Origin of the sequence: [Actinomadura] parvosata subsp. kistnae (assembly GCF_900323885.1) — a bacterium.
In the GTDB taxonomy this organism is placed as follows: Bacteria; Actinomycetota; Actinomycetes; order Streptosporangiales; family Streptosporangiaceae; genus Nonomuraea; species Nonomuraea composti.
In genome coordinates this window covers 55,476-111,435 of sequence record NZ_OOHJ01000024.1, presented here as the reverse complement: position 1 = coordinate 111,435, position 55,960 = coordinate 55,476, and the positions used below count along the sequence as shown (strand labels likewise).

Here is a 55,960-nt window from a genome sequence, read left to right as displayed (position 1 = left end):
GGTACGAGGGCACCCTTCGGGCGAGCGAGCCGACAACCGGCGGGTGACCCGCGCGAAAGCGCGCCACGACCACGCCCGTCACGGGGCGTGTCCGCACAGTGCGGTGCCGCTGTCGCGCACCGGTCCGGCTGCCCGGTCTCCCGCGTGCGCCTGCCCGCGCCCGACGGACGCGGCCCCGCCTCCCGGCCGTGTCGTCGCGGACGCCTGCGGTCACCAGCCGGGCGGGGACGTCACGGACGCCTGCGGCCCCGCCTCCCGGCCGCGTCGTCGCGGACGCCCGCGGCCACCAGCCGGGCCGGGACGGCGCGAACGCCTGCGGCTACCGGCCGGGCCGGGACAGCGCGAACGCCTGCGGCCGCCGGCCGGGCCGGGACGGCGCGGGCGGAGGAGCGAGGGGTCCCCAGCTCCACCCGCGTGGCCGGGTCCGCCGCACGGGCCGGTCCGCACCGTTACCGGCACTACGGACAGCCTGGGGTCAAGGCGAACGCACCGGCCCGTACGGGACACTCCCGGGCGGCTGCCAGGATGGGATCATGGGTGCGGGTGAGCTGTACGGGAGAGAGGCCGAAGCGGAGGCGATCGCCGAGCTGCTGGCGGGCGCGCGGGCGGGCACCAGCTCGTCCTTGGTGCTGCGTGGCGAGCCGGGCATCGGCAAGACGGCGCTGCTCGACCACGTCGCGGCGGCTGCCGGGGACATGCGGCTGGTCCGCGGTTCGGGGGTCGAGTTCGAGGCGGAGCTGCCGTTCTCGGGGCTGCAGTTGTTGCTCCGCCCGGCGCTGGGGTCCCTCGCCGCGATTCCCGGCCCGCAGCGCGCGGCTCTGGAGGCGGCGTTCGGGCTCGGGCCCGCGGCCGGCTCCGAGCCGATGCTGACGGGGCTGGCGGTGCTGTCCCTGCTGGCGGAGCACGCGGGCGAGAGGGGGCTGTTGTGTCTCGTCGACGACGCGCACTGGCTCGACCACGCGTCGCGGGACGCGCTGCTGTTCGCCGCCCGGCGCCTGCACGCCGAGGGCGTGGTCATCGTGTTCGCCGCCCGCGACGGTGAGGGTTCCTTTCCCGCTCCCGGCCTGGCGGAGTTGCGCCTGTCGGGGCTGGCTCCCGAGGCGGCCGCGGCGCTGCTCGACCGGCATCCGCTCGCGCCCGCCGTACGCTACCGCCTGCTCGCCGAGGCCCGCGGCAACCCGCTGGCTCTGCTGGAGCTGCCGGTCGCCCTGGCGGCCGAGGGCGGCAGCGCGTTCGCGCCGGGGGCGCTTCCTCTCACCAGCCGCCTGCAGCTGGCCTTCCACGGCCAGGTCAGCCGGATGCCGGAGTCCTGTCAGAGCCTGCTCCTCGTGGCGGCGGCCGACCAGACCGGCGAACTGGCCGTGATCCTGCGTGCCGCCGCCGAGCTGGGGGCGGCCGTCGAGGACCTGTCCGCCGCGGAGCAGGCCGGCCTCGTGCTGCGCGGCGACGCCGACGGCACCACGATCCGTTTCCGCCATCCGCTGATCCGCGCCGCCGTCTACCAGCGGGCGCCGATCGGGCAGCGCCTCGCCGTGCACCGCGCGCTCGCCGCCGCCCTCGGCTCGCCGGAGCACGCCGACCGCCGGGCCTGGCATCTGGCGGCCGCCGCCACCGGGCCCGACGAGGAGGCCGCCGCCGCGCTGGAACGCACCGCCGCCCGCGCCCGCGAGCGGGGCGGCCACGAGGCGGCCGCGGCGGCGTACGAACGGGCCGCCCGCCTGAGCGTCGAGCCCGCCGCCAGAGCTCATCGCGAGGCCCTGGTGGCGGAGGCGGCGCTGGAGGCGGGCGATCTGGAGCGGGCCAGGTCCTTCGGGGGCCGCGCGGCCCGGCAGTTGGAGAAGGACCCGGCGGCGAACGCGCGGATCGCCCACGTCCGGGCGCTGGCGGACTTCTGGCAGGGCTCCTACCCCGCCGCCCACCGGTTGCTGCTCGACGGCGCCGAGCTCATCCGCGACACCGATCCCGGCCAGGCCGCCGTGCTGCTGATCCAGGCCGTGCACACCGCCTGGTATCTCGGGGAACGGCCGCTCGCGGCGACGCTGGACCGGCTGGCCGCGCTGCCCCTGGACGAGGCGCATCCCCTGGCGCCGGTGGGGCCCTACCTCGTCCATCTCGATCGGGGACGTTCCGAGCGGCCGCCGCCGCTGGCCGACACCCTCGCGGCGGTGCGGCGGCGGGGCCGGGCACCCGACCAGGCGTTGATGATCCTCTGCGGCGCGGCACTGGCGCTGGGCCAGGACGCCGACGCCTACGAGCTGGCGACCGCGCTCGCCGCCGAGCACCGCGCCCGGGGCGGCGCCGGGCGGCTGCCGACGGTGCTGTTCTTCGTGGCCGAGGGCGAGGTGTTCACCGGACGGCATCTGGACGCGCTCGCCACGGCGACCGAGGCCCTGGCGCTGGCCCGCGACACCGGCCAGCAGCAGTGGGCCAGCCAGTTCAGCAGCGTGCTCGCCTACCTCGACGCGGCCAAGGGGGACGAGGCGGCCTGCCGGCGCACCGCCGAGGAAGGGCTGGCGGAGGCCACCGCCGGGGCCATCTCCCCGGGCGCGCCGTGGGCGCACTGGTCGCTCGGGCTGCTGGATCTCGGCCTCGGCCGCGCCGAGGCGGCGCTGGCCCGCTTCGAGCGGCTGACCCGCGAGCCGATGCGCCACCACATCTGCGCCACCCGTTCCACCCCCGACCTGGTGGAGTCGGCCGTACGGGTGGGCGCGCCGGAACGCGCCGCCGAGCCGCTGGCGCGCTTCGAGGGGTGGGCCGGGGCGGTCCGGCAGCCGTGGGCCGACGCGCTCGTGCTGCGCTGCCGCGGGCTGCTGGCCGCCGACGACCAGGCCGAGTCGTTCTACACGGCGGCCCTCGAACTCCACGACCACGACCGCCGTCCGCTGGAGTTCGCCAGGACCGCGCTGCTCTACGGCGAATGGCTGCGCAGGGCCCGGCGCAAGGCCGAGGCGCGCGGGCCGCTGCACGATGCCCTGGAGGTCTTCGACCGGCTCGGCATGCGGCCGTGGGCCGAACGCGTCCGTGGCGAGCTCACCGCGACCGGCGCCCAGGAGCGGGGCCCCAGGCCCGCCGAAGGCGTGGCCGCCGCCCTCACCCCGCAGGAGCTGCAGATCGCCCGGCTCGCCGCGCAGGGCCTGTCCAACCGGGACATCGCCGCGCAGCTCTTCCTCAGCCACCGGACGGTCGGCTACCACCTCTACAAGGCCTATCCCAAGCTCGGCGTCGCCTCCCGGAGCGAGCTGAAGGATTTCGCCGGGCGGCTGGGGTTGTGAGATCCTGTCCCGGTGATCACTCCGGAACAGGTGCTACCTGGGCAGATCGTCCCGGTGGAGGTTGACGAGGTCCCGCCGATGGAGCTGGCCCCCGGCATCCATGTACGGATGCTCCCGGGCATGCCGGGCATCAGGACGTGGGTGATCGACCTGGCCCCCGGGGCCGAATGGCCGGACCTCGACGCCCACGAGACCTACGGCGAGGCGTACTTCGTGGTGAGCGGCGAGCTCATCGAGGGGGAGCGCACCCACGGCCCGGGCACCTATGTCGCCTTCGGCCCGGAGACGAGCCACCGACCCCGTACGGAGACCGGTGTCCGCGCCTTCGGCTTCAACTACGACGTCACCAGGTGACGAAGGTCAGAGCTGTTTCCTGAGCTCGGCGCCCATCGCGGCCGAGTCGTGGCCGGGCTCGACACCCTCGACGATGATCACCTCGCCCTCCAGGTGGTCCGCCCGCAGCCGCAGGATCGCCTGGTAGGCGGCCGAGTCGTACCAGTCGCGGGCGTGGTCCATCGACGGGAACTCGAGCATGACGACGCTTCCGGGCCAGTGGCCCTCGCGCACGTCCACCGGTCCCCCGTGGACGATGAAGCGGCCGGAGAACGGGTCCATCGTCGACTGGATCCGCTCCAGGTACTCGGCCACGTCCGGGTGCGGCTTGTCCGAGTCCCGAAGGTGCGCGATCACGTAGGCGGTCATGGTTCCTCCTCGAAGTCATGGATGGGCCGGGCCGGCCGGCCCGGCGATCGTGCTCAGATTCCGGCGGGCACCTTGTCGAGGAAGCCGAGCACCTGGCTGATGCGCCCGTCGTCACCGATCACCGCGACGTCGAAGCCGATGACGATCGGCTCGGCGCCCTCAGGCCCCAGGTGCCAGGTGAACCGGGCGATGTCGTGGTGGGCGTCCACGGCGCCGCCCAGGCTGAACACCAGCCCGCCGAACTGCCCCTGGACCGCCGCGATGGTGGCGTCGAGGCCGTCCCTGCCCTTAACGGAGACCAGCGGGTCGGTGTACACCGCGTCCTCGGCGAAGACCTCCGCCAGAACGGCCTGCCGTGCGGCGGCGTCGGTCTCGTTCCACGCGGCGAGGTAGCGCTGGACCAGCTCGTTCGTGTCGCTCATTTCCGTCTCCTCAGTGGTCGTGCTCTCTTGTGACCACCACATTAGGGAGACGGGAACGACGGGGAATCTGACGTACTTAAGTACTTTCGACTGGCCGTGCGCACGGCGGGGAAACGCTGAGGAAACCCGGCGTCGGGTTGGGTGGCGTGGCACCTCAACACGCAAGGAGCACGGCATGTCCCCTACCCATGAGTCCTTCGGCCGGCGTGCGTTCCTCGCCGCGGCCGCCATGACGGCGGCGGCCGGGGCGATCCCGGTCACGACGGGCGTCGCGGCCGCCGCCGCGAAGGACCCCGACCAGCTGTTCGAGCAGGGTGCGTTCGACGAGGCCGCCCGGGGCTACCGGCGGCTGCTGGGCGAAGAACCGGAGAACGCCCACGCCGCCGCGCAACTGGGCTACATCGCCCTGCTGGGCAACCGGTTCGGCGCAGCCGAGCGCTACCTGTCCACCGCCATCAAGCTGGACCCCGCCGACGTGGCCGCGCGGCAGCGCCTGGCCGAGTGCTACGTCCGGCAGGACAAGCTCGCCGCCGCCGTGCCGCTGCTCGAACAGACCGGCCGGCCGCGCGACGCCGCCTACGCCACCCTCTACCGCCACGTCACCGGCACACCCTGGCAGCTTCACGGCGCGCGGAGCACCCGCGTGCCCTTCGTCACCATGGAGCCCCTGCCCGCCGTCAAGGCCGAGGTGAACGGCAGGGAGAAGACCTTCTACCTCGACACGTACGCCACGCTCGACCTGGCGCAGGAGGTCGCGGAGGAGGCGGGGCTGCGCTCGCTGGCCACGGTGTCCGGGGTGGCCAGCAACAGTCCCGTCACCATCCACCTGGGCATTCTGGAGTCGTTCCGGATCGGCGGCATCGAGGTTCGCAACCTGCCGGTGCAGTGGATCGACGCGCGACGGCCGCCGCTGCCGGACGGATCGCAACCGGCGGGCGTGCTCGGGACCACGCTCTTCTACCACTTCCTGACCACGATGGACTACGCCGGCCAGGCACTGCTGCTGCGCGGCAGGTCCGCGGCCTCGCCCGCGGGCTCCGGCCGGATCCCGCTGTGGCTGGCCGGCGACCACTACCCGTGCACGCTGGGCAGCCTGAACGGCTACGGGCCGGGGATCGTCACCCTCGACACCGGCGGCCTGGGCCATGGCCTGGACACGACGGTGGAGTACGCCGAGCGGGCCGGCCTCGCCGTGGACTACGACCACCCGGTCGACAGGAACGGCGTCGCCTTCTACCCGGTCACGGCCGACCGGATGAGCCTGGGCAGGGCGGTCGGGCGGAACGTGAAAGGCTTCGCCTCCGCGAAGACGATCCCCGGCCAGCCCGGCCCGGGCCAGGCCGACATGTTCGGGTTCGAGATCATCGCCAACTTCACCCACGAGTTCTTCAAGCCGTTCACCCTCACCTTCGACTACACCGCCATGCGGGTCTCCATCACCGGCGGGGGCCGGCCGCGGCCCTAGCCGCCGTGCCGCCACGGGCTGAGCCGGTCACGGTCGACCGCCGGCGGTCCCGTCCCGGCCACTCGGACGGGTGGTCGTGGGTGGGCGCGGATGAGTACCGCTGGTGAGTAGTCGCCCGGACGCGCGCAGCGCCCCGGCGAGCGCACGCTGAGGGCATGACTCCCAGCGCATCCCCGACCGGCGGGGCAACCGTCCTGCGTGCCGCCTGGTCGTACGACGGCACCGGCGGCACCCTGACCCCCGACCCCGTTCTCGTCCTGGTCGGCGGTGTCATCGCGGCCGTCGGGCGGCTTGACGGCGTGCCCGAGGGGGCCGCCGTCGTCGATCTCGGCGGGGCGACGCTGCTGCCCGGGCTGGTCGACCCGCACGTTCACCTGGCCTTCGACGCCAGCCCCGACCCGGTGGGCCACCTGGCGGCCCGGGACGCGGCGGCGGCGCTCGCGGCGATGGCCGCGGCCGCCAGGCGGGCCGCCCGCGGCGGGGTGACGACGGTGCGGGACCTCGGCGACCGTGACCATCTCAGCCTCACGTTGCGCGGCGCCGCCGCGTCCGACGCCTCGCTGCCGACGATCGTCGCGGCCGGGCCGCCCATCACCACGCCCGAAGGCCACTGCCACTACCTGGGCGGCGGCGTGTCGGGGGTGGCGGCGGTGCGCGCCGCCGTCCGGGAACGGGCCGAGCGGGGCGTCGACGTCATCAAGATCATGGCGAGCGGCGGGCAGCTCACCCCCGGGACGCGCCCCGAGGTCTCCCAGTTCACCCTGGAGGAACTGCGGGCGGCCGTCGAGGAGGCGCACCGCCACGGCCTGCCGGTCACCGCCCACGCGCACGGCGCCCGGCCCGTCGCCGACGCGCTCGCCGCCGGCGTGGACGGCCTGGAGCACGTCACCTTCATGACCTCGGACGGCGTCGATCGGGCGCCGGACGACCTGGTCACGGCCATCGCGAAGCGCGGCGCCGCACTCGGGATCACGCTCGGCGTGGCCCCTGTGGAGGGGAGCGCGGTGCCGCCCGCGGTGGCCGCCCGGCTGCCGGCCCTGATGGCCAACGCCCGCCGGCTGTACGAGGCGGGCGCGCGGATCGTCGCCGGGACCGACGCCGGCATCGGCCCCGTCAAGCCGCCGGACGTCCTGCGCTGGGCCGTCGGCGAGCTGCCCGCCCTCGGGCTGAGCGGCGCCGAGGCGCTGCGCGCCGCCACCTCTCTTGCGGCCGAGGTGTGCGGGCTCGGCGATCGGAAGGGGCGGCTGGCTCCCGGGTACGACGCGGACGTGCTCGCGGTGGACGGGAACCCCCTGGAGGATCCCACGGCCCTGCACCGCATCCGCGCCGTCTACGTCCGAGGGCACCGCCTGCCCGGTGTGGGCGCCGGGTCACCGGAGCCCCAGAGGTGAGGGGCGCCGGCGGTCGTCGACCGGCTCCCGCGCCTCGTCCGGGGCCGCGTCGGCGGCGGGCCACTCGAAGGTGGGGTCGGGGTCGGGTGAGCGGGGCAGGAGCCGGCAGTCGGCGGCGAGGAGGTAGACGACCCGCGGGTCCGACGACGTGATGTCGACGGGCCCGTAGGTGACCCACCGGATGCTCAGGTCGCTGTCGAAGTCGGTCACCTGCGCCTTGGCGTGGTGGCCGGCTCGCGTGCGGACCGCGAAGCACGTGCCCGGGGTGAGCCGGTTGCCGCCGGACGGGCCGGCGGGCAGGTAGTCCTCGCCGTAGTGCAGGCCGTGCAGGTGCATGGCGCCCAGGGCGTCGAAGTCGCCGGGGCCGAGCAGTCGCAGGCCGGCGGTGCCGCAGCGGGCCAGCCGCCACTTCCACGGGTCGCTCTGGTCCCAGCGGACGTCGGCGTCCCCGGCGTCGCAGGCGGTGCCGAGGTCGAAGCTGAAGGCGGCCTGGTAGCCGAGGGTCGCGGCGCCGGCGGAGATGACGTTGAGGTCGATGTCCGGGTCCTGCGGGGCCGGCTCGTCCATGGCGGCGGTGAAGGCGGCGTCGGGCAGGCGGAGCCGGTGGCGGACGTCGGCGGCGGTGACCGGCTCCAGCGGCCCGAGGTGCGTCGGCGCCGGCAGGGCGGCCCCCGCCGACAGGGCCTCGATGACCCTGCGGATCACCCGGACGTCGCGGGCCAGCACGATCCGTTCCACGTACCCGGTGCACCGCCCCTCGGGCGGGTCGGCGCCGTCGCTCAGCGGCGGCTCGGCGCCGGCGAAGCGCCACGCCCTGCTGCCGAACAGGTCCATGGGCGACTCGAACCACGGCCGCACCACCTGGACCACGCAGTAGTCGAAGGTGACGGCCGTGACGGAGGAGTCGAGCCCGGTGGGCAGGTCGCGCGGCAGGGTCCGGCCGCCGTCCCGCTCGGCCAGCTCCACGAGGACGTCGCGGGGCAGTCGGACGCGCCGCCACGTGCCGTCGAGCGCGGTGGCCGGGCGGTAGTAGGTGGGCACGTACCGTTCGCCGTTCGGCGAGGTGCGCCAGTGGTCCGCGCGCCGGGGGTCGAACGAGCGCCGGAACTCCGCCCACACGCGGGCGGGCAGGCGGGCGCCGAGCCGGTCCTTGGTGTCCAGGGCCCGCTCCACCTCGTCCTTGCGGCCCAGGCTCTCCCAGGCGTGGCGGGCGGCGCGGCAGGCGGCGGCCAGCTCGGGCTCCTCGCGCTCCCAGCGCCGCCGCTCCTCGGGGTCGTGCGACAGCTCGGCGGTGTGGCGGAGCTGGTCGTAGTGCGCCTGCGCGGCGCGGTACGCCTGCGCGGCGCTGAGATAGTCCTCGTAGATCCTGCTGTACGCGAGCGGCCCGCCGCCGGAGGCGTCCTCGAACAGCAGGGCGCGGGCCTCCTCGTAACGGCGCCGCTCCGGCTCCGGCAGGTCGTCCACGGCGAGCTCGGCGCCCTGGACCCACCGGCAGACCTCCCACAGCGGCGTCTGCCCGGGCCAGCCCCACCGGCTGCCGCTCATGACGCCGTTGGCCAGCACGGAGAACTCCGCCAGCGTGGCGCTCCGCTCCACGTCCATGCCGCCGTCCATGCCGCCGTCCGTGTCGCCGGAGAAGCGCAGCCCGTGCGCGGTGTAGGCGATGGGGCTCAGCGGCACCTCGACGAGGTGGCCGTCCTGGGCGAGCATCGCGCGCAGCTTGGCCGCGACGCCCGCGACGATCACGGCGTCCAGCGCGCGGGGAGGGCGGCTCGCGCCGCCCTCCCCGCCCGGCGCCCGCTCAGCCAAGCTGGTCTTCCTTGATGCCGGGGAGCAGGTCGGGCGTCTTGCCGAACAGGTGGTTCCGGAATGCGATGACCTGCATGCCGGGCACCTTGATGGTGGCGCCGTCATGCTCGTAGCGGTACTTGCGGCCGCTGCTGCTGGAGCCGTAGCTGCCGCCGAGCGTCAGCGGCCCGATGCCGAAGCTGTCGGCTCCGCCGACCTCCTTGCTGAAGGTGTCGAGGGCCTTGGCCAGGTCTTCCGACTCGATGACGAGGTTGCGGACGAGCAGCATCTGCAGGCCGTACCCGACGAGCTTGCCCTGCGGGGGCCGCTCGCCGTCGGACGGCGGCTCGCCCCACCTCCAGCCCGCGCCGGCGGGCAGGTCCCAGCCGCGGTTGGTGAGGAACTCCGGCGAGAACCAGGGGCGGACGATCTGCACCTGGGTCATCTCGAACGACAGGTCGAAGCTGTCGAGGTGGTGGTCCTTGTGGAACTCCGTGGAGCTGGAGTGGTGCCCGCCGGAGACGGACCACAGGCCGCTGTCGAACTGCCCGCCGGCGTCCCAGCTGTCGCTCTCCTTGACCTTGTCGGTGTCGGTCATCTCGTGGTAGAGGCTGTAGCCGGTCCAGCCGTCGGAGGTGGCGAACCCGGCCGGCACCACCGTCGTGTACGGGAACTCGATGCCCTCGGGCGAGCTGAGGATCGCGTGCCGGTAGGCGTTCTGCAGGTCGCCCTTCCAGTGGATCATCGAGCGCTGGGTGATCTGCTCGATCCGGTCGCGGATCTCCTGGATGTCCTCGCGGTACCCGGTGGCCCCCCAGGAGGCCCAGGCGTCGTCGACGTCCTGCCGGTAGATCGCGCCGTTGAGCTCCCAGTCCTGGACGGCGACGTTGCCTTTCTCGCCGGTGGCGGCCTGGGCGGCGATGCGTTTGGCGTTGTAGGTCAGGACGGCGTGCTCGTACCTCTGCTTGGCCTCGTTGTAGGCGCGCACGGCCGGGGAGTCCTCGGTGACCTCCTTCTCCCGGCCGAGCAGGTCCTTCTGCGTCACCGTGACGGTGAGCATGCCGCGCAGCCGCTTCAGCTCCTCCTGCTCGGCGTCGGTCAGCGACTGCTTGATCACCTTGGACTGCTTGAGGATCTCGTCGTACATGACGCTCATGCGCGAGCCGTCGCGGTTCTCCCAGATGGCCTGCTGCTCCTCGCCGTCGAGGGGCTGCTGCGGGTCGGGGAGGTAGTCGACGGCCATGGCGAAGGTGAACGCCTGCTGGTAGCGCTGCTTGCTCTCCTCGGCGGTCCTGCCGCTCAGGCCCCCGGCCGCGAAGTCGAAGTCCCCCTCCTCGAAGGGCAGGCCGGGCATGCACCAGGTCAGGAACGCGTCGGCGGGCGGCTTGACGCTCGCGTCTCCGCCCATGAGCACGTGGTACATCTGCGTCCGCAGCGCCCTGGCCAGCGATTCGATCGTGTACGACATGGTGCGACTCCTCTCGGCCGGCCGCCGGAGCAGGTGCCTGGCGCACCTTCCGAGCCTTGCCGTCCATGACTGTGCAGCACCGACGATAGCCGTGCGTGATCGATTCATCGCGCAAGGTGATGGCGAACGGGTGCGCGCCGCCGCGAAAGCCCACAACTGCGGGGTGCGGCGTCGGCCGGTCGTGGAACGTCAGCCGGGGTCCATGGCGTCGTAGGCGGCCTGCGCCCGCCGGTGCCACCGGTTGCGCAGGTCGTGGAAGACGGCCGCGGCGCGCGGCCCCGGCCAGCCCGGCTGCAGCAGCTCGGCGGGCAGGTCGGGGTCGAGGAACGGGAAGCGCCGCCACTCCTGGATGAGCAGCACCTGGGACGCGAACGCGTCGAGGTCGGAGCCCGGGGTGACGCGCTCGAAGCGCTCGATGAAACGCAGGTAACGCTTCTCGACGTCGCCGAGGTCCCACGCGGCCATGATCAGCTCGCCGGTGTCGCCGATGTCCGCGGCGGGGCCCGTCCAGGCGAAGGCCCGGCCGTCGAGGTGCAGTTCGCGCAGCACGTCGCGGACGGCGGCGGCCTTGGAGGCGTCGGGGATCACCCACAGGCCGGGGGCGGGGGAGCCGAGGCCGAGCCAGGTGAGCCGGGTGCGCAGGCGGTGGCGCAGCCGGCGCTGGGTCTCCGGCACGGCGGCGGTGAGCACCAGCCAGCGGCCGTCCCAGTCGTGCGGCCCGCGCATGAACCCGTAGATCCGCTCGGTGCCCTCGCGCAGCAGCCGGTCGCCGGCGCCGGTCAGGCTCCAGCGCACGCGGCGGCCGTGCCGGGCGGGCTCCAGCAGGCCCTCGGCGGCGGTGCGCGACAGTGCCTGGCGGGCCGACTTCTCCTCCACGCCGAGCGTGCCGAGCGCGGTGACCAGGGTGCCGGTCCAGACCTGGCCGCCGCGCGGGAGCACGAACTCGCCGAGGACGGTCAGCAGCAGCGAGCGGGCCCCGGCGCCCGGCTTCTCGCGCGGGCGCGGCGCGTCGGCGGCCACGGCGACCCCTTCCTCTACAAACCTGCGACGGCGACGAGGCCAGTGTAGAAGGTCATACCCGGCGACGAGCCAATAACCCCAATAACAAGTAGGAAATATTGACTTAAGTGAATCGTCGGCTTAGCGTCATGACCATGAGCCAGGGCCTCCCCCGCACCACTCGCCATCACCAGCCCAGCCATGGAAGGAGCGCGGCATGACCGAGACGCTGCCCGGCCGCGCCGTCGGCGCCGACCACTTCCGCCGCGCCCTCGCCGTGCACGCCAGCGGCGTCGTGGTGATCACCGCGCAGAGCGGCGGCGTCCCCGTCGGGCTGACCGCCACGTCGTTCTCCTCGGTCAGCCTCGAACCGCCGCTGGTCTCCTTCTACGTGGACCGTTCCTCGACCACCTGGCCACTGCTCGGCGCCGCCGACCACTTCGCGGTCAACATCCTGGCCAGCGACCAGGCCGAGGTGGCCGCCCGCTTCGCCCGCAAGGGCGCCGACCGGTTCGCCCCGCCCACCCGCTGGCGGCCCGGGCCGCTCGGCGCGCCGCTGCTGCTCGGCGTCTCCGCGCACCTGGTCTGCCTGCCGTACGAGCGGGCCGAGGTCGGCGACCACATCCTGGTCGTCGGGCAGGTCGCCGAGGTCGAGACGCACCACACCGGCCGCCCCCTCCTGTACCACCAGGGCCGCTTCGGCCGCTTCCTGCCGCACCCGGAGAACCGATGAGCGCGCGTCCCGGGCGGCCCCGCAAGCGGGTCCACCTCGCCGCCCACTTCCCCGGCGTGAACAACACCACCGTCTGGACCGACCCCCGCTCGGGCAGCCAGATCGACTTCGCCTCCTTCACCCACCTGGCCAGGACCGCCGAGCGCGGCAAGCTCGACTTCTTCTTCCTGGCCGAAGGGCTGCGGCTGCGCGAGCTCAAGGGCCGCATCCACGACCTCGACGTGGTCGGCCGCCCCGAGTCGCTGACCGTGCTCAGCGCGCTGGCCGCCGTGACCCACCGCCTCGGCCTGGCCGGCACCATCAACGCCACCTTCAACGAGCCGTACGAGCTGGCCCGGCGCCTGTCCACGCTCGACCACCTCAGCGGCGGCCGGGCCGCCTGGAACGTGGTGACCACCTCCGACGCCTTCACCGGCGAGAACTTCCGGCGCGGCGGCTTCCTCGACCGCGCCGACCGCTACGAGCGGGCCGCCGAGTTCGTCCGCCTGTCGCGCGAGCTGTGGGACTCCTGGCGGCCGGACGCGATCGTCGGCGACCAGGCGGAGGGCCGCTTCCTGCGCCCCGGCGCCATCGGCCAGGTCGAGCACCACGGCCGGCACTTCTCCGTCGAGGGCCGCTTCACGCTGCCCCGCAGCCCGCAGGGGCATCCGGTCATCATCCAGGCCGGCGACTCCGCCGAGGGCAGGGAGTTCGCCGCCGCCCACGCCGACGTGATCTTCACCGGCCACGGCTCCCTGGAGGACGGCAAACGCTTCTACGCCGACGTCAAGGGCCGCCTGGCCAGGTACGGCCGCGAACCCCACCAGCTCAAGATCATGCCCGGCGTGACGTTCGCGCTGGGCGACACCGAGGAGGAGGCCGCCGAGAACGCCGCCGACATCCGCCGCCGCCAGGTCGGCCCGCAGACCGCGATCGCGTTCCTGGAGCAGGTGTGGGGCCGCGACCTGTCCGCCTACGACCCGGAAGGCCCGCTGCCCGACCTCGAACCCGACCTGTCCGGCGACCTCTCCCAGGGCCGCGTCCCGATCAAGGACCGGGCCGCCGTGGCCGCCAAGTGGCGCGCCCTGGCCGCGGAGAAGGGGCTGTCCATCCGCGAGCTGGTCATCGAGGTGACCGGGCGGCAGACGTTCGTCGGCACGCCCGGTACGGTGGCGCGGCTCATCGACGAGCACGTGCAGGCGGACGCCGCCGACGGGTTCATCCTCGTCCCGCACCTGACGCCCGGCGGCCTCGACGAGTTCGTGGACCGGGTCGTGCCGCTGCTGCAGGAGCGCGGCGCCTTCCGCGCCGACTACACCGGCACCACGCTTCGTGACCATCTGGAGCTGGCATGACGTTGCACCTCGCCGTCGCGCTCGACGGCGCCGGCTGGCACCCCGCCGCCTGGCGGGAGCCGGCCGCCGCCCCGCGCGCCCTGTTCTCCGCCCGCTACTGGGCCGGCCTCGTCACCGAGGCCGAGCGCGGGCTGCTCGACTTCGTCACCATCGAGGACGCGCTCGGCCCGCAGTCCACCCGGCCCGACGGGCCCGACGACCGCACCGACCAGGTACGGGGCCGCTTCGACGCCGTGCTCCTGGCCGCCCGGCTGGCCCCGCTCACCCACCACATCGGCTTGGTGCCGACCGCGACCACCACGCACACCGAGCCGTTCCACGTTGCCATCGGCATCGCCACGCTCGACCACGTCAGCGGCGGCCGGGCCGGCTGGCGGCCGCAGATCTCCGTGCGCGCCTCCGAGGCCCGCCACTTCGGCCGCAGAAGCTTCCCGCCGCTCGACCAGGTGCTCACCAGGCCGGGCGGGGCGGACCTGTCCGCCGACCCGCACGTGCGCGACCTGTTCGAGGAGGCGGGCGACGCGGTCGAGGTGGCCCGCCGGCTCTGGGACAGCTGGGAGGACGACGCCGAGATCCGCGACGTCGCCACCGGCCGCTTCATCGACCGCGACAAGCTGCACTACATCGACTTCGCCGGGCGCTTCTTCTCCGTCAAGGGCCCGTCCATCACCCCCCGCTCACCCCAGGGGCAGCCGGTCGTGGCCGCGCTGGCGCACGCCAGGCTCCCGTACGAGTTCGCCGCCGCCCACGCCGACGTCGTCTTCGTCACCCCGCACTCGGCCGCGGACGCCCGCGCCATCGTGGCGGAGATCCGGCGGCTGAACGCGGACGTGCGGATCTACGCCGACCTCGTCGTGTTCCTCGGCGACGACGCGGCCGGGCGCAAGGCCCGCCTGGACGAGCTCGACGGCACCGAGCTCGTCTCCGACGCCGCGATCTTCACCGGGCACGTGCGGGAGCTGGCCGGGCTGCTCCTGGAGTGGCGGGACGCCGGGATCCAGGGGTTCCGGCTGCGGCCCGGCGCGCTGCCGTACGACCTGTGGCAGATCACCTCCGGGCTGACGGCCGAGCTGCGCGCCCGGCAGGCGTTCCGGAGCAGGTACGAGGCCGGGACGCTGCGCGGGCTGCTCGGCCTGCCCCGCCCGGCCAGCCGTTACGCGGAGGCCCGATGAAGTTCCTGCTCATCACGCTGATCACGCACACCGGCGGCTCGACCACCGAGCGATTCCGGGAGGTCGTCGGCAACGCCGTGCTGGCCGAGGAGCTCGGCTTCGACGGGTTCGGGGTGGGGGAGCGGCACGAGCGGCCGTTCATCTCCTCCTCGCCGCCGGTCGTGCTCAGCCACATCGCGGCCAGGACGTCCAGGATCCGCCTGTTCACCGCCGTGACCACGCTCAGCCTGCTCGATCCCGTGCGCGCCTACGAGGACTACGCCACGCTCGACCACCTGTCCGGCGGCCGGCTGGAGCTGATCATCGGCAAGGGGAACGGGGCGGCGCAGGCCAAGCTGTTCCACGTCACCGCCGAGGACCAGTGGGAGCGCAACCGCGAGTCCTACGAGCTGTTCCGCCGCCTGTGGCGGGAGGAGCGGGTCACCTGGCAGGGCCGCTTCAGGCCGCCGCTGGTCGAGGCCGAGACCTGGCCGCGCCCGCTGCAACGCCCGATCAGGGTCTGGCACGGCAGCGCCACCAGCAAGGAGTCCGTGGACCTGGCCGCCCGCTACGGCGACCCGCTGTTCTCCGCGAACGTCACCAACCCCATCGACCCCTACGCCGAGCTGATCGACCACTACCGGGAACGCTGGGCCCACTACGGGCACGACCCCGCCGACGCGCTGGTCGGAGCCGGGAGCGCCGGCTTCTACGCGGCCAGGACCTCCCAGGAGGCCATCGCCACCTACCGGCCGATCTTCGAGGCCCGCGTGGCCTTCCAGCGCGAGCTCGGCCTGCCGATCGTCTTCCCCACCCTGGAGGACGCCATCGAGCGCAGCTCCCTCCTCGTCGGCAGCCCGCAGCAGATCATCGACAAGGTGCTGCGCTACCACAAGCGGTTCGGCCACGAGGTGATGCACCTGCACGCCGACGCCGACGGGCTCACCCCCGCCCAGCACCGGTCGGCACTGGAGCTGTTCCAGGCCGAGATCGCGCCCGTCCTGCGGGCGGAGATCCCCAGCCGGCCGTTCCCCTCCCCAGGAGGTGACTCATGACCCTGCCCCCGCAGGCACCCCTGTCCATCCTCGACCTGAGCCCCGTCCCCTCCGGCGGCACCGCCGGCGACGCGCTGCGCAACACCCTCGACCTGGCCCGGCAGGCCGAACGCCTCGGCTACCGCCGCTACTGGGTGGCCGAGCACCACTTCGCGCCCGGCGTGGCCTCCTCGGCGCCCGCCGTGCTCATCGGCCTCATCGCGGCGGCCACCTCCACCATCCGGGTCGGCTCCGGGGCCGTGCAGCTCGGCCACCAGACGCCGCTGGCGGTCGTCGAGCAGTTCGGGCTCATCGACGCGCTCCACCCGGGCCGCCTCGACCTCGGCATCGGCCGCTCCGGCCAGCGCCGCGCCGAGCTGGCCAAGCAAACGACACCTCCCGCCGACCCGCCCCAGGAGCGGGTCGTGGACGGGCTGCTCATCCCGAAACCGTTTGACTTCTCCAAGCTCGTCACCCACCCGCAGCTCGCCCACCACGCCACCCTGCTCCAGCAGCCCGGCGCCCGGACCCCCGACTTCGCCGCCCAGATCGACGACGTGCTCGCCTTCCTCGCCGGCACCCACGAGGCGCACGCCGTGCCCGGCGAGGGCGCCGACCTGCAAGTGTGGATCCTCGGCAGCAGCGGCGGGCAGAGCGCCCAGGTGGCCGGGGAGCGCGGCCTGCCGTTCGCGGCCAACTACCACGTCAGCCCCGCGAGCGTGCTGGAAGCCGTCGAAGCCTACCGGGAGGCCTTCAAACCCTCCGCCGAGCTGGCCGAGCCGTACGTGCTCGTCTCCGCCGACGCCGTCGTCGCCGAGGACGAGGCCACCGCCCGCGAGCTGGCCTCCCCCTACGCCCTGTGGGTGCGCAGCATCAGGACGGGCGCCGGCGCCATGCCGTTCCCCACGCCCGCCGAAGCCGCCGCCCACACCTGGACCGGCGCCGACCGGGAGCTCGTCCGCGACCGCGTCGACACCCAGTTCGTCGGCACCCCCGAGCAGGTCGCCGAACGGCTGCGCGTGCTGCGCCGCGTCACCGGGGCCGACGAACTGCTCGTCACCACCATCACCCACGACCACGCCGACCGCGTGCGCTCGTACGAACTGCTCGCAGAAGCCTGGAACCGCACGTGAAGCGCCTGATCCCCGTACTCCTGCTCGCCCTGGCGGCCTGCGGCGCCCAGCCCGCCGCCCAGCAGGCCGCCCCCGTCGGCCTGACCTGGGCCGTCGAGACCCAGCCCATCACGCTCAACCCGCAGCAGTGGTCGCAGAACAAGGCCAGGCTGCTCGTGTTCAACCAGTTCGACGCCCTGCTCACCAGGAACAAGGACGGCTCGTTCGGGCCCTGGCTGGCCAAGGCGTGGAAGGTGTCCGACGACGAGCTGACCTACACCCTCACGCTCAGGGACGACGTCACCTTCCACGACGGCACCAGGTTCGACGCCGCCTCCGTCAAGGCCAACCTCGACCAGTTCTTCGTCGAGGGCTACAACGCGGCCGTGGCCGGCATCCAGCTCCGGGCGTTCAAGGAGGCGAAGGTGCTCTCGCCGACCACGCTGGAGATCACCCTCAAGGAGCCGGACGCCCTCTTCCTCGACTTCCTCGCCTCCCCCTACGCCGGGCAGATCTCCCCGAAGTCGCTCAAGAGCGCCAAGGACCTCAAGTTCGGCGGCACCGACCTGGCCGGCACCGGGCCGTTCATCCTCGACCGGTACGTGCCGGGCCAGGAGCTCCACTACCGCCGCAACCCCGCCTACAAGTGGCCGCCCGCCGGGGCCGCGCACCAGGGCCCCGCCCACCTGGCGGAGATCACCTACCGGTTCCTGCCCGAGGCCGCCGTCCGCGTCGGCGCGCTCACCTCCGGCCAGGTGCAGGTCATCGAGGGCGTGCCGGCCACCGAGGCCGGCCTCATCAAGAACGACCCCGGCCTGACCCTGCAGACCGCGCTCAACTCCGGCACCTCCTTCTCCTACTACTTCAACACCTCCCGCGCCCCCTTCGACGACCAGCGCGTACGGGAGGCCTTCCGCGCCGCCGTGGACGTGGACGCCGTGCTCAAGGCCGTCTACCAGGGCACCGCCACCAGGGCGTGGAGCATCGTCGGCAAGGCGAGCCCGTTCTACGACGCCTCCCTGGAGAACACCTTCGGCGGCGACGCCGCCCGGGCCAACAAGCTGCTCGACGAGGCGGGCTGGAAGCAGCGCGACGCCCAGGGGTACCGGGTCAAGGGCGGCAAGCGGCTCAGCGTGCGCACGATCGCGTCGGCCGCGTTCATCCGCGACCGGCGCGACATCCTCGCCCAGGCCATCCAGGCGCAGGTCAAGCAGAACGCCGGCATCGACTTCCAGGTCAAGATCGTGGACCAGGGCACGGCGCAGAAGGCCCTCGACGACAACGACTACGAGGTGTTCGAGAACTCCCGCGGCGACTCCGACGCCGGCGCCGCGCTCAACCTGCTCCTGCCGGGCAAGGGCGCGCTCAACCGCACCCACTTCTCCGACCCGGACGTGGAGAAGTGGATCGCCGAAGCCTCGCGGACCTCCGACCAGGCGCGGCGCAAGGAGCTGTACGCCAAGGTGCAGCAGGTGGTCGTGCGGGACAAGGCCATCGTGTTCCCGCTCTACGTGCCCGCCGACCAGATCGCCGCGCAGAAGAGCGTCCAGGGGCTCGGCTTCCACCCCGCCTCCGGCACCCCCGCGAGCGCCTACGACGTGCGGATCGGCACATGACCGGCCGGCTCGCCGCGCTGGCCCGGCTCGGGGTCGTGCGGCGGCTCGGGACCGGGCTGGCCGTGTTGTGGGCCGCCGCCACCGCCTCGTACGTCGCGCTGCTGATCGCGCCGGGCGACACCGTGGACATCCTGGTCGGCGACGGCGCCGACACGCCGGAGATCCGGGCCGCGATCATCAAGGAGTGGGGGCTCGACCGGCCCGAGATCGTCCAGTACCTGGCCTACCTGTGGCGGCTGCTGCATGGCGACCTCGGCCGCTCCTACCAGCTGCAGCGCGGCGTCGGCGAGGTGCTGGCCACCCAGATCGCGCCGACCGTCCAGCTCACCCTCGCCGCGGCGGCCACCGGGGTGACGCTGGCCGTCGTCATCGCGCTCGCCACCGCCGGACGCGGGCGGGCGGCGCGCGGCGTCGCCTCGGCGGCGGAGCTGGTGGCGGTGTCGGTGCCGCCGTTCCTCATCGGGATCGTGCTGCTGGCCGTCTTCTCGTTCACGCTCGGCTGGTTCCCCGTCTCCGGCGCGCAGGGGCCGTCGGCGCTCGTGCTGCCCGCGCTCGCGCTCGGGCTGCCCATCGCGGGGGTGCTCGGGCAGGTGCTGCGGGGCGGGCTGGAGCGGGCGCTGGAGCAGCCGTTCGCGGTCACCGCGCGGGCGCGCGGGCTCACCGAGCGGGCGCTGGTCGCCCGGCACGCGCTGCGGCACGCCCTCATCCCGGCCGTGACGCTGGCCGGCTGGTTCACCGGCACCCTGCTCGGCGGGGCCGTCATCACCGAGGCGCTGTTCGGGCGGCCCGGGCTCGGCCGCGTCGCCATGGAGGCCGTCACGGGGCGCGACATGCCGGTGGTCATGGCCGTCGTGCTGCTGTCGGCCCTTGTGTACGTCACCCTCAGCACCCTCCTCGACCTGGCCTACCGCGCCATCGACCCGCGAATCCGAGGCTGAAGCCGCATGCCCGCACCCACCTCGGCCCCGCCCGTGGACGCCCTCGCCGGTTCCGTAACGCGGACCCGTAGCCGGCGGGCGTGGCGCGGGCCGGCCGCGCCCGCCGTCCTCCCGCTGCTCCTGCCCGGCGCGTTCCTCCTGCTGCTCGCCCTGGCCGTCGCCGCGCCCGCCCTGCTCACCGGCGCGGACCCGCTCGCCGCCGACCCGCTCGCCGCGCTCGCGCCGCCCGGGCCCGGGCACTGGCTCGGCAGCGACCACCTCGGGCGCGACGTGCTGGCCAGGGTCGTGTACGGCGCCCGCCACTCCGTCAGCATCGGCGCCGCCGCCACCGCCCTGGCCGTCACCGCGGGCGTGCTGCTCGGCCTGGCCGCCGGCCTGTCGCCCAAGTGGCTGGACGAGGCGCTGGCGCGCGCGTTCGACGTGCTGTCCACCCTGCCCGAGCTGCTGCTCGCCCTCCTCGTCGTCGCGATCACCGGCCCCGGCACCGGGAACGTCATCTTCGCCATCGCCGTCGCCCAGATCCCGAACTACGCCCGCGTGATCCGCGCCCAGACCTTCGTCGTCCGCCGCTCCGGCTACGTCGAGCAGGCCGTCACGTTCGGCCGCCCCCGCCTGGCGATCACCGCCGGACACGTGCTGCCGAACGTGCTCGGCCCCATCCCCGTGCTGGCCACGATCGGGATCGGCCAGGCCGTCATCGCCGGCTCCGGGCTCAGCTTCCTCGGCATGGGGCCGCAGCCGCCGGCCGCCGAGTGGGGCGCGATGCTCTCCGAGGCCCGCAACTACCTGCGGGTGGCCTGGTGGGAGGCGCTGTTCCCGGGCCTGGCGATCACGCTGACCGTCGTCTGCCTGACCGTCGCCGGCCGCCGCCTCCAACGCCGCTTCGAGGGAAGGACCCCATGACCACCACCCACGACGAGAGCCCCGCCCCGCTGGTCGCCGTGCGGGACCTGCGCGTCGCCTTCAAGGGGACGGACGTCGTGCGGGGCGTCTCGCTGTCCGTCGCGCCCGGCGAGTGCGTGGCCGTCGTGGGCGAGTCCGGGTCCGGCAAGAGCGTCACGGCCCGGACCCTGCTCGGGCTCGCCGGCCCGGGCGCGCAGGTGCGCGCCTCCGCGTTCACGATCGGCGGACGCGACGCCCTGGCGTTCGGCGAGCGGGAGTGGCGCAGCCTGCGCGGCAGGTTCGCCGGGCTCGTGCTGCAGGACGCGCTCGTCTCGCTCGACCCGCTGCGGACCGTCGGCGCGGAGATCGGCGAGGTGCTGGCCACCCACGACGTGGTGCCGCGCAAGTGGCGGCGCAGCCGGGTGCTGGAGCTGCTGGAGTCGGCCGGGGTGCCGGAGCCGGAGGCGCGGGCCGGGCAGTACCCGCACGAGCTGTCGGGCGGGCTGCGGCAGCGCGTCCTGATCGCCTCCGCCCTCGCCGCCGAGCCCGAGCTGATCATCGCGGACGAGCCCACGACCGCGCTCGACGTCACCGTGCAGGCCCAGATCCTGCGGCTGCTCGCCGCCCGCAAGGCCGCGGGCACCGCGCTGCTGCTGATCAGCCACGACCTCGCCGTCGTCGGGTCGATCGCCGACCGCATCCTCGTCATGCGCGAGGGCCGCGTCGTCGAGCAGGGCCCCGCCCTGGACGTGCTCGGGGCGCCCGCGCACCCGTACACGCGCGCCCTGCTGGCGGCGGTCCCGTCGGCTGCCTCCCGCGGCACCCGCCTCACGGACGGCACCCCTCTGACGGCGGGCATCCCTCTTACGGACGGCACCCCTCTTACGGACGGCACGCCTCTTACGGCGGGTACTCCTTCCACGGAGGGCGCCGGGCTTCCTCCCCACCCCGCCGCCCCCGGACAGGTGGTGCTCGCCGGGTCCGGGCTGGTCCGCTCCTTCGGCTCCCGCCGCGTCGTGCAGGACGTCTCCTTCACCCTCCGCCGTGGCGAGACGCTAGGCATCGTCGGCGAGTCCGGGTCGGGCAAGACCACGGTGGCCCGCCTGGTCATGGCGCTGCTCGACCCCGACCACGGCGAGGTCGCCCTGCACGGCGAGCCCTGGAGCGGCCTGCCCGAGCGGCTGCGCCGCCCCCGCCGCCCCACGATCCAGCTCATCTCCCAGAACCCCCTGGACTCCTTCGACCCCCGCCACACCGTCGCCCGCCTGATCGCCGAGCCGCTGCGGCTGCCGAGGGCCGAGCGGCGGGCGCGGGTGCTGGAGCTGCTGGCCCGCGTCGGCCTCCCGCCGGAGACGGCCGGGCGGCATCCGCGCGAGCTGTCCGGCGGCCAGCGGCAGCGGGTCGCGATCGCCCGCGCGATCGGCCCCGCCCCGACGTGCTGGTCTGCGACGAGCCCGTCTCCGCCCTGGACGTCTCCGTGCAGGCGCAGGTGCTGGACCTGCTGGCGGAGCTGCGGGCCGAGTACGGCACCGCGATGCTGTTCATCTCCCACGACCTTGGTGTCGTCCACCACGTCGCCGACCGGGTGCTCGTCATGAAGGACGGCCGGGTGGTGGAGGAGGGGGAGGTGGACGAGGTGTTCACGGCGCCGCGCCACCCGTACACGAGGGATCTCGTGGCGGCGGTGCCCAGGCTGCCCGTCGGCGGGGTGGCCGCAGAGCCCGGGTTGCCCGGCGGCGGGGTGGTCGCGGTGCCTGGGGTGGCCGCCGACGCCGCCGACGGGGTGGCGGAACGGGCGGGGTCGGCGGCAGAACCGCAGGTGAGCGCGGGGATGTGAGCCGCGGGGAGGTGGCGCAACCTCCCCGTTATCCCCTTTTTCCTACTCATTTAGTAGGTTGAGGGCATGGAACGGGTGGCCCTCGACGATCGGCGGCGCCGGGCGGATCGTGCCCGGCAGATCGCCGACCTGCTGAGAAGACAGATCATCCACGGCGGCTTCCCCGGCGGGCAGCTCCCGCTGGAGGCGGCGCTGGCACGCGAGTTCGACACCTCGCGCAACACCGTCCGGCAGGCACTGGACCTGCTGCGCGAGGAAGGGCTGGTCGACCGGTGCCCCGGGGTGGGCACCACGGTGGCGGCCGAGAAGTACCCCCACGGCCTGCACCGCCTGCTCGGCCTGGCCGAGACGCTGCACGAGCACGGCCAGGTCGTCAACCAGGTGCGCACGATGACCCTCATCGAGCCGCCCGCCCCGGTCAGCCACCGCCTCGGCCTGGAGCCCGGCGAGCAGGTCGTCTACCTCGAACGGCTGCGCAGCCTCAACGGCCTGCCGCTCTCGCTCGACCTGACGTACCTGGTGCGCGACGTGGGCGAGCCGCTGTTCGACGAGGACCTGGCGGGCAACGACATCTTCGTCCTGCTGGAGACGATCGCGCGGCAGCCCCTCGGCATGGCCGAGCTGACCCTGGAGGCGGTCAACGCCGACCCGCACACCGCCGCCGCGCTCGGCACGCCGCGCGGAGCCGCGCTGCTGATGGTCGAGCGGCTGACCCACCTGGCCGACGGCCGGCCGGTGGACCTGGAGTTCATCCGTTTCCGCGGTGACCGGCTCACCATGCGCGGCCACCTGCGGCGTACCGAGAAAGAGGAGCACGCATGGCCCTGATCGAGCAGCGGGTCGAGGTGCCCGTGACGATCGACGAATCCCTGTGCATCGACGGCTGCACCCTCTGCGTGGAGGCGTGCCCGCTCGACTCACTGGCGATCAGCGACGAGACCGGCAAGGCGTACATGTACGTGGACGAGTGCTGGTACTGCGGCCCCTGCGCGGCCCGCTGCCCGGTCGACGCGGTCACCATCAACATCCCCTACCTGCTGCGATGAAGGAAAGCGCGATGCGCACAGCTCTGACGGCGGCCGCCCTGCTCCTGGCGGCGACGGCCTGCTCGGTCTCGGGGGCGGCGGCGACGACGGCGGGAAGACCAGGCTCGTCGTCGGCTACCAGTCCAGGACCATCAACACGGTCACGGCGGGCACGTTGCTGCGCTCGCTGGGCTACCTGGAGAAGCGGCTCGGCGACCGGTACACGGTCGAGTGGCAGGACTACGAGACCGGCGCGCCGATCACCGCCAAGATGGTGGCCGGGAAGATCGACATCGGCTCCATGGGCGACTACCCGCTGCTGATCAACGCCGCGCGGACCCAGCCGGTCCCGGCCGCCCGCACCGAGCTGATCTCCGTCACCGGCTACAACCTGCGCGGCGGCCTCAACATGGTGCTCGTCCCGCCCGCCTCCAAGGCACGCACGCTGGCCGACCTGGCCGGGACCAAGATCTCCGCCAGCGTCGGCTCGGCCGGGCACGGCACCCTCGTCCAGGCCATGGAACGCGCGAAGATCACCGCAGAGGTGGTCAACCACCAGCCCGCCGTCGGCGCCGCGCAGCTCGAGTCGGGCGGCGTGCAGGGGTACGCGCAGTTCGTCGCCTGGCCCGGCCTGCTGGCCTTCCAGGGCAAGGGCCGCCTGGTGTACGACGGGTCCGCGCTCGGCGTGCCGACCTTCCACGGGGTGGTGGCCCGGCAGGCGTACGCCAAGGAGCACCCCGAGGTCGTGGACGCCTTCCTCAAGGCCCAGATCGACGCCACCCGCTACCTGCACGAGCACCCCCTGGAGGCGGCCGAGTCGGTCGCGAAGGACACCGGGCTGCCCGCCGAGGTGGTCTACCTCTACAACGGCCGCGACGGCATCTCGACCTTCGACGTCACGCTGAAGGAGCCGCTGCTCAAGGCGCACCAGCGCGACGTCGCCTACCTCAAGCGGATCAGCCCCGACTTCTCCGGCGTGGACGTCACGTCGTTCGTCAACGACGGCTACCTGCGCAAGGCGTACGGGGCCGCGTACGACAAGGACCGGGCCTCGACCGCGAACCCCGCCGCCACCACCGGCACCGACCCCGTCTGCGGCAAGCCGGTCACCGACCCGGCGACCGCCTCCGAGCTGTGGCTGTCCGGCGAGAACGCCACCCGGCCCGCCGCCACCCCCACGTGCCTGCTGCGGCAGGTCGCCGCCGCCGCGGGGAAGGTGCGGGCCGCCTACGTGCCCGACACCGTGACCGGCACCCGGTGGTTCGCCGACCGGTCGGTGTGGCTGAAGGGGCCCGGCGGCACGTTCCTGCCGTTCACCACGCAGGAGGGCGCGGACGCCTACCGCGAGCGGCATCCGAGGACCGAGCCGATCGCCTACGCGGACGCGCTCAGGTCGGCGGCCGAAGGAGGCGACGCCCGATGACCACCGAAACCCGCACCGACCCCGCCCCGCCGACCGAGACCCGCACCGACGCGACCCAGCCCGACCTGACACAGGCGGCCGAGGCACGGCCGGACGGGTCCAAGACGGGCGACGCGCAGACGGGCGACGCGCAGACGGGCGACGCGCAGACGGGCGACGCGCAGACGGGCGCCGTGCAGTCGGGCCCGGCTCCGGCGGGCGAGGTGCGTGTCGATGGGCGCGGACCGGCGAGGTCCGGGCGGCCGTGCCCGGCCGGCGTCCCGGGGGAGGCGGTAAGGGGCGGCGGCGGCTCGTCAGGGCCGCGTCGCTGCTGGCCGCCGCCGCCCTCTGGCAGCTGCTCACCGTCACCGACGCCCACCTGTGGCTGCGCTTCGACCGGCTGCCCACGCTGGGCGAGATCGGCGCCAGCGCCGCGAGCCGGGTCACCACCCAGCTCTACTGGCTCGACCTGCTGCAGAGCCTGATCAGGATCCTCACCGGTTTCGGCCTGGCCGCGGTCGCGGGGGTGGCCGCGGGCGTGCTGGTGGCCAGGTCCGCCAGGGCGGGGACGTGCTGACGCCGCTGTTCGAGGCCGTGCGGCCCATCCCGGCGATCGCGCTGGTGCCGGTGGCCATCCTGCTGTTCCCGGCGGACGAGCAGGGCATCGTGTTCATCACGTTCGCCGCCGCCTTCTTCCCGATCATGGTGAGCACCCGGCACGCCGTCCGGGCCCTGCCCACGCTGTGGGAGGACGCGGTCAGGACGCTGGGCGGCGGCCGGCGGCACGTGTTGTGGCACGTGGTGCTGCCGGGGATCCTGCCGGGCGTGTTCGGCGGCCTGTCGGTCGGCATGGGCGTGTCGTGGATCTGCGTCATCTCGGCGGAGATGATCTCGGGGGAGCTGGGGGTCGGCTACCGGACGTGGATGTCGTACACGATCGTCGACTATCCCGCCGTGATCGTCGGCATGCTCACCATCGGCCTGCTCGGCTGGCTGACCTCGGCCGCCGTGGAGCTGGCGGGGCGCCGCGTGACGCGCTGGCTGCCCAGGGCGGAGGAGGCGTCGTGACGCTGGGCATCACGCTGGAGTCGCTGTCGCTCGGGTACGCGCGCGGCCCCGTACTGAACGGGATCGACCTGACGATCCGGCCAGGAGAGGTGCTGGTGATCGTCGGCGCGTCCGGGTCGGGCAAGTCGACGCTGCTGCGGGCGCTGGCCGGGCTGCTGCCCGCGCACGGCGGCCGGGCGCTGGCCGGCGACGAGGAGATCACCGGCGCGTCGCGGGAGCGGGCGATGGTCTTCCAGGACGACGGGCTGCTGCCGTGGCGTACGGTGCGGCGCAACGTCGAGCTGCCGCTGCGCCTGCGCGGCCTGCCCAGGGGCGAGCGGAAGGCGGTGGCGCGGGAGTGGCTGGCCCGCGTCGGCCTGGAGGGGCACGAGGACCGGCTGCCCCGCGAGCTGTCCGGCGGCATGCGGCAGCGCGTCCAGCTCGCCCGCGCCCTGGCGGGGGCGCCGCGCGCGGTGCTGATGGACGAGCCGTTCGGCGCGCTCGACGCGCAGACCCGGGCCGGCATGCAGGCCCTGCTGCTCGACGTGCTGCGCGACACGCGGGCGACGGTCGTCTTCGTCACCCACGACGTGGACGAGGCGCTGCTGCTCGCCGACCGCGTGGTGGTGCTGGGGCACGGCGGCATCCGCACCATCGTGGACGTGCCCGGCCCCCGCGACCCCGCCGCCGACCGTACCGCGCTGCGCGCCCAGATTCTCGAGGAGTTGTGAACGTGGAGATCCCCGCGATCGAGGACCGCCTGCACCTGGAGTGCGAGGTGCTGGTCGTCGGCGGCGGCACCGCCGGGACGATGGCCGCCATCACGGCCGCCGAGCACGGCGCCCGGGTGCTGCTGCTGGAGAAGGCCCACGTGCGCCACAGCGGCGCGCTGGCCATGGGCATGGACGGCGTCAACAACGCCGTCATCCCCGGCAAGGCGACACCCGAGGACTACGTCGCCGAGATCACCCGTGCCAACGACGGCGTCGTCAACCAGAAGACGATCTACCAGACCGCGACCAGGGGCCACGACATGGTGCGCCGCCTGGAGCGTTACGGCGTGAAGTTCGAGAAGGACGAGCACGGCGAGTACGCGGTGCGCCGGGTGCACCGCTCCGGCAGCTACGTGCTGCCGATGCCGGAGGGCAAGGACGTCAAGAAGGTCCTCTACCGGGTGCTGCGGCAGCGCCACCTGCGGGAGAAGGTGCGCATCGAGAACCGGGTCATGCCGGTCAGGGTGCTCACCTCCGGCGGCCGGGCGGTCGGCGTGGCCGGCTTCGACTCGCGCTCCGGCCGGTTCGTGACGGTCTCCGCCGGCGCGGTGATCCTCGCGACCGGCGCGTGCGGCCGGCTCGGGCTGCCCGCCTCGGGCTACCTGTACGGCACGTACGAGAACCCGGCGAACGCCGGCGACGGCTACGCCATGGCCTACCACGCCGGCGCCGAGCTCAGCGGCATCGAGTGCTTCCAGATCAACCCGCTGATCAAGGACTACAACGGCCCGGCCTGCGCGTACGTGGCCAACCCGTTCGGCGGCTACCAGGTCAACAACAAGGGGGAGCGGTTCGTCGACTCCGACTACTGGTCGGGGCAGATGATGGCCGAGGTGTCGGCCGAGATCGCCTCCGCGCGCGGCCCCATCTACCTGAAGCTGTCGCACCTGCCCGACGAGACCGTCACCGCCATCGAGAACATCCTGCACACCACCGAACGCCCCACCCGGGGCACGTTCCACGCCGGGCGCGGCCACGACTACCGCACCCACGACGTGGAGATGCACATCTCGGAGATCGGCCTGTGCGGCGGCCACTCGGCCTCCGGCGTGTGGGTGGACGAGCACGGCGCCACCACCGTGCCCGGCCTGTACGCGGCGGGCGACCTGGCGTGCGTGCCGCACAACTACATGATCGGCGCGTTCGTCTTCGGCGACCTCGCCGGCGCGCACGCCGCCGCCCACCACCGCCCGCCCGGCGCGCTGCCCGACGACCAGGTCGCCGCCGCGCACGAGCTCGTCTACCGGCCGCTGCGCCACCCGGACGGGCCGCCGCAGCAGCAGGTGGAGTACAAGCTGCGCCGCTTCGTCAACGACTACGTGGCGCCGCCGAAGACGGGGGCCAAGCTAGAGATCGCGCTGGAGTCGTTCGAGCGGATGCGGGAGGAGATCGCCGCGATGGGCGCGCGGACGCCGCACGAGCTGATGCGCTGCGCCGAGGTGCACTTCATCCGCGACTGCGCCGAGATGGCGGCCCGCTCGTCGCTGGCCCGCACCGAGAGCCGGTGGGGCCTCTACCACGAGCGCGCCGACCTGCCGGGCCGCGACGACGCCGAGTGGCTGTTCCACCTCAACCTGCGCAAGCGGGCCGACGGGGCGATGGAGTTCGTCAAGCGGCCGGTGGAGCCGTACCTGGTGCCCGTGGAGGAGTTCACGCCGGTGGCCGCCGAGCCGGTGGTGCTCGGGACGCGGGGGAGCGTGGCGGTCGCGCGGCGCGAGAGCGGCGAGCGGGTGCGGCACGCCGCCGTGGGCCGCTCGCCGCGCATCCTGGAGCTGCACCGGCTGGCCGAGCAGCAGCCCGCCGTCGCCGACCTGGCCCCCTACCTCGCCGACCCCGACCCCAAGGTGCGCCGCGCCGCCATCGCCACCCTCACCGAGACCGTCCCGCAGGGCACCGGCCTCGCGCTGGCGGTGGCGCTCGACGACGCGCACGGCACCGTCCGGCGGGCCGCCGCCACCGGCCTGATCGAGCTGGTCGAGGTCCTGCCCGCCACCGATGAGCTGGCCACCGCGCTGGCCGCGCGGCTGGCCAGCGGGGACGCCACCGTACGGGCGGCGGTCCTGGACGTGCTGCGCGCCCTGCGGCTGGGCGGCATCGAACGGTTCCGCCCCGCCCTCGCCGACCCTGACCACCGGGTGCGGATCGCCGCCATCAGGGGCCTGGTCTCCCTCGACGCCGCCGCCGAGGTGGCCGACGCGGCCGGGGACCCGTCGCGGGAGGTCCGGGTGTGGACGGCCAAGGGCCTCGGCCTCGTCGGCAAGCCGTCACCCGCCCTGGCCGTCCTCGCCGCCGACGCCGACCCCCTGGTCAGGGCCGCCGCGCTGGAGTCGTCGGCCGCCACCGGCGACCCGCTGGTGTCGCCGGCCCTCGACGGGCTGCGGGACGCCGCGTGGGAGGTGCGGGTGGGGGCGGCGCGCTGCCTGGCCGCCGCCGACCCCGCCACGGCGGCGCCGCCGCTGGTCGCGGCCCTGTCGGACCCCAACCTCGACGTCCGCAAGGCCGCGGTGGTGGCGCTGGGCGCGTGGGCCGCCATCCCCGAGGTGGAACGGGCGTTGCGGGGCGCGCTCGACGACACGGACGCCGACGTCCGCGCCTACGCCCGCCGCGCCCTCCCCTCCTCCTGACCGCCCGCGGGGCCGTAGTACTTGACGCTGCTCAGGTACACGGGCGCCTGGGGTTGCACGACGACATTGCCGTCACCGTGCACGTTCACCTGCGAGGCCGGCGCGGCGGCCTCGGGCGGCGGGTCAGGAGTGGCCTGGTGCTGCCGGATCATGGACACGACGGTCAGCACCAGGCCCGCCGCGCCGATCGCCAGGCTGCCGACGCTGGCGTAGCGGTCGGCGTCCTCCAGGCTCTGCCCGTACAGGAAGGCTCCCGCGCCGAGGACGGCGGCGGACAGCAGCAACGCGCCGGACCAGCGCAACCACCGGGGAAAGGTACGCATCACACTCCCATCGGGACGGCACTCACCAGGACCAGAAAGGTTCAAACGGCTCGGGAACCGGCTCCTCTTCGAGAGGGGCTGGCTCCTCTTCGAGGGGGGCTGGCTCCTCTTCGAGGGGGGCTGGCTCCTCTTCGAGGGTGGCCGGCTCCTCCTCCATCTCGGGGAGCGGATCGGCCGGCTCCGGCTGCTGCACGCCGAGGTCCTCGCACGTCAGCTCCGCGACCGCGGCCAGCTCGACGCGGGCCGGGTCGGCCCACACCTTCTCGCGGATGCGCAGGTCCTCGCCGACGGCGGCCAGTGCGACGCCCTTCACCGCCAGCTCGTGCCCCGCCGCATGGATCTCGGCGACGACGTCGGGGAACCACACCGCCTGGAGCAGCTCGTGGGCCGGCAGCTCGCGCACCACGCGGGTGAGATCCTTCGCGAACTCCCGCCACTGCCCGGGATCCGCCGGCCCGGACACGCACTCCGCGAAGCCCCGGACCAGCTCGGGGTGCTCCAGCAGCAGCCCGGCCAGCGAGATCTCGCCGCTGGCGACGACGTGCCGGGTGCGCGCGGTGACGTCGTGCACCGCCCGCTCCACGACGAAGTCGCAGTCGACCGCGGTGACGTCCAGGCAGGGCCGCGCCTCGTACGCGCGTCGCCCGTCCTCCGGCTCGGGCGCCTCGCAGACGCGGGCGAGGGCGTGGCGGAAGCGCTCGTTCGCGGCCTCGTCGCCCGGGTCGTGGACGAGGTCGCCCAGCGCGTCCCTGGCCGGGCCGGACAGGTGCCGCACCAGGCCGTCCACGTCGACCTCGACGGTCTTGATCCGGTACTCGGCCGTCCAGGAGATCGTGCCGGTCGAGGACAGGATGACGTGCGGCGTGTCCGCCACCCGCAGGTGGCCGATCGGCTCCGCCGCGCGGCCGCTCTCGTCGAGTTCCCGATGCGGCTCCAGGACGATCGTGATGGGCACGGTCCTGGCCGGGGCGGCCTCGGCCGGCTCGGGGACGGCGGGCGCGACGGTCGGCTCAGGAAGGGCAGGCGGGAGAGACGGCTCGGGGAGGGCGGGCGGGAGTGACGGCTCGGCGAGGGCGGACTTGGCCGGCGGCCCGGTGGTGGTGATCGCGCGCAGCACGTCCAAGGCCGCCTGATGGTCCATCGGATCGGGGCTCGGCTGCTCGGGCGCGCTCCGGTACGGGCTCAGCAGCTCCCGCACGAGCGCGGCATCGTCGTCCCGCTCCGGCACGGGGCGTGATTCCGGCCGCCGTTCCGCGGACGTTCGCGCAGGCCGCGCGGGCGCGGCGGCCGAGGTCGCGGGAGCCGGCGACGGACGGCTGTCCACGACCTCGTCCGGCGGCGGAAGCGGCGGGAGCGGCGGGAGCGGCGAGGCGAGGAGACGGGCCCGCCGCCGCAGGCGGTGCCGCACCACCGCACGCCCGACCCGGACGGTCGCCACCAGGGCGCCGAGGACCGCCAGCACCCCGAGTACGGGTACCGCGACGGCGGCCAGCGCCGACAGCGCCTCCAGCACCCGCGCCCACACCCACTGGACGGCCCGGACCACGACGCAGACGGCCCAGACGACCACGACAGCGCCGACGACGTTCCACACCAGCCACCACCCGTCCCGTCCCGAGTGCGCGAGAAGCGCAGGCGTCCATCCTTCAGTGATCGCGGCGGGAACGGGATGACCGTGACGGCTAGAGAGCGGTGATCGCTCCGATGGCCGCGCCGCCGGGCAGGAAGTCCCGCAGGTGGGCGAGCAGGGCGTCCGGGCGCTCCTCGGGGATGAAGTGGCCGCATTCGGGGATCTCGGCGCCGCGCACGTCCTCGGCGTACTCGCGCCAGATCTCCAGCGTGGGCAGCCGCGCGGGCAGCCCCGCCGACCCCCACAGGGCCAGCACCGGCATCGTCAGGCGACGGCCGGCGGCGGCGTCCTCGTCGTCGAGGGCGAGGTCCAGCTCGTGGGCGCGGTAGTCGTCGAAGCCGGCCCGCAGCGCGCCGGGCCGCGAGAAGGCCCGCACGTAGGCGTCCACCGCCTCGGGGGAGAGCCCGTGCCGGTTGTACGTCCAGCGCTCGAAGAAGAACTCCAGGTAGCCGCGCACGTCGTGCCCCACGAGCCGTTCGGGCAGGTCGGGCTGGAGGTGGAAGAGCCAGTGCCAGTACGACGAGGCCACGGACGCGTCCAGGCGGCGGAACATCTCGCGGGTCGGCACCACGTCCAGCACGGCCAGCCGTTCCACCTGGTCGGGGCGGTCCAGCGCCCACCGGTGGGCCACGCGGGCGCCCCGGTCGTGGCCCACGACGGAGGCCCGGTCGAAGCCGAGGGAGGTCACCAGCTCCGCGATGTCGGCCGCCATCCGCCGCTTGTCGTAGCCGGTGGCCGGTTTGTCGCTCAGGCCGTACCCGCGCAGGTCGGGGGCGACCACGGTGTGGCCGGCGGCGAGCGGGGCGAGCACCGGCTCCCAGCACAGGCCGGTCTGCGGCCAGCCGTGCAGCAGGACCAGCAGCGGGCCCGAGCCGGCGCGGGTGTAGTGCAGGCGGATCCCGCCGACCCGGGCCACTCCTGTCGTCGTCATGGACGTCCTCCCTTAACCTCTTCATGGGGTTAGTAACAGGTGTGGGGACAATGGTGGCATGACGGCGGACGACGAGTGGATCCGGGACGGCGGCCGGGTGTGCCTCGACTTCGTGAACACCCTGCGCGACCGCTGGGCCGTGCCCCGGGAGACCCTCCAGGAGCCGGACGACCTGCTGCGCTGGCTGCGCGGAGCCGGGCTGGTCACGCACGACGCCGAGGTTTCCGCCGACGCGCTCGCCCCGGCCAGGTCGCTGCGCGAGGCGATCGACCGGGCCGTGCTGGGCGTGGCCGGGGGCGGCCTGCCCGGCCCGGCGGACGTGCGCACGATCAACGAGGCGGTGCGGGCGGCCCCCCGCCCGCTGCTCCAGCTCCTCGTCCGGGACGGCCGGCTGGAGGCGGCGAGCGCGCCGGGCCGCGCCGATGACGTGGCGGCCGGGCTCGGGCTGGTCGCCCGCGACGCGGCCGAGCTGCTGCTGTCGCCCGAGGTGCGGCGGGTGCGGGTGTGCGGGTCCGACCGGTGCGGCCTGCGGTTCGTGGACCGCTCCCAGGCGGGCCGGCGCCGCTGGTGCTCGATGAGCCGGTGCGGCAACCGGACGAAGGTGCGACGGCACCAGCGGCGCGTCCAGAAATAGCACTGGGCGTTATGGCCCTCACTCGGCCACAATTAGCGGAGTGTGCCTCTTTTGGGACTTAAGTGGCGCACGGCCTTTTTTGTGGTTCATCGAGTGATTGGCGAATGCATGGCGGGCGAGCACAAACGTACGGTCCTCGTGGTGCGAGGCGGATGGGAAGGGCACGTCCCGGTGGCGGCCACCGACCTGTTCGTCCCCTTCCTGGAGAAGAACGGGTTCGAGGTGCGGCTGGCGGACAGCCCGGCGCCCTACGCGGATCCCGCGTTCATGTCCGAGATCGACCTCATCGTGCAGTGCTACACGATGGGCACCATCGAGCAGGACCAGCTCAAGGGCCTGCGGGCGGCCATCGAGGCCGGCACCGGCATGGCCGGCTGGCACGGCGGCATCGCCGACTCCTACCGCAACTCCTCCGACTACCTGCACCTCATCGGCGGCCAGTTCGCCTGCCACCCTGGCAAGCACCCCGACGACGAGGACGCGGGCACCGAGCGGCACAACTTCGTCCCCTACACCGTGAACATGCTGCCCGAGGCGGCCACGCACCCCATCACCCAGGGCATCGGCGACTTCGACCTGGTCACCGAGCAGTACTGGGTGCTGGCCGACGACTACAACGACGTGCTGGCGACCACGACGCAGAAGGTGCGCCCGTGGGACCCCTGGCACCGGGAGGTGACCTCGCCGGCGATCTGGACGCGCCGCTGGGGCCAGGGCCGCATCTTCGTCGCGACCCCGGGGCACAGCCTCGACGTCCTCCAGCACGACAGCGTGCGCACCATCATCGAGAGGGGAATGTTGTGGGCCAGCCGCTGAACCTCGGCATCGTCGGTCTCGGGGCCATCTCGGCCCAGTACCTGCGCACCATCGACCGGCTGCCGCAGGTCCGGCTGGTGGCGGTGGCCGACCTGGACCTTGATCGCGCGCGGGAGGCGGTCGCGGCGTACCCGGGCGTGGACGTGCTGAGCGTCGCGGAGCTGCTGGCCGACCCGCGCATCGGCGCCGTGCTCAACCTGACCATCCCGGCCGCGCACGCCGAGATCGCCCTCCAGGCGATCGCGGCGGGCAAGGACGTCTACTGCGAGAAGCCGCTCGCCGCGACCGGCGAGGACGCGCGCCGCGTCCTGGAGGCCGCCCAGGCGGCGGGGGTACGGGTGGGCTGCGCGCCCGACACGGTGCTCGGCACCGGCACGCAGACCGCCCGCCAGGCCATCGACGACGGCCTCATCGGCCGGCCGATCGCCGCCACGGCGACGATGGTGACGCCGGGGCACGAGCGCTGGCACCCCAACCCGGACTTCTACTACGTGCCCGGCGGCGGCCCGCTCCTGGACATGGGCCCGTACTACGTCAGCAGCCTGGTGACGCTGCTCGGGCCCGTGGCGAAGGTGATCGGCGCGGCCAGCCGCACGCGGGCCAAGCGCACGATCGGCTCGGGGCCGCGCCAGGGCGAGGAGATCCCCGTGACCGTGGACACGCACGTCACGGGCGTGCTCGTGCACGAGTCCGGCGCGCTGTCCACGCTGGTCATGAGCTTCGACGCGGTGGCCACCAAGGCCCCCAACATCGAGGTGCACGGCGAGCGCGGCTCCCTCGTGGTGCCCGACCCCAACCACTTCGACGGCGAGGTGCTGCTGACCCGGCTCGGCGACGACGGCCCCCGCCCGCTCCCGGTGTCGGCCGGCTACGCCGACGCCGGCCGCGGCGTCGGCCTCATCGACCTCGCCGAGGGCCGCGAGCCCCGCGCGGGCGGCACGCTGGCCTTCCACGTGCTCGACGTCATGGAGTCCCTGCTCGCCTCGGCGCACGAGGACCGGGCGGTGAACGTGGAGAGCACCTGCGAACGGCCCAAGCCGGTCGCCCTGGGCGGGTTCGCCCCCCGGGACTGACACCCCGGATGAGAACCGCCCCGGCCTGGGTTCACCCGGGCCGGGGCGCCACCGCGTTCCAGGCGCCTGAGCGGCCCTCATGCGCGGTCGTGCCGGTGGCGGTGAGGTCGCGGCGGGTCGCCGATCGGCCGCGCACCGGGGTCAGGCGTGGTGGACGATGTCCCCGTCCAGCATGGTCAGCCACGCGTCCACGCCCGCCAGCCCCTCGGCCGGCAGGGCGGTCACGTCGGCGTCCAGGACGACCACGTCCCCGAGCTTGCCCACCGACAGCGACCCGATCCGGTCCTCCATGCGCAGCGCGTACGCGGCGTCGATGGTGTGCGCCCGCAGCGCCTCCTCCAGCGTGATCGCCTGGTCGGCCCCGATGGGCCCGCCCTCGCGGGTCCGCCGCCGCACCGCGTTGGAGACGGTCTCCATGGGCCGCAGCGACGACACGAACGAGTCGCTGGACAGCACCGGCCGCAGCCCGGCGTCCAGCTCCTCGCGCATCGGCTGCAGCCGGTGCGCCCGCCGCTCGCCGAGCCGGCGCACGAAGTCGGTGCCGCTGTCGTACAGGAAATTGGGCTGGTTGACGGGGATCACCCCGAGCGCCGCGAACTCCCTGACCTGCGCCGGAGTCGGGTGCCCGCAGTGCTCGACGCGCGGCCTGGCGTCGTCGCCCGACACGGCCACGGCGGCCTTGATGGCGTCGAGGGAGTAGCCCATGGCGCGGTCGCCCTGGGTGTGGATGCCGACCTGCCAGCCGGCGGCGGCCGCCTTGCGCACCAGCTCCACGAGCTGCGCGGGCTCGTGGTAGAGGGAGCCGGTGAAGTCGTCCCCGTACGGCTCCTCGAACATGGCGGTGCCGCCGAGCAGCGTCCCGTCGCAGTAGAACTTCATCGCGCCGAACCGCAGCCGGTCGTCGCCGAACGGCCCGGCCAGCCCGATCGAGGTCAGCTCGTCCAGCATGTGCGACAGCGGCATGACGGCGGTGCGCACGGGCAGCGTGCCCGCCTCCCACGCCGACCGGTACACCCGCAGCTCCCGCCGCGACACCTGCGGGTCGCACACGGTGGTGACGCCGGCTCGCAGGTACGTCCCGCTGGCCAGCTCCAGCCACGACCGCAGCTGCTCCAGCGGCAGGTCGACATGGAAGTTGGGGCCGTGGCAGCCGATGTCGACGGCGACGGGCAGCAGCAGCTCCATGGCGGAGTCCAGCACCATGCCGGTCAGCCGGCCGCCCTCGTCGCGCACGAACGCGCCGCCGGCCGGGTCGGGCACGTCCTCGCCGATGCCGCGCCAGGCGAGCGCGGCGGAGTTCACCACGGCCTGGTGCCCCGACACGTGGTAGACGATCACGGGGTGGTCGGTGGTGGCCTCGTCGAGCTGCCGCCGCGTCGGCCGGCCGCCGGGGAACTTGGCGTCGTCCATCCCGTACGCCCTGATCCACTGGCCGGCGGGCGTCCTGGCGGCCTCGGCCGCGACGGCGGCGACCAGGTCGGCGGCGCTGCCCACGGCCGGATAGCGGGCGTCCACCGCCACCAGCGTCTCGGCCGTGGACAGCAGATGGTTGTGCGGGTCGATGAAGCCCGGCAGCACGCTGCGCCCGCCCGCGTCGACCCGGCGCGCGCCGGGGCCGGCGGCGGCCAGCACGTCCGGCTCGCGGCCGACGGCCAGGATCCGGCCGTCGCGCACCGCCACGGCCTGGGCGTGCGGGTTCGCCGGGTCCATGGTGATGACCTTGCCGCCGGTGATGACGGTCGTGGTGGACATGAGGAGACTCTCCTGTTCGCTGACGAGCTGTTCGGTCTATTCGGCGACGGTCGAGGGAACGGGCTCGCGGTCGCGGTGGCGCGGCGCCACGGCCAGGCAGATGACGCTGAGCACGCACATGCCGACGAGCAACGCCACGGCCGGCCAGGCGGCGCCGCCGTACGCGCCGACGAGCGCGGTGGCGGCCAGCGGCGACAGGCCGCCGAAGATCGCGCCCGCGCCCTGGTAGGCGAGCGAGATCCCGGTGTAGCGGACCTGCGGCGGGAACATCTCGGCCAGGATCGCGGCCATCGGCCCGTACGTGCCGGACGTGGCCAGCCGCATCAGCCCGAGCAACGCGAAGATCAGCACCGCGTTCCCCGAGCCGAGCACCGCGAACTGCGGCACGGCCAGCAACGCCGTCAGCACCAGGAACCAGACGGCGACCTTGCGCGCGCCGAACCGGTCGCCCAGCCAGGCGATGCCGAGCGTGGCGACCAGCTCGACGAACGAGGCGAAGCTCAGGCCGTTCAGGATGAGCTGCTCGGACGCGCCGACGGACGGCCCGGTCGCGTACGACAGCAGGAACGTGGTCAGCAGGTAGTAGCCGCCGATCGCGACCGGCAGCGTGCCGACGCCGAGCAGCACCGACCGCCACGACGTGCGGAACACCTCCTTGATCGGCACCCCGGTCCGGTCGGCCGCCTCGAAGACCGGCGACTCCTCCACCCGCAGCCGGATGAACAGGCCGACCAGCACCAGCACGGCCGAGACGATGAACGGCACCCGCCAGCCCCACGCCTGCATGGCCTGCTCGCCGGACAGGCTCATGAGGCTGAACGCGCCGGTCGCGAGCAGCGCGCCCGCCGGGTTGCCGAGCTGCGCGAACCCGCCGTAGAACGTCTTCCTGCCCGCCGGCGCGTGCTCGACGGCCATGAGCGCCGCGCCGCCCCACTCGCCGCCGACCGCGAGCCCCTGCACGAAGCGCAGCAGCACCAGCAGCACCGGCGCGAGCGCCCCGATGGAGTCGTACGTGGGCAGCAGGCCGACCAGGAACGTGGCGCCGCCCATCATGAGCAGCGTCACCACCAGCGCCGACTTGCGGCCGACCCGGTCGCCGAAGTGGCCGAACACGATGCCGCCGAGCGGCCTGGCGAAGAAGCCGACCGCGTAGGTGGCGAAGGACGCCATGAGCGCCACCGTGGGGCTGGAGGCGTTGGGGAAGAACAGGTCGTCGAAGAGCAGGGCGGCCGCGGTGGCGTAGACGTAGAAGTCGTACCACTCGATCGTGGTCCCGACGAAGGCGGCGCCGGCCGCCCGGGTGGCGCGGTTCATGGATCCTCCGGTTGTAGGGGGTGCGACGACGATAAGCGCAGCTCAGGGGGAGGAGAGCCGGGACGAAACGCACCACCGGCGGTGAATTAGAGTGCGGTATGCACACTCGTGAGGTGGCGCCGTGGCGTTGAGCGTGGCGCAGGTGATGACCCTGCCGGCCATGGAGATGCGGCTGCTGGCCGGGCGCGCGGGGCTGACCCGGATGGTGCGGTGGGCGCACGTGTCGGAGCTGGCCGACCCCGTGCCGTGGCTGCTGGGCGGCGAGCTGGTGATGACGATCGGCCTCGGCCTGCCCGCCGACGCGGGCGGGCGGCGCGCGTACGTCGAGCGGCTGGCCGGCGCGGGCTGCGCGGCGCTCGCCTTCGCCCTCGGGGAGGCGCTGACCTCGGTGCCGGGAGAGGTGCTGGCCGCCGCCGACGACTGCGGCCTGCCGGTGCTGGAGATCCTGACGCCGTTCATCGCGGTGACGGAGGCGGTCGCCCGCTGGCACGCCGACGAGCGGGTACGCGGCGAGCGGCGCGTCGTGGCCGCCCAGGAGGCGATGGCGCGGGCGGCGCTGCACGCGGGCAGCACGGGCATCGTGCGGGCCCTGGCCGAGCACACGGGCGGCGAGGCCCTGCTGCTCGACCCGCACGGGAGGCCCCGCGCGTCCGCCTCGTCCAGCTTGTCCGGCTCGTCCGGCTCGTCCGGCCCGTCGGACTCCTCGGGCTCCTCGGGCTCGTCGGGCTTGTCCGGCTCCTGGGGCTCGTCGGGCTCGTCCCGGGGGACGTCCTGGCATGCCAGGGCGGTCGCGGCGGCCCGGGGCATGGCGCGGCGCGGCGCCACCGTGCTCGACGACGGCCTGCACGCCGTCCAGGTGCAGAGCCTCGGCTTCACCGGCCCGCCGAGCGGCTGGCTGGCGATCCGCACCGCCGCACCCCTGGAGTGGCACACCAGGATGCTCGCCAACCAGGCGGCCTGCCTGCTGGCGATGGGGCTGGCGGGCGCCCGGGCCGGCCGCGCCAGGGCGCACACGCAGCGGGCCGCGTTGCTGTCCGCCGTGCTCGACGGCACCCTGACGCCCCGCCAGCTCGGCGAGCTGTGCCCGGTGGCGCCGCCGTACGAGGTGATCGCGGTGCGGGCGGCGGTCCCGGCGGAGACGGCGACGGAGGCCCTGGAGGACGTGCTGACCGGCCCGGACGCGGAGGAACACGCGTTCGTCTGCGCCCGCCCCGACGGAACGACCCTCTTCGTGCTCCCCGAAGACCCGCTCCCGGAGGACGTGCTCCCCGAAGACTCGTCACGACGCGACGGTCGGGGTGCGCGGCTGTGTGCCAGGCTGGGCGCCCCGGGCGGCGGCTGCCGGGCGCACGACCTGGACGAGCTGCCCGCCGCCGTCCGCCACGCCACCGCCCTGGCCGGCCGCGGCTCCGGCTACACGCACGTGGACGAGCTGGAGACCGCCGCCCTGCTCAGGGACGCGTTCGTCCCGGAGGCCGCCCGCCGCTTCTCCGCCGCGGTGCTGCGCCCGCTGGTCGAGCACGAGGCCCGGCACGGCGGCGACCTGGTGGCCACCGTCCGGGCGTACCTGGAGGCGGGGGAGAACCTGGAGCTGGCGGCCAGGCGCCTGGGCGTGCACCGCAACACGCTGCGCCGCCGCCTGACCACCGCGGAACGCGTCTCGGGCCGCCCGTTCTCGGACCCCGGCCACCGCCTGCACCTGTGGCTGGCGCTGTCGCTCGGCGATCTCGTGCCGCCGGGCCGCTCGCGGGCGGACGGGAGCGCCTAGCATCGGGTGGTGGCGGTCAGCGCAGATCCCCCGTAGGGAGACGAGATGAGCGATTCCGCGGCTCTACCGCTCTACATGCGCCGTTCGTTGTTCGACCCGGATCCGGAGCTCGTGGCGGTGCGCGAGCGGGAGGGCGTGCGGTGCGTCCCCACCCCGTTCGGGCTGGACATCTGGGTGGTGACCCGGTTCGCCGACGTCCGTGAGGTGCTGGGCGACCCGGTGCGGTTCAGCAACGCCCGGCAGCCGCGCCCGCCGGGCGCGCCGCCGCTGTCGCGGGAGCAGCTCGCGGCGGTGCGGGCGGGCAACCTGCTGATGTACGACCCGCCGGAGCACACGCGGCTGCGCCGGATGCTGACGCCCGAGTTCACGATGCGCCGCATCCGGCGGCTGGAGCCGCGCGTCAAGGAGATCGTGGCCGACCATCTCGACGCGATGGAGGCGGCCGGCCCGCCGGCTGACCTGGTGGCCTCGTTCGCGTTGCCGATCCCGTCGCTGGTGATCTGCGAGCTGCTCGGCGTCCCGTACGCCGACCGGGAGGAGTTCCAGCGGCGCACGACGAGGCTGCTCGACCTGTCGTTGCCCATGAAGGAGCGGGCCGAGGCGCGTGACGGCGCCCGCGCGTACATGGGGGAGCTGGTCGCCCGGTCGCGGAAGGAGCCGGGCGACGACCTGCTCGGCATGCTCGTGCGCGAGCACGGCGAGGAGCTGACCGCCGGCGAGCTGGCCGGCATCGGCGACCTGCTGCTGCTCGCGGGCCACGAGACGACGTCCAACATGCTGGGCCTCGGCACGCTGGCCCTGCTGCGCCACCCCGACCAGCTCGCGCTGCTGCGCAAGGAGCCCGAGCGCATCGGCGCGGCGGTGGAGGAGCTGCTGCGCTGGCTGAGCATCGTGCACTCCGGCGTCTTCAAGGTCACCACGGCCGAGGTCGAGGTGTCGGGGGTGCGCATCCCGGAGGGCGCGGTGGTGGCGTGCGCCCTGCCGGCCGCCAACCGGGACCCGGCGCTGGTGCCGGACCCCGACCGGCTCGACCTGTCCCGCGGCGACCTGGGGCACGTGGCCTTCGGCCACGGCGTGCACCACTGCCTGGGCGCGCCGCTGGCCAGGATGGAGATGCAGATCGCCTTCCCCGCCCTGTTCGAGCGCTTCCCGGGGCTGCGGGAGGCGGGGCCGCAGCCCGGGTTCCGGTCCATGAACGTCGTGTACGGGCTGACGTCCTTCCAGGTCACCTGGTGAAGGCATCGGGAGATGACATGAGCGATTCCGCGACCTTACCCCTCTACATGCGCCGCTCCCTGTTCGACCCCGACCTCGAGCTCGTGCGGATGCGCGAGCAGGAGGGGGTCCGGCGGGTCCCCACCCCGTTCGGTGTGGACGTCTGGGTGGTCGGCCGCTTCGCCGACGTCCGTGAGGTGCTGGGCGACGCGGAGCGCTTCAGCTACGGCCGGCAGCCCCGCCCGCCGGGCGCGCCCGACATGCCGCCGGAGCAGGTGGAGGCGCAGCGGGCGGGTCACCTGCTGCTGTTCGACCCGCCGGAGCACACGCGCCTGCGCCGGATGCTGACGCCGGAGTTCACGATGCGCCGCATGCGGCGGCTGGAGCCGCGCGTGCACGAGATCGTCCGCCGGCACCTGGACGCGATGGAGGCGGCGGGCCCGCCGGCGGACCTGATGGCCTCGTTCGCGCTGCCGATCCCGTCGCTGGTGATCTGCGAGCTGCTCGGCGTGCCGTACGCCGACCGGGAGGAGTTCCAGCGGCGCACGTCGCGGCTGCTCGACCTGTCGCTGTCGCTGGAGGAGCGGATGCCGATCCGCGAGGCGGCGCGCGCGTACATGAGGGAGCTGGTCGTGCGCTCGCGGGCGGAGCCGGGCGACGACCTGCTCGGCATGCTGGTGCGCGAGCACGGGGACGACCTGACCACGGACGAGCTGGTCGGGATCGGCAGCCTGCTGCTGGTGGCCGGGCACGAGACCACCTCCAACATGCTGGGCCTCGGCACGCTGGCCCTGCTGCGCCACCCCGACCAGCTCGCCCTGCTGCGCAAGGAGCCCGAGCGCATCGGCGCGGCGGTGGAGGAGCTGCTGCGCTGGCTGAGCATCGTGCACTGCGGCATGTTCAAGGTCACCACGACGGAGGTGGAGCTGTCGGGGGTGCGCGTCCCGGAAGGCGCGGTGGTGGCGGTCTCGCTGGTCGCGGCCAACCGGGACCCGGCGCTGGTGCCCGACCCCGACCGGCTCGACCTGTCCCGGGGCGACCTGGGGCATGTGGCCTTCGGCCACGGCGTGCACCACTGTCTCGGGGCGCCGCTGGCCAGGATGGAGATGCAGATCGCCTTCCCCGCCCTGTTCGAGCGCTTCCCGGGGCTGCGCGAGGCGGGGCCGCAGCCGGAGTTCCGGTCCATGAACGTCGTGTACGGGCTGACCTCCCTGCCGGTCGCCTGGTGAGGGCCGGTCGCCTGGTGAGGCTCACCCCTTCAGGCCGCTGAACGTCATCGTGGCCACGAACTGCCGCTGCGCCAGCACGAAGGCGATGATCAGCGGCAGCGTGGCCACCACGTTCCCGGCCATGAGCAGCGACCACTGCGTGTGCCGGGTGCCCTGGAAGTTGGCCAGCCCGAGCTGGATCGTGTAGAGGCTCTCGTCGCTGATCGCGACCAGCGGCCAGATCAGGTCGTTCCACGAGCCGAGCAGCGTGAACACGGTCAGCGTCGCCAGCGCGGGCCTGGCCAGCGGCAGCACCACCCGCCAGAACACGCCGAACGTGGAGCAGCCGTCGATGCGGGCCGCGTCCTCCAGCTCGGCCGGCAGCGACAGGAAGAACTGCCGCATCAGGAAGATCCCGAACGCCGACGCCAGCCACGGCACGAACGCCGCCGCCAGGGTGTCGATCAGGCCGAGCCGGCTGAACATGACGTACGTCGGGATCATCAGGAGCTGCGTCGGGATCATGATGGTGGCCAGGATCATCAGGAAGCCGGCGGTCCTGCCGAAGAACTTCAGGCGGGCGAAGCCGTAGCCGGCCATCGAGCAGAGCACGAGCTGCGCGAGCACCGCGATCGCGGCCACGACGACGGTGTTGGCCAGCCAGCGCAGCGCCTGCGACTGGGTGAACAGGCCGATGAAGCCGTCGAGCTGCAGCCGGGTCGGGATGAAGCGGGGCGGGAAGCGGTTGATGTCGCCGTCGGGCATGAACGCGGTCAGCACCATCTGCACCAGCGGCAGCGCGAACAGCAGGGCCAGCGGCATCAGCAGCAGGTGCCAGGGGCTGAACGGCAGGCGTCTCATCAGAAGGCCTCGATCCTGCTGCGCCGGGAGTAGATGATCATCCCGACGGTGATGAGCATGGTCGCGGCGAACAGCCCGTAGGCGACGGCCGAGCCGTAGCCGAACTTCGTGAGCTTGAACGCCTGGGTGTAGACGTAGTAGACGATCGTCTGCGTCGCCCCCAGCGGGCCGCCCCGCGTCGTGGTGAAGACCAGGTCGAACAGCTGCAACGCGGTGATCGTCTGCCAGATGGAGGTGAAGACCGTGACCGGCCCGAGCGCGGGCAGCGTGACGTGCCGGAAGACCTGCCAGCGGTTGGCGCCGTCCATCCTGGCCGCCTCGACCACGTCCTTCGGGATGTCCTGGAGCGCGGCCAGGTACACGACCACGGTGAAGCCGACCTGGCCCCACAGCGCGATCAGGCAGATCACCGGCAGCGCCTGCCACTGGCTCTCCAGGAACTGCTGCTGCGGCAGGCCGAGGGTGCGCAGCACGCTGTTGGCCGCGCCGTACTGGGGGTTGAAGACGAAGCTGGCCAGGATGCCGGTGGCCGCCGCCGACGCCACGAACGGGATGAAGATGCACGTGCGGTAGAAGCCGACCAGCTTGATCGGCCGGTTGAGGGCGACGGCGACGAGCATCCCGAGGAAGATCGAGGCGGGCACGAACAGCACCGTGAACACCAGCGTGTGCCGCACCGCCGCGAGCAGGTCCGGGTCCTCGGCCATGAGCTGGTAGTTCAGCCAGCCGATCGGCTTGGCGGGGGCGATGCCGTTCCACTTCTGCAGCGAGATGAGGAACGCCCACACCGCGGGGAAGATCGACAGGCCCACCACGAGCGCGGTGGCGGGCCCCGCGAACCCCCAGCCGACCAGGCTGCGGCGCAGCCACCGCAGCCGGCCGGACGGGACGGCCGCGTGGGCGGGGGCGGCCTGGCGCCGCCCGGCGAACAGCACCGACATGCTCAGCCTCCGGCCAGCGCTTGGCGCGACTTGGCGGCCGCCTCGTCCAGCGCCGCCTTCGGCGTGGCCGCGCCCTGCAACGCCTTGGCGATGGCCTCGCCGACGTGGCGCGACATCTCGACGTACCCGCTGACCGTGGGCCGGGCCTGCTTGGCGTTGGCCAGGTTGGCCACCAGCTTCTCCGCGCCCGGGTACTCCTTGACGTAGGTCCGGTACTCCGGCAGCGACGTCTCCGAGGCGCGCAGCGGCAGGTTGCCCTGCGCCAGGTTCCACTGGGCGTCGCCCTCGGCCGAGGTGAGCCACTTCATCAGCTCGAACGACCAGTACGCCCGGTTGGCGTCGCCGTTGTCGAACAGCGTCCACAGGTCCGGCCCGGAGACCGTCTGGTGGTCGCCGTTGGTGCCGGGCAGGAAGGCCACGCCGTAGTCGGTCTTCTTCGCCTTCAGTTCGAGCAGCGACCACGGCCCGTTGATGATCATCGCGATCCGGCCGTCCCCGAACAGCGGTGCGTACCGCTCGTCGGTCTGGTCGAGGTAGACGCTCTTGTCGTCCACCGCCATCGCCCGCAGGAACTCCAGCGCGTCCACCCCCGCCTGGGAGTTGAACGCGGCCTGCTTGCCGTCGGGCGACAGGATGCTGCCGCCACGCTGCCACAGCAGCGGCCAGAAGTGCCAGGTGGTGTCCTCCGACGCGCTCACCGAGTACGCGGTGCCGTAGATCTTCTCCGCCGGGTCGGTGAGCTTCTTCGCCGCCGCCCTGAAGTCGTCCCAGGTCCACTCGTCGGTCGGGTACGGCACCTTCTTGGCGTCGAACAGCGTCTTGTTGTAGAGCAGGGCGAGGTTGTCCACGAGCGCGGGGAAGCCGATGACCTGGCCGTTGGGGGTCGCGGTGGTGCGGGCCGCCTCGGGGAACTCCGCCCACTTGACCGCCGGGTCCCGTACCTTCTCGGTCAGGTCGAGGGTCTTGCCCGACTCCTGCAGCTGCGAGGCCCAGCTGCCGAAGGCGTAGGAGATGTCCGGATAGACGCCGCTGGCGAAGCCGGCGGACAGCTTCTGCAGCAGCTCATCGGTGGTGGAGGCGCCCGAGGTGACCTCGATGGTGACGTTCGGGTGCTGCCGCGTGAACGTCGCGGCCAGCCCTTCGAGGATCTTCTGCGCGTCGGAGGTCTGCCCCGACCACCACGTGAGCTTCACCTTCGCCTGCGGATCCACGGTCTTGGCGCCCTCCTGGGACGGCCCTCCGCAGCCTGCGGCGGCCAGGACGACCGCCGCGACCAGGGCCGCCACGGATCTTCTTCGCACTGTGGATGCTCCCTCCGGAATGTTGGAGCCCATCATGGCCACTTTCGAAGTCTTGTCAATACCTTCGAAAATCCGCAAGGGTTGACAAGCTTTCACAACTCCTGCGACTGTGCCGTGGTGTCCAGAACGACCTTCGACCTTCTTGTCGTCGGCGACGCCAACCCGGACGTGATCGTGTCCGGTTCGCCTCGCCATCCCGCGTTCGGCCAGCGCGAGCAGCTCGTCCCCGCCGCCGGCCTCGTGCTCGGCGGCTCCGGCGCCATCACCGCGTACGGCGCCGCCCGGCTCGGCCTGCGCACCGCGTTCGCCGGGCGGGTGGGGGACGACCCCGCGGGCGCCTTCGTCCTGGACGCGCTGCGCGGCGGCGGCGTGGACGTCTCGGCCTGCGTCGTCGACCCCGCCGTGCCCACCGCCATGACCGTCGTCCTCGTGGACGGCGACGACCGGGCCATCCTCACCGCGCCCGGCTGCCTCGACCGGCTCGCCGCCACCGACGTGCCGCCCGCCCTCCTGGAACGCGCCGCGCACGTGCACGTCTCCTCGTACTTCCTGCAGCCGCTGCTGGCCGAGGGGCTGGCCGGGCTGTTCGGGCTGGCCAGGGCGGCGGGCGCGTCCACCTCCCTCGACACCAACGACGACCCGGCCGGGCGGTGGGCGGGCCTGGCCGACGTCCTGCCGGTCACCGACGTGCTGCTCCCCAACGAGAACGAGGCCGTGGCGATCGCGAACGCCGTCGCAGGCCCCGTCGTTGACGTCGAGCACGCGGTCAAGGAGCTGGCCGCCCGCGGCACCCTGCCCGTCGTCAAGCGCGGCGAGCGCGGCGCCCTCGCCCTCACCGACGGCGAGCTGGTCGAGGTCCCGGCCCGCCCCGCCACCGTCGTGGACGCCGTCGGCGCCGGCGACAGCTTCAACGCGGGCCTGCTGGCCGCCCTCCTGCGCGGCCTGCCCCTCCGTCAGAGCATGTCGGTCGCCGTGACCTGCGGCACCCTGTCCACCCGCGCCGCCGGGGCACCGCGGCGCAGCCCACCTGGGAGGAAGCAACCCCATGAAGAAGATCGTGTTCGTCGGGGCGGGAAGCGTCGTCTTCACCCAGGGGTTGCTCGCCGACCTCGTCGCCTTCCCCGAGCTGGCCGGCATGCGCATCGCGCTGCACGACATCGACCCCGAACGGCTCCAGGTGGCCGAGGCCGTCGCCCACCGCATCGCCGGCCAGAGCGCCACCGTCACCGCGCACCTCGACCGCCGGGAGGCGCTGGACGGCGCCGACTTCGTGATCAACATGGTGCAGGTCGGCGGCTACGACGCCACCGTCACCGACTTCGAGATCCCCGCCAGGTACGGCCTGCGCCAGACGATCGCCGACACCATCGGCGCCGGCGGCGTGTTCCGCGCCCTGCGCACCTTCCCGCTGCTCGACGCCCTCGCCGCGGACATGAACGCGCTCTGCCCCGACGCCCTGCTGCTCAACTACACCAACCCGATGGCCATGAACGTGTGGTACCTGTCGGGCAAGGTCAGGAACGTCGTCGGCCTGTGCCACTCCGTCTACTGGACGATGCGGGGCCTGGCCGACCTGGTGTCGGTGCCGTACGAGGAGATCTCCTACGTCGCGGCCGGGGTCAACCACCAGGCGTGGGTGCTGCGCTTCGAACGCGACGGCGAGGACCTGTACCCCCGCCTGGACGTGGCGGACCCGCAGCTGCGGCGGCGCGTGCGCATCGACATGTACCGGCGGCTCGGCTACTACCCGACCGAGACCAGCGAGCACTCCGCCGAGTACGTGCCGTGGCTGATGCACCACGACTCCGAGCTCGACCGCCTGCGCATCCCCGTGGGGGAGTACCTGCGGGTCAGCGAGGAGAACCTGGCCGAGTACAAGCGCACCCGCGACCTCGTCCGGCACGGCGGCGAGCTCGACATCGCCGGCACCGACGAGTACGCCCCCCAGATCATCCACAGCGTCGTCACCGGCACGCCCCGCGTCGTCTACGGCAACGTCGTCAACGACGGCCTCATCTCCAACCTGCCGCAGGGCTGCGTGGTCGAGGTGCCGTGCGTCGCCGACGCCACCGGCGTGCGGCCCACCGCGATCGGCGCGCTGCCCCCGCAGTGCGCGGCCCTGAACCGGACGTACGTGAGCGTCAACGAGCTGACCGTACGGGCCGCGCTGGAAGGCGACCCCCGCCACGTGCGGCACGCCCTGATGATCGACCCGAACACCGCGGCCACGCTCACGCCGGACGCCATCTGGAGTCTGGCCGACGACCTCACCCGCGCCCACGGCGACCTCCTTCCGGAGCCCCTGCGCGCCCGCTGAGAGCAGGCGGCCCGCGGGGGTGTCAGCGGGCGATCTCGACTTCCAGCCCCTTGTCGCGCAGCGCCGCGACGCACTCGGGGTCGGCCGACTCGCCCGTGATCAGCAGGTCGATCTCGCCGACCGCGCAGATCGGCGCCATCTCCACCACGCCCAGCTTCGACGCGTCGGCGACCAGGATCTTCCTGGTCGCCGCGCGCAACATGCGCTGCTTCATCTCCGCGTCGGGCAGGCTCACGTTCGTCACCCCGCCGGCCGCGTCGACCCCGCCGCAGCCCAGGATGACCGTGTGGGCGCGGATGCCCTCCAGCAGCTTGCCGCCCAGCGGATCGACCAGCGAGTGCTGCTGCCGCCGCAGGCTGCCGCCGGTCACCACGACCGAGATGCGGGGCAGTGCGGGCTCCAGCTCCAGCGCCGTGCGCAGCCCGTTGGTGAACACCGTCACCTCGGTCAGGTCGGGCCGCGCCACGAGCTCCCTGGCGACGTACGTGGTGGTGGTGCCCGCCCCCATCAGCACGCTCTCGCCCGAGGCGACCAGCCGCGCGGCCACCTTCGCGATCGACGACTTCTCCACCGCCGCCGTGCCCAGCGACAGCTCGAACGACGGCTCGACGTGCGGCGCCGGCCCGGCCGACACGGCGCCGCCGCGCACCCGGCGCACCTTGCCCTGCTCCTCCAGCGCGTCGAGGTCGGCGCGGACGGTCACGCTGGACACCCCGAACGCCTCGGCCAGCTCCGCGACCCGCGCGAACTCCTGCTCGGTCAGCATCGCCAGCATGCGCTCGCGCCGCACCTCGGTCGGCATCGACTCGCTCATGCGCGCATCTCCGTAGGCAGGGGCTCGCTCATGCGCGCACCGCCGCCGGCAGCAGGTCGCCGTGCGCCTCGATCAGGTCGTCGCACAGCGCCTGGATGGCGGGCAGCGGCAGCGTGGCCGCCGTGTTGGGGTCGAGCATGGCCGCCCGGTAGATGTGGGCGCGCTCCCCGTCGAGCACGGCCCGCACGGTCAGCTCGACGACGTTGAGGAACGTGCGGTTGAGCGCGGCGAGCTGCACGGGCAGGTCGCCGACGGCCCGCGGCCGCACCCCGGCCGCGCCCACCAGGGCGGGCACCTCGACGCACGCCCGCTCGGGCAGGTTGCCGATCAGGCCGCGGTTGGGCACGTTGACGTAGATCTCCTTCTCCTCGCCGGTCAGCAGGGCCAGGATCATCGCGGCGGCGGGCTCCTGGTGCTGCCACCGGATGAGCAGCTTGTGGCCGGCCGACAGGGCGCGCCGGGTCTCCTCGTACAGGTGCAGGCTCTGGCCGACGCGGCGCAGGTACTCCTCGATCGGCACGCCGAGCCGCGCCGTCTCCTCGGGGTGGCGCATGATCCACGGCACGTACTCGGCGGCGTGCTCGCTCGACTGGGTGGGGTAGTAGCCGAAGGTGCGGTAGAGCTCGGCGCGCACGTGCCGGCGCAGCTGCGGGTCGGCGGCCAGGACGGCGTCGAGCTCGGGGTAGAGCGAGCGGCCGCCGGCCTCGAAGCGCAGCACGAACGACTGGTGGTTGAGCCCGGCGCTGAGGAAGGTGATCTCGTCCTCGTCGCGGCCGACCAGGTCGGCGAGGTAGGCGTGCGTGTCGCACACCGCGTGGCACAGCCCGGCGAACCGCTCGAACCCGGTGGCCTCGTGCACCGCCCACCCGGTCATCGCCATCGGGTCGGTGCAGCTCAGCAGCCACGCCCGCGGGCACACCTCGGCCATCTGCCGGGCCAGCTCCACCAGCACCGGGATCGTGCGCAGGCCGCGGAAGACGCCGCCGATGCCGATGGTGTCGCCGATGGTCTGGCGCAGGCCGTAGCGGTGGGGGATCTCGAAGTCGCGCAGTGTGGCCTCGAACCCGCCGACGTCGAGGTCGGCGAGCACGAAGTCGGCCCCTTCGAGCGCCTGGCGCCGGTCGAACACGCTGCGGATCTTCGCGTCGGCGCCCGCCTCGGCGTCGAGCGCCCGCACCAGCGTCTCGGCCGTCGCCAGCCGGCCGGGGTCGTCGTCGTGCAGCACGACCTCCAGCTCGCCGCGCAGCGTGGGGGCGAGCATCAGGGCGGACAGGACGCGGCGTGTCAGCTCCACGTCACCGGCCCCGATGAAGACGATCCGCGCCATCCCCGAAGTATCCCACGCCCCGGCGCCCCGCCCCGCCGCCCGCGCGAGGGCGCGCTCACCGGCGCACCAGCGCGAAGGGCGGGCTCACCGGCTCGCCCGCGCGAGGGGCGGGCTCACCGGCTCGCCCGCGCGAAGGACGCGCTCCCCGGCCCGTCCGCGCGAAGGGCGGGCTCACCGGCCCGCCCGCGCGAGGGGCGGGCTCACCGGCTCGCCGGCGCCTCCACGGGCGGGCCGCGCTCGTGCCGGATGCCACGGCCGCGGCGCCGGCCGAGACCCGCAGCAGCGACGCCCATGTGAGCGGCCCCACGAGCCCGTCGTCGTCGAGGCCCTGGGCCCGCTGGAAGCCGCGCACCAGCTCCACCAGCCCGTCGTCGCACCGGCTGGAGTTCAGCCACCCTGCCAGCCCGTCTGGCACGCCGGCGTAGGCGGCGGCGGGCACGTGCCCCGCGCGAACAGGCAGCCTCTGACGGTCTTGACGTCGTTGTTGTCGTCTCCGAGCCGGATCAGCGGCAGTTCCCGCACGATCTTCTCCGTCCAGGTCGGGCCGGTCGTCCCGGCGATGAGGGCGGCGACGGCCGCCCGGAACGCGTTCATGTCGATGGAGTGGGGGTCGGGCTTGGCGGTGTTGACCTCCCGGTGCGCCTTGACGCGCGAGGCGGGCAGCCCGAACTCGCGGCACAGCTCCGCGCACAGCCGCCGGTAGGCGTCGAGCTGGGCCGCGGGCCACGGCTGGGTGCCGTTGTTCTCGGCCTCGATGCCGATCGAGCTGGAGTTGTCGTGCCGCGGCGAGGTGGAGGGGGCGTTGTGCCAGCAGCGTCCGGCGGCGATGACGTAGATGCGGCCCGAGCGGCCGAGCCCGAACTGCGACAGCGGCCCCGACAGGCCGGGCCGGCCGTCGCGGACCACGGCGAGCGAGGGGTAGTCGCCGCCGCCGGCGGGGCCGGCGGTGTGGTGGCAGACGATGCCCTGCACCTCCGGTTGCGGCCCGTGGCCGCGGCTGCGCCAGCCGGCCACCTCGGTCACCGGGTATCCGGTGCGGCGGGCGACATCGGCGAGCTGGGTCAGGTACGGCATCGAGCACCTCCGTCTTGCGTCTGGATGAGTCTCACACCCTTCGGTCGACGACGGGTGGCCGTCGCGTCACTGTGCGTGGTCACCGCCGGGCGGGCGGATGAGCGCGGCCCTGCCCCGGTCGGCAGGCGCTTACAGATCACTACCATGCCGTACCCGTACGCCACCGGGAGATTCGGAGAATCCGGGTGATCCGGGTCGTAACGGGGGAGGGTCCCTGAGGTCTATCCCCGCAGGGCATCGCCGGGACGCCCGAACGGCAGCAAGGTTCTTGTACTCGGGGGCCCACCATCTTTGACGACGCCAGGAGGCGGACACGATGAGCTACCTTGACTTCCCGCGGCTGACGTTCGCGGGCAGGTTCCTCAGCGACGTCCCGACGGGGAACAACGATCCGGGCTCCTTCGGCAGCCCGGATCCGCCGCAGCCGAGCTGGAACGCCTACGGCTGCGGCACGTTCGACCTGCTCGGCTGCAAGGTCACCGGCGGCGAGTCGGGGCCGGGGCAGCCGCTGGCGGCGGGCCACCCGGCCCTCGGCCTCGACGTGCTGACCAGCCCCGACCAGGCCAGCGCCAAGCTCGTCGACCTCGACCCCGACTGGCAGGTCTCCACCGAGATCTGGGGGCTGACGGTCCGGCTGACGGGGCCGCGCGGGGAGAGCCTGCTGTCGGGCCGCTTCCGGCCCGCCGCCTTCCGCGACCTGTGGGGGCGCGGCGGCGACGACGGCGGCTTCGACATGATGAGCGCCACGTTCGTCTCCGTCCTGGAGGAGGTCGCCTACGGCCCCGCCGCCGCGGCCGTCCCCCTGCTGGCCGAGCTGCGCGACTGCTCGCCGGAGCGGCTCTCGATCCGGTTCACCATGTACGGGATCACCGCGCAGCGCTGCACGGCCGCGTTCGCCACCGGCAGGCTGACCGGCTGCGTCGGCCCGTGGTCGCCGGGCGAGCCGCTGTCGTTCGTGGCCGGGCGGCGCCTGGACATGGGCAGCCTGACCTCCGAGACGTCGTTCGGCCGCTCGGTCGCCGTCGTCCGGGGCGACCGCCTGGTGCTGGACCTCGGCAACGCCTACCCGTTCGCCGCGAGCCCCGGCCCCGCGCACCCGCGGGCGGCCAGGATCGACGTGGCCGTCCTGCCGGGCGAGCAGGTGCAGGCCGGCGACGTGCTGCCGCCCGGCGCGGACGTGATCGACATCGGCACGGCCGTGCTGCTGCCGTCCCCGCCGCCGTCGGGGGTGATCTCCCTCCCGCTCCCGCCGCAGGCCGCGCACGCTCTGGAGAGCCGCCCGCTGGCGCTGCTCGTCGCCGACGCCGGCGGCGGCCGGCGCGTCCTGTCCAGGGAGACCAGGGACGGCCTGTACGTGCGGGCCGACGGCTTCGTGCACCGCGTCGAGGCCGGCGCCCGCGCCACCGTCACCCTGCACGCCCGCGAGCGCGGCGAGCCCGCCGCCGGCGTCACCGTCCACCTCGCCCGCGTGCTCGGCGACGCGTCCGTGCTGACCGTGCCGGACTCGGTCGTCACCGGCCCTGACGGCACCGCCACCGTGACGCTGGAGGCAGGCGACCCACACGGGCCGCGCCCCGGCCTCGACGGCGTCGTCGAGCAGGTCGCCTACAGCCCGCGCAGGAACGCCGACGGCACCCTCGACCTCGACGGCTCCGGCATCGACCCGTCCATGGACGTCATCGCCGCCCACGTGCGCGACGCCCACGAGCCCCCGGCGGAGGAGCACCTGGAGGACGCGGTGCAGCGCATCCTGGCCCCCTACGCCACGCACTACCCGATCATGGGCGAGCACCTGGTGAACCTCGGCGACCTCGACGCCGTCCGGCCGTGGCGGGCCGCGATGCTGCTGGCCCTGTCCCGCGACATCACCGACCCCAACCACATGCCCGTCACCCGTGACCTGTCCGAGCCGAAACGCGCCACGATCCTGCGCTGGCTGAACGGCCTGCCCGCCGCCCCGCGCGCCATGGCGCGCTCCGCGCCGCCGCCGGTCTCCGGCGTCCTGCCGCCGGAGCCGAAGCTGGTGGCCGCCCGCGACCTGGTGGCACGCGGTCTGAGCGCCGCCCGGCACCTGTCCGGCGACCGAGGGAGTGAATGAGCGATGCTGAGAATCGACCGCGCGGCCGTCGACGAGGTGGCCAGGGCCGGCAAGCCCGACGAGCTCGTCCCCAGGGTCCAGGACGCCGTCCGCCTGGAGTTCGCCACGATCCCGCCGTACCTGACCGCGATGCTGTCGCTGAAGCCGGGCCGCAACCGCGACATCTGGTGGGCCGTCCACGACGTCGTCGTGGACGAGATGCTGCACCTGCTCATCGGCTGCAACCTGCTCAACGCGCTCGGCGCCCGCCCCGCCCTCGACGCGCCCGGCTTCCTGCCGCGCTATCCGGGGCCGCTGCCGCTCGGCATCGGCGACGACCTCGTGGTGGGGCTGGAGCCGTTCTCGCGCGGCCTCATGGAGCGGGTGTTCATGCGGATCGAGGAGCCGGAGGAGCCCCTGGTGTTCAGGAAGGAGGGCGCGGTGGGGGCACCGCCCGAGTTCGCCACGATCGGCGAGTTCTACCGCACGCTGGTGGATGCGCTGCTCGCGCTGCCCGACCCGGTGCTGCCCGGCGACGTCACCCGCCAGGTGGTGGCGCCCTCCTGGTTCGGCTCCGACCGGCTCTTCCCCATCAGGACGACCAAGGACGCCGCCCGCGCCGTCAACCTCATCATCGAGGAGGGCGAGGGCACCTCCACCTCGCCGGTCGACCCCGACGGCGACATCGCCCACTACTACCGCTTCGCCGCCATCGCCAAGGGCCGCCGCCTGGTACGCGACCCGTCCGCGCCCGCCGGCTTCTCCTACACCGGCGCGCCCTACCCGTTCGACCCCGACGGGGTGTGGCCGCTGACCCCCAACCAGCAGGTGGACGACCTCGACAGGAACTCCGAGGGGTGGCGGCGGGTGCACCAGTTCCGGGTCACGTTCACCCGGCTGCTGACCGCGTTGCAGCGGTGCGTGGACGGCCGGCCGGGGCGGCTCGACGCGGCGATGGGCATCATGTTCGAGCTCAAGCTCGCCGGGCAGATGCTGGCCGCCACGCCGGCGATCTCGGGCGGCACGCCGACGGGCCGCCACGCGGGCCGGTCTTCACCCGCGCCGAAATCAACCAGTGACGGTGATCAACCAGTGACGGCGATCGGCCAGTGACGGCGATCGGCCAGTGATTCAGGGCCGGATGGCGCCGACGAGCCGGCCGCGCCAGTAGTCGTCGAGATCGACCACCTTGACGACGTCGCCGGTCTGCGGGGCGTGCACCATCCGGCCGCCGCCCGCGTACATGCCCATGTGCCCCAGCCCCTTGCTGAACAGCAGGTCGCCCGGCTGGAGCTGGTCCAGGGGCACGCGCCGGGCGGCCCCCAGGCCCACTGGGTGTAGGTGGTGCGGGGCAGCCGCACCCCGGCGGCCCGCCAGGCCGCCTGGGTCAGCCCGGAGCAGTCGAAGCTGTCCGGCCCCGTCCCGCCGTACCGGTAGGGCTTGCCGACCTGCGCGAAGGCGAACTGGAGCGCTTCGCGGGCGTTGCCGGTGGCGGGGCCGGTGTAGGTGATGCCGGTGCTGCGCGGGTTCCCGTCGCGGTAGGCGCCGAGCCGGCGCAGCAGCTTGGTCTGCTCCTTGACGAGGCGTTCGACCTCCTCCTGCTTGCCGCGCACGTCGTCACGGGCCCGCGCGGCCGCTTCCAGGGCGGTCCTGGCCTGGTCGCGCCGCTCGCGCAGCCCCTTGGTGGCCTCCTCGAACGCCTGGATCTTCGCCGCCCGGTCCCGGGCCATCTGGTCGAGGGCGGCCATGCCGTTGAGCATCGCCTCGGGCCGCCCGCCGACGGCGATGTGCTGCCAGCCCATCGAGGGGCCGAACTGGTAGTCGTGCACCGCGATCGCGGCCAGCTCCTCGCGCAGCCCCGCCACCTGCCGCTCCTTGCCGGCCAGCTCGCCGTCCAGGGCCTGGTGCTTCTTCCTGGCCGCGCGGTAGGTCTCCGTGGCCTGGTTGTAGCGCTCGACGAGCTGGTCGGCCCGCTCGTTCAGCTTCACCAGCCGGGCCCTGGCCTGGGCGGGCGACGGGTCGGCCCGGGCGGGGCCGGGGACGGCGGCCGCCATGGTCATGGTCAGGGCCGTCGCCAGCACGAGCCTCGCCGACATCGAGACCGATACCGTCACCCGTCCGCCTCCTTCGTGCCGTTCCACAAGGGGGTACGCGGCGGGTGCGGCCGGTGTTCATCTCATGCGTGACCGGCATCATCCCGGGGTGAACGTGCAGGGCAGCCGCTTGTAGCCGTTGATGAAGCTGGACAGCAGCCGGTCCGGCTCGCCTGCCCTGATGTCCGGCAGCCGCGTGAACAGCTCGCGCAACATCACGGTGATCTCGCGGCGGGCCAGGTTCGCGCCCAGGCAGAAGTGCGGGCCGGGCCCGCCGAAGCCGACGTGCGGGTTGGGGGAGCGGGTGATGTCGAACGTGTCGGGGTCGGGAAAGACGCTCTCGTCCCGGTTGGCGGAGGCGTACCAGAGCGTCACCCGGTCGCCCGCCTTGAAGCGGTGGCCGTTCAGCTCGTGGTCGCGGGTGACGTTGCGGCGCATGAAGATCACCGGCGTGCTGTGCCGGACGATCTCCTCCACGGCCCCGCCGATGCGGGCGTCGAAGTCGGCCAGCAGCAGCTCGCGCTGCCCTGGATGGTCGGTGAGCAGCTTGAGCCCGTGGGCCAGGGCCGTGCGGGTGGTCTCGTTCCCGGCCGCGACCAGCAGCAGGAAGAACGCGCCGAACTCGCGCGGGCTCAGCCGTTCGCCGTCGATGTTGGCGTTGACCAGGGCGGAGGTCAGGTCGCCCGTGGGGGCGGCGCGGCGCTGCCGGCCCAGCTCGGCGGCCAGGCGGTGCAGCCGCCGGCCGGCCAGCGACACCGTGCCGAGCAGGCGGGCGGTGCGCAGGCGGCCGACCCGGGCGGTGCCGGCGGTGTAGTCGACGGTGCGGCCGACGTACTCGGGGTCGGTGTAGCCGACGACGATGTTGGTCAGGCGGACGACTCGCTCGTGCTCGCGCGGCGGGATGCCGAGCATGTCGCAGATCACCTCGACCGGCAGCCGCGTCGCCACGCGCGCGACGAAGTCGCCGGGGCCGCCGGCGATCAGGTCGTCCACGATGCGCCTGGCGCGGCTCGCGATGTCGTGCTCGGCCTTGGCGAGGGTTTTGGGGGTGAACGCGCGGGAGACGATGCGGCGGATCTTGGCGTGCCGCGGGTCGTCCATGTCGATCATCGAGGTGAACCAGCCGTCCATCCAGCGCGGCAGGTCGGTCGGGCTGGTGGCGCTGGGCTCGCTGCTGAACACCTCGGGCAGGCGGCTGGCCGCCACCACGTCGGCGTGCCGCACCAGCGCCCACGCGCCGGGGTCCTGCCGCAGGAACGGCACCTTCGGCAGGGCGAACCGGCGCGGGCCCGGCTCGGCCCGCAGCATGGCGAACGCCTGGGCCCGCTCGTGCTCGGGCCGTTCCCAGAAGCGCAGGTCGCTCAGATCGATGTCGGCCGGGGTGAGGGCCGCGGGGTTGTCCATGACCACGGGGGCACCGCCTTCCCTAATCTGGTGTTCACCATCACCAGATTCGCCGCGGGCGTCAAGGGCTGC

49 protein-coding genes and 2 pseudogenes are annotated in these 55,960 nt (G+C 73.7%); 31 read left to right on the top strand and 20 right to left on the bottom strand.

Annotation, left to right across the window (positions count from 1 at the left end):
• The first annotated feature begins 533 nt into the window (after positions 1 to 533).
• Together KIS93_RS54410 and KIS93_RS54405 are read left to right on the top strand one after the other, a co-directional pair.
• The gene (locus tag KIS93_RS54410; protein ID WP_080039034.1) at positions 534 to 3,272 is read left to right on the top strand and encodes an AAA family ATPase; all 2,739 of its coding nucleotides are present in this window, start codon (positions 534 to 536) and stop codon (positions 3,270 to 3,272) included.
• Positions 3,273 to 3,284: 12 nt separating this feature from the next.
• Positions 3,285 to 3,626, top strand: a complete 342-nt coding sequence (locus KIS93_RS54405; RefSeq protein ID WP_246005512.1) for a cupin domain-containing protein — start codon at positions 3,285 to 3,287, stop codon at positions 3,624 to 3,626.
• Between the two features lie 6 nt (positions 3,627 to 3,632).
• On the opposite strand, the gene KIS93_RS54400 is transcribed toward KIS93_RS54405, so the two are convergent.
• Both KIS93_RS54400 and KIS93_RS54395 read right to left on the bottom strand, forming a co-directional pair.
• Positions 3,633 to 3,974 carry a DUF1330 domain-containing protein gene (locus tag KIS93_RS54400; protein WP_080039033.1) on the bottom strand — a complete coding sequence of 114 codons (342 nt, stop codon included), beginning with the start codon at positions 3,972 to 3,974 and terminating at the stop codon, positions 3,633 to 3,635.
• A 53-nt stretch (positions 3,975 to 4,027) separates the two neighbouring features.
• Positions 4,028 to 4,396 (bottom strand): nuclear transport factor 2 family protein, encoded by a 369-nt coding sequence (locus tag KIS93_RS54395; protein WP_080039032.1) that lies wholly within the window; start codon positions 4,394 to 4,396, stop codon positions 4,028 to 4,030.
• Positions 4,397 to 4,571: 175 nt separating this feature from the next.
• On the opposite strand from KIS93_RS54395, the gene KIS93_RS54390 reads away from it, so the two are divergent.
• Complete coding sequence (locus KIS93_RS54390) at positions 4,572 to 5,861, top strand: aspartyl protease family protein (RefSeq protein WP_080039031.1); 1,290 nt, start codon at positions 4,572 to 4,574, stop codon at positions 5,859 to 5,861.
• Between the two features lie 155 nt (positions 5,862 to 6,016).
• A complete protein-coding gene (locus tag KIS93_RS54385) occupies positions 6,017 to 7,252 on the top strand; it encodes an amidohydrolase family protein (RefSeq protein ID WP_080039030.1) in 1,236 nt (411 codons plus the stop codon).
• Here KIS93_RS54385 and KIS93_RS54380 read toward each other — a convergent pair.
• The 3 genes from KIS93_RS54380 to KIS93_RS54370 all read right to left on the bottom strand — a co-directional run bounded on the left by KIS93_RS54380 (position 7,232) and on the right by KIS93_RS54370 (position 11,528).
• Positions 7,232 to 9,061 carry a hypothetical protein gene (locus KIS93_RS54380; protein WP_080039029.1) on the bottom strand — a complete coding sequence of 610 codons (1,830 nt, stop codon included), beginning with the start codon at positions 9,059 to 9,061 and terminating at the stop codon, positions 7,232 to 7,234. The two genes, KIS93_RS54385 and KIS93_RS54380, sit on opposite strands and share 21 nt — an antisense overlap.
• Positions 9,054 to 10,508 (bottom strand): hypothetical protein, encoded by a 1,455-nt coding sequence (locus tag KIS93_RS54375; protein ID WP_080039028.1) that lies wholly within the window; start codon positions 10,506 to 10,508, stop codon positions 9,054 to 9,056. Before KIS93_RS54375 ends, KIS93_RS54380 begins: the two co-directional genes overlap by 8 nt.
• Positions 10,509 to 10,697: 189 nt before the next feature.
• Positions 10,698 to 11,528, bottom strand: coding sequence for a PaaX family transcriptional regulator (locus KIS93_RS54370; RefSeq protein ID WP_080039027.1), 831 nt, complete (start codon positions 11,526 to 11,528; stop codon positions 10,698 to 10,700).
• 196 nt (positions 11,529 to 11,724) lie between these two features.
• On the opposite strand from KIS93_RS54370, the gene KIS93_RS54365 reads away from it, so the two are divergent.
• From KIS93_RS54365 to KIS93_RS54295, 17 genes are all read left to right on the top strand, one after another.
• Entirely contained in the window at positions 11,725 to 12,240 is a 516-nt protein-coding gene (locus tag KIS93_RS54365; protein WP_080039026.1) for a flavin reductase family protein, read from the top strand.
• On the top strand, positions 12,237 to 13,574 hold the full coding sequence (locus KIS93_RS54360; RefSeq protein ID WP_080039025.1) for an NtaA/DmoA family FMN-dependent monooxygenase: 1,338 nt from the start codon (positions 12,237 to 12,239) through the stop codon (positions 13,572 to 13,574). Before KIS93_RS54365 ends, KIS93_RS54360 begins: the two co-directional genes overlap by 4 nt.
• Positions 13,571 to 14,746 (top strand): LLM class flavin-dependent oxidoreductase, encoded by a 1,176-nt coding sequence (locus KIS93_RS54355; protein WP_080039024.1) that lies wholly within the window; start codon positions 13,571 to 13,573, stop codon positions 14,744 to 14,746. The genes KIS93_RS54360 and KIS93_RS54355 overlap by 4 nt, the downstream gene beginning before the upstream one ends.
• Complete coding sequence (locus tag KIS93_RS54350) at positions 14,743 to 15,780, top strand: LLM class flavin-dependent oxidoreductase (RefSeq protein WP_080039023.1); 1,038 nt, start codon at positions 14,743 to 14,745, stop codon at positions 15,778 to 15,780. Before KIS93_RS54355 ends, KIS93_RS54350 begins: the two co-directional genes overlap by 4 nt.
• Positions 15,777 to 16,892 carry an LLM class flavin-dependent oxidoreductase gene (locus KIS93_RS54345; RefSeq protein WP_080039022.1) on the top strand — a complete coding sequence of 372 codons (1,116 nt, stop codon included), beginning with the start codon at positions 15,777 to 15,779 and terminating at the stop codon, positions 16,890 to 16,892. The genes KIS93_RS54350 and KIS93_RS54345 overlap by 4 nt, the downstream gene beginning before the upstream one ends.
• A complete protein-coding gene (locus tag KIS93_RS54340; protein WP_230466192.1) occupies positions 16,889 to 18,487 on the top strand; it encodes an ABC transporter substrate-binding protein in 1,599 nt (532 codons plus the stop codon). The genes KIS93_RS54345 and KIS93_RS54340 overlap by 4 nt, the downstream gene beginning before the upstream one ends.
• Positions 18,484 to 19,425 (top strand): ABC transporter permease, encoded by a 942-nt coding sequence (locus KIS93_RS54335; RefSeq protein ID WP_080039021.1) that lies wholly within the window; start codon positions 18,484 to 18,486, stop codon positions 19,423 to 19,425. The genes KIS93_RS54340 and KIS93_RS54335 overlap by 4 nt, the downstream gene beginning before the upstream one ends.
• A gap of 6 nt (positions 19,426 to 19,431) precedes the next feature.
• Entirely contained in the window at positions 19,432 to 20,328 is an 897-nt protein-coding gene (locus KIS93_RS54330; protein WP_080039020.1) for an ABC transporter permease, read from the top strand.
• Entirely contained in the window at positions 20,325 to 21,905 is a 1,581-nt protein-coding gene (locus KIS93_RS54325; protein ID WP_281262009.1) for an ATP-binding cassette domain-containing protein, read from the top strand. Before KIS93_RS54330 ends, KIS93_RS54325 begins: the two co-directional genes overlap by 4 nt.
• On the top strand, positions 21,797 to 22,144 hold the full coding sequence (locus tag KIS93_RS69585) for an ABC transporter ATP-binding protein (protein WP_281262008.1): 348 nt from the start codon (positions 21,797 to 21,799) through the stop codon (positions 22,142 to 22,144). The genes KIS93_RS54325 and KIS93_RS69585 overlap by 109 nt, the downstream gene beginning before the upstream one ends.
• A gap of 66 nt (positions 22,145 to 22,210) precedes the next feature.
• Positions 22,211 to 22,972: a GntR family transcriptional regulator gene (locus KIS93_RS54320; protein WP_080039018.1), complete on the top strand. Its 762-nt coding sequence runs from the start codon at positions 22,211 to 22,213 to the stop codon at positions 22,970 to 22,972.
• Positions 22,963 to 23,190: a 4Fe-4S dicluster domain-containing protein gene (locus tag KIS93_RS54315; RefSeq protein WP_080039017.1), complete on the top strand. Its 228-nt coding sequence runs from the start codon at positions 22,963 to 22,965 to the stop codon at positions 23,188 to 23,190. The genes KIS93_RS54320 and KIS93_RS54315 overlap by 10 nt, the downstream gene beginning before the upstream one ends.
• 154 nt (positions 23,191 to 23,344) lie before the next feature.
• Entirely contained in the window at positions 23,345 to 24,592 is a 1,248-nt protein-coding gene (locus KIS93_RS54310) for an ABC transporter substrate-binding protein (protein WP_246005511.1), read from the top strand.
• Between the two features lie 244 nt (positions 24,593 to 24,836).
• Positions 24,837 to 25,148: a hypothetical protein gene (locus tag KIS93_RS66710; protein WP_246005510.1), complete on the top strand. Its 312-nt coding sequence runs from the start codon at positions 24,837 to 24,839 to the stop codon at positions 25,146 to 25,148.
• Entirely contained in the window at positions 25,142 to 25,639 is a 498-nt protein-coding gene (locus KIS93_RS66705) for an ABC transporter permease (protein WP_246005509.1), read from the top strand. Before KIS93_RS66710 ends, KIS93_RS66705 begins: the two co-directional genes overlap by 7 nt.
• Complete coding sequence (locus KIS93_RS54300) at positions 25,636 to 26,349, top strand: ABC transporter ATP-binding protein (RefSeq protein WP_080039014.1); 714 nt, start codon at positions 25,636 to 25,638, stop codon at positions 26,347 to 26,349. Before KIS93_RS66705 ends, KIS93_RS54300 begins: the two co-directional genes overlap by 4 nt.
• On the top strand, positions 26,346 to 29,015 hold the full coding sequence (locus KIS93_RS54295) for a fumarate reductase/succinate dehydrogenase flavoprotein subunit (RefSeq protein ID WP_230466191.1): 2,670 nt from the start codon (positions 26,346 to 26,348) through the stop codon (positions 29,013 to 29,015). The genes KIS93_RS54300 and KIS93_RS54295 overlap by 4 nt, the downstream gene beginning before the upstream one ends.
• Here the strand turns inward: KIS93_RS54295 and KIS93_RS54290 are convergent.
• The 3 genes from KIS93_RS54290 to KIS93_RS54280 all read right to left on the bottom strand — a co-directional run bounded on the left by KIS93_RS54290 (position 28,985) and on the right by KIS93_RS54280 (position 31,899).
• On the bottom strand, positions 28,985 to 29,338 hold the full coding sequence (locus KIS93_RS54290) for a hypothetical protein (protein ID WP_186405003.1): 354 nt from the start codon (positions 29,336 to 29,338) through the stop codon (positions 28,985 to 28,987). The two genes, KIS93_RS54295 and KIS93_RS54290, sit on opposite strands and share 31 nt — an antisense overlap.
• A 22-nt stretch (positions 29,339 to 29,360) precedes the next feature.
• Positions 29,361 to 30,932 (bottom strand): hypothetical protein, encoded by a 1,572-nt coding sequence (locus tag KIS93_RS54285; protein WP_186405002.1) that lies wholly within the window; start codon positions 30,930 to 30,932, stop codon positions 29,361 to 29,363.
• Between the two features lie 88 nt (positions 30,933 to 31,020).
• Positions 31,021 to 31,899, bottom strand: a complete 879-nt coding sequence (locus KIS93_RS54280; RefSeq protein ID WP_080039011.1) for an alpha/beta fold hydrolase — start codon at positions 31,897 to 31,899, stop codon at positions 31,021 to 31,023.
• A gap of 58 nt (positions 31,900 to 31,957) precedes the next feature.
• On the opposite strand from KIS93_RS54280, the gene KIS93_RS54275 reads away from it, so the two are divergent.
• From KIS93_RS54275 to KIS93_RS54265, 3 genes are all read left to right on the top strand, one after another.
• On the top strand, positions 31,958 to 32,533 hold the full coding sequence (locus tag KIS93_RS54275; RefSeq protein WP_080039010.1) for a CGNR zinc finger domain-containing protein: 576 nt from the start codon (positions 31,958 to 31,960) through the stop codon (positions 32,531 to 32,533).
• Positions 32,534 to 32,674: 141 nt separating this feature from the next.
• Positions 32,675 to 33,349, top strand: coding sequence for a ThuA domain-containing protein (locus KIS93_RS54270; RefSeq protein WP_230466190.1), 675 nt, complete (start codon positions 32,675 to 32,677; stop codon positions 33,347 to 33,349).
• A complete protein-coding gene (locus KIS93_RS54265) occupies positions 33,334 to 34,422 on the top strand; it encodes a Gfo/Idh/MocA family protein (RefSeq protein WP_080039008.1) in 1,089 nt (362 codons plus the stop codon). Before KIS93_RS54270 ends, KIS93_RS54265 begins: the two co-directional genes overlap by 16 nt.
• Before the next feature lie 141 nt (positions 34,423 to 34,563).
• On the opposite strand, the gene KIS93_RS54260 is transcribed toward KIS93_RS54265, so the two are convergent.
• Together KIS93_RS54260 and KIS93_RS54255 are read right to left on the bottom strand one after the other, a co-directional pair.
• Positions 34,564 to 36,174, bottom strand: a complete 1,611-nt coding sequence (locus KIS93_RS54260; protein ID WP_080039007.1) for an amidohydrolase — start codon at positions 36,172 to 36,174, stop codon at positions 34,564 to 34,566.
• A gap of 36 nt (positions 36,175 to 36,210) precedes the next feature.
• A complete protein-coding gene (locus KIS93_RS54255) occupies positions 36,211 to 37,488 on the bottom strand; it encodes an MFS transporter (protein WP_080039006.1) in 1,278 nt (425 codons plus the stop codon).
• A gap of 121 nt (positions 37,489 to 37,609) precedes the next feature.
• Here KIS93_RS54255 and KIS93_RS54250 point away from each other — a divergent pair, with 121 nt between their 5' ends.
• Genes KIS93_RS54250 through KIS93_RS54240 form a run of 3 tightly spaced genes read left to right on the top strand, consistent with a single transcriptional unit; the run spans position 37,610 to position 41,700 of the window.
• Positions 37,610 to 39,256, top strand: a complete 1,647-nt coding sequence (locus tag KIS93_RS54250; protein WP_080039005.1) for a PucR family transcriptional regulator — start codon at positions 37,610 to 37,612, stop codon at positions 39,254 to 39,256.
• A 45-nt stretch (positions 39,257 to 39,301) separates the two neighbouring features.
• The gene (locus tag KIS93_RS54245) at positions 39,302 to 40,492 is read left to right on the top strand and encodes a cytochrome P450 (protein WP_080039004.1); all 1,191 of its coding nucleotides are present in this window, start codon (positions 39,302 to 39,304) and stop codon (positions 40,490 to 40,492) included.
• Positions 40,493 to 40,509: 17 nt separating this feature from the next.
• Positions 40,510 to 41,700, top strand: coding sequence for a cytochrome P450 (locus tag KIS93_RS54240; RefSeq protein ID WP_080039003.1), 1,191 nt, complete (start codon positions 40,510 to 40,512; stop codon positions 41,698 to 41,700).
• A 21-nt stretch (positions 41,701 to 41,721) separates the two neighbouring features.
• Here the strand turns inward: KIS93_RS54240 and KIS93_RS54235 are convergent, their stop codons facing one another.
• Genes KIS93_RS54235 through KIS93_RS69365 form a run of 3 tightly spaced genes read right to left on the bottom strand, consistent with a single transcriptional unit; the run spans position 41,722 to position 44,815 of the window.
• Complete coding sequence (locus KIS93_RS54235) at positions 41,722 to 42,540, bottom strand: carbohydrate ABC transporter permease (RefSeq protein WP_080039002.1); 819 nt, start codon at positions 42,538 to 42,540, stop codon at positions 41,722 to 41,724.
• Positions 42,540 to 43,481 (bottom strand): carbohydrate ABC transporter permease, encoded by a 942-nt coding sequence (locus KIS93_RS54230; RefSeq protein WP_080039001.1) that lies wholly within the window; start codon positions 43,479 to 43,481, stop codon positions 42,540 to 42,542. The genes KIS93_RS54235 and KIS93_RS54230 overlap by 1 nt, the downstream gene beginning before the upstream one ends.
• Before the next feature lie 2 nt (positions 43,482 to 43,483).
• Complete coding sequence (locus tag KIS93_RS69365; RefSeq protein WP_080046770.1) at positions 43,484 to 44,815, bottom strand: ABC transporter substrate-binding protein; 1,332 nt, start codon at positions 44,813 to 44,815, stop codon at positions 43,484 to 43,486.
• Between the two features lie 81 nt (positions 44,816 to 44,896).
• Between KIS93_RS69365 and KIS93_RS69360 the strand changes: the two are divergent.
• A pseudogene (locus KIS93_RS69360) lies at positions 44,897 to 45,733 on the top strand (carbohydrate kinase family protein); the annotation flags it as partial.
• 94 nt (positions 45,734 to 45,827) lie between these two features.
• Entirely contained in the window at positions 45,828 to 47,099 is a 1,272-nt protein-coding gene (gene melA / locus KIS93_RS54215; protein ID WP_080039000.1) for an alpha-glucosidase/alpha-galactosidase, read from the top strand.
• Positions 47,100 to 47,121: 22 nt separating this feature from the next.
• On the opposite strand, the gene KIS93_RS54210 is transcribed toward melA, so the two are convergent.
• The 4 genes from KIS93_RS54210 to KIS93_RS54195 are packed head-to-tail and all read right to left on the bottom strand — an operon-like array spanning position 47,122 to position 50,314.
• Positions 47,122 to 47,913 carry a DeoR/GlpR family DNA-binding transcription regulator gene (locus KIS93_RS54210; RefSeq protein ID WP_080038999.1) on the bottom strand — a complete coding sequence of 264 codons (792 nt, stop codon included), beginning with the start codon at positions 47,911 to 47,913 and terminating at the stop codon, positions 47,122 to 47,124.
• Positions 47,914 to 47,941: 28 nt separating this feature from the next.
• A complete protein-coding gene (locus tag KIS93_RS54205; RefSeq protein ID WP_080038998.1) occupies positions 47,942 to 49,240 on the bottom strand; it encodes a family 4 glycosyl hydrolase in 1,299 nt (432 codons plus the stop codon).
• A gap of 55 nt (positions 49,241 to 49,295) precedes the next feature.
• Entirely contained in the window at positions 49,296 to 49,655 is a 360-nt protein-coding gene (locus tag KIS93_RS54200; protein ID WP_186405001.1) for a peptidoglycan-binding domain-containing protein, read from the bottom strand.
• A complete protein-coding gene (locus tag KIS93_RS54195; RefSeq protein ID WP_186405000.1) occupies positions 49,628 to 50,314 on the bottom strand; it encodes a peptidoglycan recognition protein family protein in 687 nt (228 codons plus the stop codon). Before KIS93_RS54195 ends, KIS93_RS54200 begins: the two co-directional genes overlap by 28 nt.
• A 316-nt stretch (positions 50,315 to 50,630) precedes the next feature.
• Here KIS93_RS54195 and KIS93_RS54190 point away from each other — a divergent pair, with 316 nt between their 5' ends.
• The gene (locus KIS93_RS54190) at positions 50,631 to 52,412 is read left to right on the top strand and encodes a hypothetical protein (RefSeq protein ID WP_080038996.1); all 1,782 of its coding nucleotides are present in this window, start codon (positions 50,631 to 50,633) and stop codon (positions 52,410 to 52,412) included.
• A gap of 3 nt (positions 52,413 to 52,415) precedes the next feature.
• Positions 52,416 to 53,504, top strand: a complete 1,089-nt coding sequence (locus tag KIS93_RS54185) for a ferritin-like domain-containing protein (RefSeq protein ID WP_186404999.1) — start codon at positions 52,416 to 52,418, stop codon at positions 53,502 to 53,504.
• Positions 53,505 to 53,522: 18 nt separating this feature from the next.
• Here KIS93_RS54185 and KIS93_RS68595 read toward each other — a convergent pair whose 3' ends face one another.
• From KIS93_RS68595 to KIS93_RS54175, 3 genes and pseudogenes are all read right to left on the bottom strand, one after another.
• Positions 53,523 to 53,699, bottom strand: a complete 177-nt coding sequence (locus KIS93_RS68595; RefSeq protein WP_335673941.1) for an NlpC/P60 family protein — start codon at positions 53,697 to 53,699, stop codon at positions 53,523 to 53,525.
• 71 nt (positions 53,700 to 53,770) lie between these two features.
• Positions 53,771 to 54,121: pseudogene (locus KIS93_RS68590) on the bottom strand (NlpC/P60 family protein); the annotation flags it as partial.
• Positions 54,122 to 54,583: 462 nt separating this feature from the next.
• Positions 54,584 to 55,888 (bottom strand): cytochrome P450, encoded by a 1,305-nt coding sequence (locus KIS93_RS54175; protein WP_080046768.1) that lies wholly within the window; start codon positions 55,886 to 55,888, stop codon positions 54,584 to 54,586.
• Positions 55,889 to 55,960 lie beyond the last annotated feature (72 nt).

Excerpts from the sequence above, each read along its gene's own strand:
- KIS93_RS54245 (WP_080039004.1), top strand. The coding sequence starts at position 39,302 with ATGAGCGATTCCGCGGCTCTACCGCTCTACATGCGCCGTTCGTTGTTC.
- KIS93_RS54210 (WP_080038999.1), bottom strand. The coding sequence starts at position 47,913 with ATGAGCGAGTCGATGCCGACCGAGGTGCGGCGCGAGCGCATGCTGGCG.
- KIS93_RS54390 (WP_080039031.1), top strand. The coding sequence starts at position 4,572 with ATGTCCCCTACCCATGAGTCCTTCGGCCGGCGTGCGTTCCTCGCCGCG.
- KIS93_RS54350 (WP_080039023.1), top strand. The coding sequence starts at position 14,743 with ATGAAGTTCCTGCTCATCACGCTGATCACGCACACCGGCGGCTCGACC.
- KIS93_RS54195 (WP_186405000.1), bottom strand. The coding sequence starts at position 50,314 with ATGCCGTACCTGACCCAGCTCGCCGATGTCGCCCGCCGCACCGGATAC.
- KIS93_RS54330 (WP_080039020.1), top strand. The coding sequence starts at position 19,432 with ATGCCCGCACCCACCTCGGCCCCGCCCGTGGACGCCCTCGCCGGTTCC.
- KIS93_RS54240 (WP_080039003.1), top strand. The coding sequence starts at position 40,510 with ATGAGCGATTCCGCGACCTTACCCCTCTACATGCGCCGCTCCCTGTTC.
- KIS93_RS54410 (WP_080039034.1), top strand. The coding sequence starts at position 534 with ATGGGTGCGGGTGAGCTGTACGGGAGAGAGGCCGAAGCGGAGGCGATC.
- KIS93_RS54365 (WP_080039026.1), top strand. The coding sequence starts at position 11,725 with ATGACCGAGACGCTGCCCGGCCGCGCCGTCGGCGCCGACCACTTCCGC.
- KIS93_RS54400 (WP_080039033.1), bottom strand. The coding sequence starts at position 3,974 with ATGACCGCCTACGTGATCGCGCACCTTCGGGACTCGGACAAGCCGCAC.
- KIS93_RS54315 (WP_080039017.1), top strand. The coding sequence starts at position 22,963 with ATGGCCCTGATCGAGCAGCGGGTCGAGGTGCCCGTGACGATCGACGAA.
- KIS93_RS54230 (WP_080039001.1), bottom strand. The coding sequence starts at position 43,481 with ATGTCGGTGCTGTTCGCCGGGCGGCGCCAGGCCGCCCCCGCCCACGCG.
- KIS93_RS54190 (WP_080038996.1), top strand. The coding sequence starts at position 50,631 with ATGAGCTACCTTGACTTCCCGCGGCTGACGTTCGCGGGCAGGTTCCTC.
- KIS93_RS69365 (WP_080046770.1), bottom strand. The coding sequence starts at position 44,815 with ATGGGCTCCAACATTCCGGAGGGAGCATCCACAGTGCGAAGAAGATCC.
- KIS93_RS54325 (WP_281262009.1), top strand. The coding sequence starts at position 20,325 with ATGACCACCACCCACGACGAGAGCCCCGCCCCGCTGGTCGCCGTGCGG.
- KIS93_RS54335 (WP_080039021.1), top strand. The coding sequence starts at position 18,484 with ATGACCGGCCGGCTCGCCGCGCTGGCCCGGCTCGGGGTCGTGCGGCGG.
- KIS93_RS54395 (WP_080039032.1), bottom strand. The coding sequence starts at position 4,396 with ATGAGCGACACGAACGAGCTGGTCCAGCGCTACCTCGCCGCGTGGAAC.
- KIS93_RS54360 (WP_080039025.1), top strand. The coding sequence starts at position 12,237 with ATGAGCGCGCGTCCCGGGCGGCCCCGCAAGCGGGTCCACCTCGCCGCC.
- KIS93_RS54205 (WP_080038998.1), bottom strand. The coding sequence starts at position 49,240 with ATGGCGCGGATCGTCTTCATCGGGGCCGGTGACGTGGAGCTGACACGC.
- KIS93_RS54375 (WP_080039028.1), bottom strand. The coding sequence starts at position 10,508 with ATGTCGTACACGATCGAATCGCTGGCCAGGGCGCTGCGGACGCAGATG.
- KIS93_RS54290 (WP_186405003.1), bottom strand. The coding sequence starts at position 29,338 with ATGCGTACCTTTCCCCGGTGGTTGCGCTGGTCCGGCGCGTTGCTGCTG.
- KIS93_RS54345 (WP_080039022.1), top strand. The coding sequence starts at position 15,777 with ATGACCCTGCCCCCGCAGGCACCCCTGTCCATCCTCGACCTGAGCCCC.
- KIS93_RS54275 (WP_080039010.1), top strand. The coding sequence starts at position 31,958 with ATGACGGCGGACGACGAGTGGATCCGGGACGGCGGCCGGGTGTGCCTC.
- KIS93_RS54175 (WP_080046768.1), bottom strand. The coding sequence starts at position 55,888 with ATGGACAACCCCGCGGCCCTCACCCCGGCCGACATCGATCTGAGCGAC.
- melA (WP_080039000.1), top strand. The coding sequence starts at position 45,828 with ATGAAGAAGATCGTGTTCGTCGGGGCGGGAAGCGTCGTCTTCACCCAG.
- KIS93_RS54320 (WP_080039018.1), top strand. The coding sequence starts at position 22,211 with ATGGAACGGGTGGCCCTCGACGATCGGCGGCGCCGGGCGGATCGTGCC.
- KIS93_RS54280 (WP_080039011.1), bottom strand. The coding sequence starts at position 31,899 with ATGACGACGACAGGAGTGGCCCGGGTCGGCGGGATCCGCCTGCACTAC.
- KIS93_RS54255 (WP_080039006.1), bottom strand. The coding sequence starts at position 37,488 with ATGAACCGCGCCACCCGGGCGGCCGGCGCCGCCTTCGTCGGGACCACG.
- KIS93_RS54185 (WP_186404999.1), top strand. The coding sequence starts at position 52,416 with ATGCTGAGAATCGACCGCGCGGCCGTCGACGAGGTGGCCAGGGCCGGC.
- KIS93_RS54260 (WP_080039007.1), bottom strand. The coding sequence starts at position 36,174 with ATGTCCACCACGACCGTCATCACCGGCGGCAAGGTCATCACCATGGAC.
- KIS93_RS54235 (WP_080039002.1), bottom strand. The coding sequence starts at position 42,540 with ATGAGACGCCTGCCGTTCAGCCCCTGGCACCTGCTGCTGATGCCGCTG.
- KIS93_RS54355 (WP_080039024.1), top strand. The coding sequence starts at position 13,571 with ATGACGTTGCACCTCGCCGTCGCGCTCGACGGCGCCGGCTGGCACCCC.
- KIS93_RS54385 (WP_080039030.1), top strand. The coding sequence starts at position 6,017 with ATGACTCCCAGCGCATCCCCGACCGGCGGGGCAACCGTCCTGCGTGCC.